Raw genomic sequence first — 57671 nt, 5'->3', positions numbered from 1 at the left:
GCTCCAGCGACGCATCATGCTGAACGAAATAGACCTTCTCCCACAGGGGCCGATCGCCTTCATAAGAGACCAGCGATATCAGGTGGTCGGCAATCATCATCCGGTATTCGCTCTCCGCCGACTGCGCAGAAGCCTTGTCAATCATCTCCAGAGTGGCGCTGGAAATCGGCGGATTGGCCCCATCCACGCGATAGATGATGCCGTGCCGGGTGGTTATCTTTTTGGTCAGATAGGGCAGGCTCTCTTCTTCCGCCAGCAGAAACCAGCCAGCCAGAACAAGCAGACCTAGCAGCCCAAGCAGCAACGAGACCATGATGCCACGCTTGCGGATAACCCTGCTGCGGTGCCATGCGGGTTGCAGCAAGGGGGGCTCGTCAAACAGATCGCGGCCTGTGTCCGTTTCATCAACCAGCTCTCCGACCAGCGCATCATGGGTGACAGTGTCGGGGGCGTCGTCAATGATCAGCTCCTCTTTCAGGATGGTCAGATCCATCATGTAACCCACTCTGGGCACGGTACGGATAGAGTCCATCACCCCCAGGGACTCCAGCTTGCGCCGGATCATCAGGATATTTTTATTCAGACCCGCGTCGCTGCTTTCACTGTTGTTCCACAATGCAGAGATAAACTCCTCTCTGGACATCACCTGCTGGGGGTGTTCACAGAAAAACTCCAGCAGTTGGCACTCTTTCTGGCTTAAATGTACTTCGCGGGTAGCATCTCCCCTTTCTTTGACCAGACAATAACGCGATGGAATAAAGGTGATGTCATCACCAATGTGATAATTTATTTCCAGCATGATGCTCATCAATCAGCAAACTTGAATGTGACTACCACCCCAAAAAGCAGGATTCATTAGCCACCCCTTTACATACCAGCCAACCGCTATATTCGAAATAGATCTCAAAAGCAAAATATATGTCCAATACAGCAACTATGACTACCAGTATATACACCAGCGTTTTTATGTACTTTATAGGTATATTTATGTAGTCCAGCTCATAGTTTTTCTTCGGCTTCCATCCCGATGATTCAGTTGGCTTAGGGAAAAGAACATCCACATCAGCCCTTTTACGAAACATTTCGCTACCTTTTGGCAATTAAATGGAGCGAAAATGTTAGCACTGAAAGCCCATGCGGTTAAATTACGATTAATTTCATAAAAATACCCTTAAAAACATAGAGATAAGAGCATCCATAACAACAAAGCCCCCATCCAGGGGGGGCTCGTGACCGTGATTTTATCTGATCAAGATGCAAATCTGAATGAACATTAAAGATGAATCATATCCGCTTGATTCACGTCAATTTTGTTTTCCATACCCTGTCCGGGATGGTCTCTCTCTTCCTCATTTAGTTAAAAAAAATGGCACTACCTGCCGGGAGTCATGGAGGTAGTGCCATAAAAGCCAGCCGCATATTAAGGCTGGAATACCTGCTGCACAACGCTACCGCTGGCAATCACCTTCTTGTTGCTGCTCTCGTAGGACCATGTCAGTGAATTCTGGCCTGCCCCTTCCCATACCAGCAGGTTGTTCGTCTCGTCATAGCTGCCGGGCGTCGCCCAGACAATCTCTGGTACCTCGTCTTGCGGAGTGCGCAAAACGATCTTGAGCCATTTCCCCTGCACCGTATCCGCCATCACCACATGTTGATTCTTCAATGACACACTGGTGTTGTCGTGCAGATAGGCCAGCGGCCGAGTGTTGCTGATGTAGTTGTCATCGGCAGTCAGCTTCGCCAGATAGCGCGGCCCATGCACTATCTTCTCGAGGTCATCCAGGCGACACCCCGACACATCCAGCTTCTGCAAAGCAGACAGGTTGGCCATGCCGGACCAATCCGCCATCTTGTTATTCGAAATATTCAGACCAACCAGGGTCGCAGGCATAAACTCCAGGGTGGAGATCTTGGCTGATGCCACCTCAAGCTGCTTGAGCTTGCTCATCTTTCCCAGCGGGGATAGGTCATCTATCGGGTTATCGCTGACGGACAAGGAGGTCAGATTCATCAGATCCGCAATCGGGCTCAGTGAATCAATCCCATTTCCCGAGATATCCAGCATGGTCAGCGTAGATATTCTGCCAAGTTGATGGATATCAGCGAGACGGTTGGCCGCTATTTTCAGCGTGGAGAGCGGCAGTTCACTGATTGCGGAAATATCACTGATATCGTTGTCCGTCACATCCAGTGAAACAAGATTGGTGGCAAACTGTAACCCGGTCAGGTTCTCGATATGTTTACCGACAGCATTGAGACTATCCAGCGCCAGCATATCCTGAGTCGTCACAGGATCTGCCTCAGCAATACCCAACGCAGATTTGACCGCGGCTTCCATATTCTTGTCAGGAAAATTGATAATCTCTGCATTGACTGCATCTGTCAGGAGTTGTTCATTATTTTCGGAAGGCTGCAACTGGATATATCCATTGCGATTATCGGCTTCATGTTCTGACACTGTGCCGGCAATGGCGGGGACAGACAGCGCCATTGAAATGGCAATTGCCAAGGTCGTGTTTTTCATTATTTACGTCTCTCGGTTTGTTGATTGCTATAAAACCCTACCGAAAATAGATTTCATGAAAAATAAAAAAATCGAGACATATTCATTATTGTGATCACCAACTGCTTATATTTTTAAATTACAAATAATTATAAATAATTTCGGCCAATACCATCCGTACATTTGCCAGATATTGGGTGAGCAAGGTTTATCACAGACCACAGGTTTCAGGTTGGTGTACATGAGCATATGTAATGACTCCTGGCGTAGCGCTCTACATCATTGGCAGCCAATAGCTCAATGAGCATAAGGGAGCCGCACAGATCGTCATGAGGCACGCTTTTTCCACCTATGCGAGATGAGGCCTCGCAACATCGCTGATTGGAAGGCTGCCAGAGCAACCTTGACAGACAACCTGCTGCAGCGGCTAACGGGATCTCGACCCAACCAAACTGATAGATGAAATAATCCCTGCCACCTCACGTCCATGACGCAGTGAAAACGACAACACAGCCCATTCCGCTGGCTGAGTTATCACCACCAGAGGAGAGGAAACGGCTCACTGGCCAAACGCTCTATGCCGGCCACCAGCAGAGAGCATTTTGACTGAGCGGGGTTTAGTGTGGGGTAAAAAAATAAAAAACACTTAACCAAAACAATTAAAAATATAATAATCAAACACTTATATGAATGCGGCGAGTCTTCCATCGAAGACCTCAACTGATCCTGCCTGCCCTCCGGCAGCGCCCGATGCAGACAGGCCGCAACTCACGGCGGCCTCTTTGCTTCTCTCACGCCTTTAGCCAGACCCGGCCTCTTGCTTGTCACTCAGCCTGACAGCCACCTCGCCATTCGCTTTTCAGCTCTCTGACCTTGATCACTGCTCCAGCAGCAGGCACTCATCGGCATCTTCGCTCAATTTGACCAGTCGACTGTGCACCAGCCCCAGCTTGGCCAGCAGGCCGATGGATCGCTCGTTACCCGGAGTGACGATGGCAACTACCTGCCCGATCCCCAACCGGCTTTTGCCATCGGCAAGAGCGGCCTGCGCCGCTTCAATGGCGTAGCCCTGACCGCGATATTGCGGCAGGAAGGCGTAACCGATATCGACCTGCTCCAGGGTATCGCGCTTGATCAGACCGCATATACCGAGGCTGGCACCGTCCTCTTTGCGCTCCACCAGATAGAGCCCGTGACCATAGCGGGCATAGCTGACTGCCGGCCCCTGCTGGATATACTCCTGCGCCTGTTCGAGGGTGCGAATGCCCCGATCACCGATGTAGCGATAGAAGTCACCGTCATTGAGCAGCTCAAGGATGAAGGGGGCGTCGGTGGCGATCATTTCGCGCAGGATCAGGCGGGAGGATGCAATCATGGCAAGGGCTCTCAAACGGAAAGTGAAGGGCAAAGAGTGCCCCGTCACTCCCGGGCTGGCAAGCCTGTGGCACCATCACTCATACAAAAGGGGCCGCAGTGCGACCCCTGACGAGATGGGAGAAACGGGCTCAGGCGGCCAGCAGTCCGGCATAGCCGTTGCCCTGCTCGCGCAGCGCAGTGAACTGGGCAGCGCAATCGGCCCAGCTCAGCCCCAACGCATCTGCCACCTTGTGGGGCCACTCAGGGGGCGCCTCTTCCCCCACATCGGACTGGGCCGCCAGCACAATGGCCAGATGGATCAACCCGGCCTCGGCGGAAAATACCTTGGCCAGCATGGGATTGTAGTGATACTCCACCGCATTGCTGATGGTATCGGGAAACTTCCAGTAACGAGCCATGGCCGCCCCGACCTGGGCATAGTTGAAGCCAACCACCAGCTCTTCTGCCTTGGCCCGCCCCTTGTGCAGCTCCAGATCGTGAATGTGGTGGACAGTGTTTTCAGGCAGCCCCACGTGCATCACCAGCCGGCCAAGATCGTGCAGCAGAGCGCAGGTAAAAACCTCATCTCCCTTCATCCCTTTCTTCACCGCCAGACGGCGGGCCAGTTCAGCCACGTTGAAGACGCAGCCCCAGAAATGTTTGAGATCAATGCCGGGCACGGCCTTGACCGATTCGGTGAGCCCGCAGGCCAGCACCATGTTGCGCACCATCGCCAGTCCAAGCCGCACCGCGGCTTCATTGACGGTGCCGATCTGACGACTGCTGCCGAATTTGGCCGAGTTGGCCAGCCGCAGCAACTTGGCGGAGATGACAGGGTCCTTGTTGATCAACTTGCTGATCTTCAGCAGATCCGGATCCTTTTCATTGAAGGTCTGGATCAAATCGCGCATCACTTCCGGGATCTGGGGCAGTAGCTTGGGCTCGGCCAGCAGGGAATCTATCGTGGGCATAGGCGTGTCCATCCATGTTATCTGTGTTCCAACCTGTTTGCCTTGGCAAACTCTTCCTAATTATGGGTAACAAATGGCCTCCTCATCGGATTGTTTATTCGCTGGCCATTCAAGGTGTTAGTCACATTCAGGCTATACTGGCCGCCACATTCACTGTTGCGGATATCCCATGAACGACACTCAGGAATTTTTTGACGAAGAGACGCTGCTGGAGATGGTGGAGAACCAGCTCAACGATGGTCACCCTCCCCATGTGAAGGCGACCCTGATGCGGCTGGTGATGAAGGGCACCCCGCGGGAAGAGGCGTTGCAATATATCGCCTGCGCCCTAGGGGCCGAGCTGATGGCGATGGAGGCCGATCAGGGCCCCTTCAATCTGACCCGCTACGGCGAATTCCTCGACAGCCTGCCCGAGATGCCGTGGGCTGACTGATAACCGGAGCTGACCAAGGCGCTACGCCTTTGCATGACTCCTTCAAAACAGAAGGGCGGGCGCCAATGGCCCCGCCCTTGTTGTATGGATCCGCTCCGGATCAGAACTGGGAGTTGATGACCACCTCTTCCCCCAGCGCCCCTGCCAACGGCAGTGGTCGATAGCTGGAGTTGGCGGCCCGCAGCAGCCGAATGCCGCGAATGCCGACCTCCTGCGCCGCCTTGATATCACCGTAGAAGAGCGCCATCGGCTTATCCTTGAGCCACTGCACCTTGGTGTTCTGCCCCGCTGGCCACCGGCGAAGATCACCGGATTGAGCTGGTCGGCCGGAATATTCATGGTCTGCTGCAGAGTCTGGCTCACGGTTTCGGTCTTGGTGGCCGAGCGACCGGTGACGAAATAGATGTGGTCACCACGCTTGAGATGCATGGCGATGAGCGCCTTGCCAACCTCTTTCGGTATGCTGAACGCATCCCAGCCGTTATTCATCTTCTCCCAGAAGGCGGAGTTCTTCAGATAGCTCTCGTCGTTGGGTGAGAACTCCTGCTTGCCGCGATAAAAACCCGGGCTGGAGAAGAGCAGGGTATCGTCGATATCAAACCCGACTGCCATCGGGGGCAGGCCATCCAGACTCTTGGCAATCTGCTCCACTGACACCCAGTGGATCGGCGCCTGCTGGGCCAGAGTGACGGTGGTGACACCGGCAGGGATAGGCTGAACGGTAGCGGCTTGACCCGCCACGGCAGGCTGAGAGAGGGCGGCAGCCAGCAAGGAGGCAAGCAGCGCCGGACGAGAGATGTGTTTCATAAGGCAGGTTGTCATCTTCAATCAAAAGAGGGGGCCAATAGTGCCCCCATCCCGCCCTTCAAATCTGTGAAAGCTCCTGCAAAAGGGAGCATTTGACGCCCGATAATTAATCCTAGATTGGCAGCAGATCGGTAAAGACAAAGCCGTCGCGCACCACTGTCTCGCCGACCCGAATGCCGAGCGGACGGGAGAACATGGGGCCATCATAGGCCAGGGTGTGAAACTCGCCGTTCTCGCCGCACGGATCGACCCCCGCCGGCAGCGCCGCCAGCAGTGCCTCGTCAAAATCGTGGCCACCCAAGCTGGCATCCAGCTTGTTCGGGTCGAGAACACTGATCCGCGCCTTCAACCCAGCGGCCACCATCTGCGACGCCAGTTCACGGGTATTGCTGCCCCACAGCGGGAACAGTGGTTCGATGCCGGTGCCTGCCAGCTGCTTTTCACGGTAGGCGCGCACATCCTCAAGGAACAAGTCGCCAAAGGCCATATGGCGGATCCCCTGTGCCACCACATCGGCGATAAAGCCGGTCATGATGCGGGCGTAATCCTCGTTGCTGCAGGGCCAGGGCAGATCGATGGTGATGAGGGGCAGCCCGACGCAGGCGGCCTGTTCGGTCAACAGCTGCTTGCGCACCCCGTGCATCGCCACCCGCTCGAATGCCTGATTGAGGGTGGTAAACAGCCCCACCACCTCGATGGCGGGATCCTGCCGCAACTGATGCAGAGCCCATGCGCAATCCTTGCCGCTGCTCCAGGAGAGCAGTACCCGTTTCTTTTCCATCATTCCTCCGCCAGCGGGGCACTCGGATTGCCCCAAAAAGATGCAAGACAGTGTTGCGAATTGCGCGATTTACACACAAGAGGCAGGCAGCATACTCTCGATCACCTGTATATACCCCTTGTCCGGGGTGACAATAACTAAAAAAACCGATGGGAAACATACGGATATGACCACGACCACACAACAACACGATCACGCCCGCCCCCTCAATCGACAGGATTACAAAACTCTGAGTCTGGCTGCCCTCGGCGGTGCGTTGGAGTTTTACGACTTCATCATCTTCGTCTTCTTCGCCGTGGTCATCGGCGAGCTGTTCTTCCCGGCCGACATTCCCGAGTGGCTGCGCCAGTTCCAGACCTTCGGCATCTTCGCCGCCGGTTATCTGGCCCGCCCGCTCGGCGGCATCATCATGGCCCACTTTGGCGATCTCATCGGTCGCAAGCGGATGTTCACCCTCAGCATCATCATGATGGCGCTGCCGACCCTGTTGATCGGTCTGCTGCCTACCTATGCGGTGCTCGGCATCGGCGCCCCCATCGCCCTGCTGGGACTGCGGATCCTGCAAGGCGCCGCCATCGGCGGTGAAGTGCCGGGCGCCTGGGTGTTTGTCGCCGAGCACGTTCCTGCCCGTCGGGTCGGGGTCGCCTGCGGCACGCTCACGGCGGGATTGACGGCCGGCATCCTGCTCGGCTCCCTCATCGCCACTGCGGTCAACAAGAGCCTGACCCCGGCCGAAGTGAGTGACTGGGGCTGGCGAGTGCCCTTCCTGCTGGGCGGTATCTTCGGCATCGTCGCCATGTACCTGCGTCGCTGGTTGCACGAGACCCCGGTCTTCGCCGAGATGAAGGCCAACAAGACCTTGGCTGACGAACTCCCCCTCAAGTCGGTACTGCGCAACCACAAGAGCAGCGTGGTGGTCTCCATGCTGCTCACCTGGCTGCTCTCCGCCGGTATCGTGGTGGTGATCCTGATGACCCCCACCTATCTGCAGAAGGTCTATGGCATCAGCCCGACTGACGCCCTGACCGCCAACTCGCTGGCGATCATTGCCCTGACCCTCGGCTGCATCGTCTATGGCCGACTGATCGACCTGCTGGGCAGCGGTCTCACCTTCATGTTCGGCTCCCTGCTGCTGGCGGGCTCCAGCTACGCCTTCTATCACGGTCTGGCGGCCGGTACGAGCCAGCTGGTACCGCTCTACATGCTGGCAGGCTTTGCGGTCGGGATTGTCGGCGCCGTGCCTTACGTGATGGTCAACGCCTTCCCGCCGGTGGTGCGCTTCTCAGGTCTGTCGTTCTCCTACAACGTGGCCTACGCCATCTTCGGCGGCCTCACCCCGATGGCGGTGACCCTCTGGATGAAGAGCGACATGCTGGCCCCCTCCCACTATGTGGTAAGCCTGTCGGTGCTGGGTTTTGCCATCGGCCTCTGGCTCTGGTTCCAGCAACGGGCCATCCGGCAACAGAAAGCGCCGCAAGCGGCCTGAACCGAACATCAAGCCCCGGTATCTGCCGGGGCTTTTTTGTACTGCTTATGTTCAGTTTCGCCAGCATAAGATAGCCTCCCTCTTGAGTCAGGTGACCACCTGGATCAAGGTATTCCCATTCATCCCTGCTACCCGAGGCTCAACATGTTCTTTCAGGTCGTATTTCTCGCCTTGCTGGCGCTGCTGCCCATGGTCAATCCCCCCACCACAGCCACCCTGTTGCTGGGGCTGAGCAAGGGGATGTCGCGCGAACACGTGCGCCGTCAGGTCAATATGGCGGCCATCTATCTGTTCTGCACCCTCTGCATCACCTTCTTTATCGGATCTTCGATTCTGGATCTGTTCGGGATCTCCATCCCGGGTTTGCGCCTGGCCGGGGGGCTCATCATCGGCTTTATCGGCTTTCGCATGCTGTTCCCCGCCCCCAGCCAGCAGAGCGGGGTCGATATCAACCAGAGCATCGCCTTCGTACCACTCACCATGCCCAGCATGTGCGGGCCGGGCACCATGGCGCTGGTAATAAGCGGGGCAGCCCAGATTGCCGAGCTGCCTGACGAGTACAACCGCCTCACTATCTATGGCGCCATGGTCACTGCATTTGCCCTGATGAGCCTGATCAGCTGGGGAGTATTGAAGCTGGCGGATCCGGTCTGCAAGATCCTTGGCGCCACCGGCATCGATGCCATGACCCGCATCATGGGCTTCCTGCTGGTCTGCATGGGTATGCAGTTTTGCATCAACGGCATCAAGGAAGTGGCACAGGATCCGGTCTTCCACGGCGGCCAGACCATGCAAACCGCACCGGCGCTACCGCAGGCTTCCGGCACGTTTGATCAGTTGCCGCAAAAGCCCGCCAGCTCTGATTGAAAACGGTATCAAAAAGTCCCTGACGATCTGCACTGATCTTGTTCCTGATCATGTTACTGACACAAAAATGGGTTAGTTTGTTTTTTATACAGACTTTATTCAGACGGACGCTGATAGGTTTGTTGATGAATACCCACTCAACTTCAGGAGAGTATGCAGATGGACAAGATGCTGACCGAAATAGGGAGCCATAGCCTGTTTCACGAGTACCTGAACGTGGTTGGGATTGCGAGCCCATCCCTCGCCAAGATTGAGCAACACTGGGAATATAAAAAGCGGGAGCAGCTGGTCGCCAAAATCCAGATCGATAAGCAGGGCAATGCCCGTTACTTCATCGATGCTCGCGCCATATCCATCAACTGATACCGAATAACCAGCCAGCCCCGGTCCACTGACCGGGGCTTTTTGTAATCTGAGCTCCCATACTCCCCGACCCGCTGCATCGCTGTTGTTGCACGAAAAGCCTGTCTGTTTTTTGTACAGCACTCATTCAGCTCGACATGGCTATCTTGTATCTGCCCCCCTTGTTCCAGAAGAGTGCCCATATGACCAAGATGCTGACCGAAATCGGCAGTCATAGCCTGTTTCACGAATACCTGAATGTGCTCGGCATAGCCAATCCAGCCCTTGCCAACATAGAACAACTGTGGGAACACCGGCAGCAAGAGAGGCTGCTCGCCAAAATCCAGATCGACAAACAGGGCAAGGCCCGTTACTTCATCGACGCCCGCGCCATCTCGGTCAATTAACACCGATGATTCTGCAAGCCCCGGCCTACTGACCGGGGCTTTTTGTTGCATTCCCATCAAGCAGGCTAGCCAATCCCCCTGTCACCCCCTCTTCTCTCCATACTCCTCTAATGGAATTTTATCTCCTTTAAAAACAAAATAACTGGAATAATTAATTATGCGATGCTGATCTCATAATAAAAATCAAAAATCGTTCATGATGGCCAACATCAAAAAAGATGATTTACGCCGGGAATGGCGACGACCTGAAGTAGAGGAAGCGATGACCATTGACCTATCAAGCATGATTACCGAAACCCGCAATCCAGCCAGCATCGAGATCGATCAGCTCCCGACGCTGGATATGCTGCGGATCATCAATCAAGAAGATCAACACGTTGCAGTGGCTGTAGGCCGACTGCTGCCCGAGATCGCCAAGGCGGTCGATGCTATTGCTGCGGCATTTGGCAAAGGCGGCCGCTTGATCTACATCGGGGCAGGCACCTCCGGGCGCCTCGGCATTCTGGATGCCAGCGAATGCCCACCCACCTACGGTGTCTCTGCCGAACGGGTCATCGGCCTGATTGCCGGGGGCCACAAGGCCATACTGCAGGCGGTGGAGAATGCCGAAGACGATGCAGAACTCGGTGCCAACGATCTTAAAAACATCCACTTCAGTGCCAACGATGTACTGGTGGGTATCGCAGCCAGCGGGCGAACCCCCTATGTGCTGGGCGCCATGCAGTATGCCAGGAGCCTGGGTGCCACAGTGTGCAGCATCAGCTGCAACCCGGGCAGCCCGCTCGCCAAAGCGGCCGACATAAGCATGGTCGCCGTGGTCGGACCCGAGATAGTGACCGGCTCCTCCCGCATGAAAGCGGGCACAGCCCAGAAGCTGATCCTCAATATGCTCTCGACCGGTGCCATGATCCGCACCGGCAAGGTCTACGGCAATCTGATGGTAGATGTGGAGGCGACCAACGCCAAACTGGTGGAACGCCAGAAGCGCATCGTCATGGAAGCAACCGAATGTGACCGTGGCACGGCCGAGCAGGCTCTTGCCGCCGCGGATAGCCACTGCAAGACCGCCATCGTAATGATCCTGGCCAATATCTCCGCCAGCGAAGCACGAGAGCGGCTGAAAAGCAGCGGCGGCTTTATCAGCAAATGCACAGATTAATCGGCCGACCGCACATTGGCCGCGCCAGCAATGGCGACAGGATAACAACATAAGCGGGGGCATCCGCCCCCTCACATCAGACTGACCGGGTTCTTTATGGCAAAAATAACTGATTCCATGATTGGCCAGATCATCCAGGCCATCGGCGGCCGGGATAACATCACCAACTGTGGCCACTGCATGACCCGCTTGCGGCTGAGCCTGGCGGACAGCCTGCATGCCGATCGCGATACTATCAAACGGATCGCCGGGGTGATGGGGGTGATTGAAAGCGACAACCAGTTCCAGATCGTGCTTGGTCCGGGCAAAGCCCAGACCGCCTGCGAAATGATGAACGGTATGCTGAGTACGGACGCTGGCATCCTCACCGCCCCCCGCCCGCAACCTGCGGATCTTGGCGACATCGCCGCCGCCAACAAGCAGGCGCTGAAGCAGAAGCAGAGCAGTGCGGCGCACCGCTTCCTGGCCAAGTTTGCCACCATTTTCACTCCGCTGATCCCCGGTTTTATCGCTGCGGGTCTGCTGCTCGGCTGTGCCACCCTGATCGAACAGACCCTGTTGCTGGAAGGACAGCAGACAGGGGGCATGCTGGCCGAATTCGTCGGCTACATGAAGCTCTTCAGCAAGGGACTGTTCAGCTTCCTCAGCATCCTGATCGGCTACAACGCCCAGAAGGCGTTTGGTGGCTCCGGCGTCAACGGTGCCATCATCGCCTCTCTGTTTGTCATGGGTTATGACCCTCAGGCCAGCAGCGGCATCTACTCCGGTATCACCGACTTCTTCGGCCATCAGATCGATCCCCGCGGCAACATCATCGGCGTGCTGATCGCCTGCATCATAGGCGCCTCGGTTGAGCGCCAGGTTCGCCGCTACATGCCGGACAGTCTGGATATGATCCTCACTTCCTGCATCACCCTGCTGATCATGGGAGCCGTCACCTTTATCCTGATCATGCCCCTCGGCGTGCAGCTCTATAACGGCATGTCCTGGCTCTTCATCAACCTCAATGGCAACCCGTTCGGTACCGCTATTCTGGCTGGCCTGTTCCTCATCTCGGTGATGTTTGGCATCCACCAGGGGTTCGTTCCCGTCTACTTTGCGCTGATGGATGCCCAGGGCTTCAACTCCCTGTTTCCTATCCTGGCGCTGGCCGGTGCCGGACAGGTAGGGGCTGCGCTGGCGCTCTACAGCCGGGCAGGCAAGGATTCCCTACTGCGCACTCAGGTGAAGGGCACCATCATTCCGGGCATTCTGGGGGTCGGTGAGCCGCTCATCTACGGCGTCACCCTGCCGCGGATCAAACCCTTTATCACGGCCTGCTGCGGTGGTTCGCTGGGGGGCTTCGTGGTTGGCCTGATCTCCTGGCTGGGTCTGCCGGTCGGCCTCAACACCGTCTTTGGCCCCTCCGGTATCGTCGCCCTGCCGCTGATGACCTCCGCCCAGGGGATCTTCCCCGGCATGATGGTCTATGCGGTCGGCCTCGCCGTTGCCTACCTCGGCGGCTACCTCTTCACCCTGATGTTCGGCTGCAAGAACGTCGATCTGAGTTAATCCCTCCTCCGGATTTCTAGCCAAGGTCTGGCCCCGAGCAATCGGGGTCATGGCCGAACTCATCCCGGCTCTGGCACAGAGCCCGTACAGGAACGATAAAAAATGAAAAAATCCATGCTTGCTCTGGTTCTTCCCGCACTGCTCGGCACAGGTTCCGCTCATGCGGCCGTCATCTATCAGGCTGACGATGGCTCCAACGTCGACCTCTACGGCCGTCTTGGCTTCAATATTTCCGACAAGAAGAGCGGCAATGATCAGGGTGACTTCGATGGCCGTATCGGCTTTACCGCCCGTCAGACCGTCAATGACGATGTCGCAGTGATCGGCATGGCGCAATATCAGGTCAATGCAGCCGAATACGCCAACAACGTGCAGAAGAACAGCAGCGATCTCACCGCCCGTTACGTCTGGGCAGGGATTGATGGTGGTCAGTGGGGCAAGGTGACCGGCGGGCGCGTCTCTTCCGGCCTCATCATGTTCACCGATATCGGCGATGTGTTTGCCGCCTCCGACGTCTCCATGGCCCGTCAGGCCAACAAGGTGGACTCCACCGCCGTGCAGGTGTTCCGTCAGGATGGCACCCTGCAGTACCAGAACACCCTCGGCAATCTGGATCTCTCGCTCGCCTACATCCTTGGTAACGGTACCTCGGATCTTGATTACGGCTACAACAGCGCCCTGCGCTACACCTTCGATCTGGGCAATGCAGGTAAACTGGCTCCAGTCGTGGCGTATCAGCAGACCAAAGCCGCCCAGAGCAGTGGCAGCAAGGTCGATCCCAATGCCGATGAGTATCGCTTCGCCGGGATCGGTACCCGCTACTATCTCGGCCCTCTGATGTTGGGTGCCCTCTATAGCAAGGATCAGGTGACCTATCGCGATGGCCGTGCCGACAGTGAAGACAAGGTGTGGGAACTGACCGCGGTGTATGACATCAACCAGAAGTGGGCGGCCCGCGCAGGCTATCGTCACCTCGTCAACGAGGGTGGCGACCAGATGGCTCTGCGCGATACTACGCTGGAGCTGCAATACAAGCTCACCCCGCGATCTTCCCTCTACAGCGCCTATGTGATCCGCAATGGTGAAGATGGTCTGGCTGGTAGCACCATCACCAGCTTTGGTGGCAGCAGCAACAGCGAGAGCTTCTACCACCTCGGCCTGCGCTACGAATTCTGATCTGGTTGCCGGCCTGCGGGCCGGCTCCTTCATGGAGTCTTATGATGGCACGATCCTCCCTGCTCTCTCCCCTACTATTATCCCCCCTGTTTGCCCTGCTGCTCAGTGTACCGGCCACGGCCGCCCGACTGGAGCTGGCCGATACCCTCACCCTGCTCGCCTCGCCACAGGGCAAACCCTCGGCCTTCACCCGGATCATTGAGCTCCCGGCGGGAGAGTCCCGACTGCTGGTCCGCTTTGACAGCCCAAGTGACCCTCGCTCCACCAACGAGAGCCAGGGACGCGTGACCTCGGCTCCTCTGCTGCTCACCCTTACAGCACCATCACAAGGGACGCTGCAACTGACCACCCCGGTGCTGACCAGATCCTCGGCTATCCGCCAGTTTGCCGCCAGCCCGGCCCTGCTGCTGAGTGACGACAAGGGCACCTCACAACCGCTGGCACTACAAGCCCTGCCACGCAACCAGGATGGTCTGGGCACCGATTACCAGGCCCTGCTGGCGAGCCATACACCAACAGCAAGTCCGCCCCCCATTTTCGCAACACAAGCCGCAACTACCATTCATACCGCTTCGGCACTTACGCCGGAGCAGGCGGATGCCACCCTGCGGGAACTCTATCTGGCGGCCGATGCCAAGCGGCGTAAAGCCTTTATCCGCTGGGCCCTTGACCTCTAGCAGACAACAAAAAACCACCTGTTCAGGTGGTTTTTTGTTGTACGGATGATACAGAGGCAGAGCCGACCTCACTCCTTGTTGAGTCGGTCGATGGCATCCCGGGTACCGTCAATCAGGGCCCAGGCTCGCTCGTCTCTGCGCTGCACCAGGCCGAGGAACAGGATGTCGGTAATGGTGTTCTGGGCGGTACGGGAGGAGATGGAAGAGATACGCAACTCGTTCTCCTCCGCCACCGTATCCAGCACCATGTCGGCCATCTGGCGCAACTGGGTTTGCCGGAACGAAGTCACGGCAATCAGGGTGGCACCATTGCGCTTGGCCAGCTCGGCCGCCGCCAGCACATCACGGCTGGCGCCAGAATAGGAGATGACCAGTTGCACATCACCCGGCCCCAGGGTCTGGGCGATGGAGATCTGCACATGGCTATCCTGGGCAAACAGGGTAGTTACGCCGATCTTGAGCAACTTGTACCAGAGATCCTTGGCAGTCAGTGCCGAACCGCCAATCCCCACCAGCTGCACCCGCCCGGCGCCATCTATGGTATCGAGTACCTGCTTCAGCAGAGCACTGTCGAGGGCCTGAGTGGTCTCGACGATGGAGTTGATCTTCTCCTGCGCCAGCTTCTTGGCCATGGTCTCCAGATCATCGTCCCGCCCGATGCCATTGTAGAGATCACCGACATTGTCGGTCTTGATGGCATGCTTGCGCCCCAGATCCTCGCTAACCGCCAGCTTGAAGGCGGTGAAGCCCTTGAACCCGATCTTCTGGGTGAACTTCACTATGCTCGACTGGCTCACCTCCGCCTGCTGGGCCAGCTCCTGGGAGGAGAAGCGAGTCACCTGCTCCGGGCAGGAGAGGATGTAATCGGCAATCTTGAGCTCGCTAGGAGAGAGCTGGCTCCGGATATTGGATATTTTCGACAGGGTAAGCATGATTTCTCTCTGTTCTTGTGCTGCGTCGAGGCTTACTGGGTGCCACCCACGGTGAGCTGATCCAGTTTAAGGGTGGGTTGGCCGACACCGACCGGCACGCTCTGCCCCTCCTTGCCGCAGATGCCGACCCCGCGATCCAGCGCCAAGTCGCTCCCCACCATGGAGACCAGGCTCATCGCCTCGGGGCCGTTGCCGATCAGGGTCGCGCCCTTGATGGGGGCAGTGATCTTGCCATCCTCGATGAGGTAGGCCTCGGAGGCGGAGAAGACAAACTTGCCGGAGGTGATGTCCACCTGACCGCCACCGAAGTTGGGGGCATAAATGCCCTTCTTCACCGAGGCGATGATCTCGGCAGGATCATACTGGCCCGCCAGCATGTAGGTGTTGGTCATGCGCGGCATCGGCATGGCAGCGTAGGATTCGCGGCGGCCGTTGCCGGTGAGCGGCACTCCCATAAGACGGGCGTTCTGCTTGTCCTGCAGATAGCCCTTGAGGATGCCGTTCTCGATCAGCACGTTGTAGCCCCCCGGCGTCCCCTCGTCATCGATGGAGACTGAGCCGCGCCGACCCGGCAGGGTGCCGTCATCGACGATGGTGCAGTGTTTGGAGGCCACCTGCTCGCCGATGCGGCCGGCAAACGCGGAAGATCCCTTGCGGTTGAAATCCCCCTCCAGACCATGACCCACCGCCTCGTGCAGCAGCACGCCAGGCCAGCCGGAGCCCAGCACCACCGGCATGGTGCCGGCTGGCGCGTCGATGGCTTCCAGATTGACCAGCGCCTGACGCACCGCTTCACGCACATAGCCAAAGGCGCGGCTCTCCAGCCCGTCCAGTTCGAGGAACCAGTCGTAACCAAAGCGGCCGCCGCCACCGGCACTGCCACGTTCGCGGCGATCGCCCTTCTCGGCGATCACGGTCACCGACAACCGCACCAGCGGACGCACATCGGCGGCCAGGGTGCCGTCGGTCGCAGCCACCAGCACCTCTTCGTAGACACCGCTGATGGAGGCCATCACCTGATTGATGGCAGGATCCAGACTTCTGGCGAACTTGTCCATCTGCTCCAGCAGGGCGATCTTCTGATGCTTGTCGAGGGTCTGCAGCGGATCCATGGCCGGATAGAGCAGGTTCGCTTCGGTACGGGCCCACGCCTTCACCTTGCCGTGAGCACCTGCTGCGGCGATGCCTCGAGCGGCAGTCACCGACTGTTGCAGCGCCAGCAGGCTCAGCTCGTCCGAGTAGGCGAAACCGGTCTTCTCGCCGCTGACGGCGCGCACCCCGACCCCTTGATCGATGTTGTAGCTGCCATCCTTGACGATGCCATCTTCCAACATCCAGGACTCGTGCCAGCTGCGCTGGAAATAGAGATCGCCGAACTCCACCTGATGGCTCATCAAGCTGCCGAGCAGCTGCTGCAGGCGCCCTTCATCGAGGTCGTTCGGGGCCAACAGGGAGGCACTAACCTGGCTCAATAGACTCAATCTTCTTCTCCACTCTCGTAACGAGCTGTTTTAAATCGTCTTGCCGACGGGTTGGCAACAAGCCACACCATCACAACAAACGGGCATGCTCCAGCACGGGCAAACGGCTGCGTTTCAATTTTTCACCACACCATCAGAACAAACGGGCGTGTTGCAGCACTGGCATGGTGCGTTTCAATTCGTCGATAAGCCCGGGCTCCATCTGCGCCAGCACTGTGCCGCGCCCGGACTCTTTGCTCGCCAGCACCCGGCCCCAAGGATCGATCACCATGCTGTGGCCCCAGGTCTGACGCCCTGTCTCGTGGGTACCACCCTGATTGGCAGCCACCACGTAACACTGGTTTTCGATGGCGCGAGCCCGCAGCAGCGGCTCCCAGTGCGCCTCGCCGGTCACGGCGGTAAAGGCGGCAGGCACCAGCAGCACGCGAGCTCCAGCACGGGCCAACTGACGGTAGAGCTCGGGAAAGCGCAAATCATAACAGATCGAGAGGCCGAGGGGACCAAACGGGGAGTCCACCAGCACAGGTGCATCCCCCGGGCTGAAGGTCTCCGACTCCCGATAGCGGCCGTGATTGTCCGCCACATCCACGTCGAACAGGTGGATCTTGTGGTAGTGGCCCCTGAGCTCACCGCTTGGGTCAAACACCAGCGAGCTTGTGTGGATATGGTCGGAACCTTCGATGGTGGTCGGCACAGCCCCGGCCACCAGCCAGATGCCGTAATCTCGGGCCCATTCGGCCAGCTGCTGCTGGATTGGGCCCTCACCTATGGTCTCGGCCCCATCCAGATAACCCTGCCGCTCGCCAAACAGGGCAAAGTTCTCCGGCAACAGCACCAGCAGCGGCCGCTCTTTGGGCAAGGCGGCCAGCTCGGCGGCGATCTGCTCCCGGTTATCCTGCCAGTGACGGCCAGATACCAGCTGTATTGCGACTAACCACATGACTCTCTCCTTGTCGCTTGGGCCATCAGATGGTGACAGCATCACCCGCCTGCAGGGTGTAATCCAGCACTATGATGCGCGCCAGCACCGGGCGAAAGATGGCCTTGAGGGCAGCGTGATCCGGATGGGGCATATAGCGCTGGCGGGCAGCCTCGTCGGCAAAGGTCATCAGCACGCTGTGGGTAAAACCGTCATCCCTCCCCTCCGGGCTGTCATTCTCACCCCACTCCACAGCAGTCACACCGCTGACCTGATGCGGAATGGCGAGAAAGGCGGTACGCACCGCATCTATCTGGGCAGGCTTGGTGTCCGGCTTGAAGGCGATCAGCAGGATATGTCGGATCATGGCTCACTCCTTGTGATGGTGCCGGGCCGCTCGTTCAGCGCTGAGCAGGCCCCGCGTGTTTGGGGCTCAGCAGGAAAGGGGTCACCTCTTGCGTTGGCAGGCTGGGAGCAACGGCGTCGACCGCCTCTTTCTGCTGCTGGTTGAGCTTGATGCGTGCGCGATCGCGCCCCGCCTCAATCAGCTTGGGTGCGTCGAGCGGGCCCGAGATACGAAAGTCGATGCGGGTCACCACATCCACCACCGGCTCCAGCAATTTGGAGAGGGCCAGCACATAGAGACCCGTGATCGGCGTGATGGAGAAGGCCGCCACCACCGGCAGGGTGCCACCCAGGTTCGGGGAAAAGCTCAGCTCGTAGTCGAGCCGCCAGCGCACCAAATCGGCGATCCCCTCGCCGCGCAGATTGCCTGCAGCCCCCTTCATATAGAAATCATTGTTGCTGACCTGCCCCTGCTTGATGGTGGCAGAAGCAGACATGGATTCGAAGTAGAAACCCTTGTCGAACACATCGCGAAAATCGAGCCGCAGCTTGCGCAGCAGGGAGTCGAGACTGAGCAGGGAGAGCAGCCGTGCGCCCTTGTCGTTGACCTCCCGCAGGGTGCCCCCCTCCAGCTGATAGTTGGCACTCCCCCCCAGAGTCGGCAGACTCGGGCGGTAGGGCACATCCTGCCAGTTGAGATCAAAGGCGAGGGAGCCGGGGGCATCACCGATGGGCGAGGTGTAGCCGAGCCGCTTGAGCAGCAGCTCGCTGTTGTTGCTGGTCAGCTTGCCACGGGCCCGCGTCTCCATCCGGTTGCCATCGGCCAGCCAGTCGACGCTGCCGGCAAGCTGACTGCCTGCCAACCGCATATCCAGCCCCTTGAGAGTCACCTTGTTGGCGCCCGGCAGCAGCTCGCCTTTCACTTCGCCAAGCGGCAACTCGCCAAAGCGGCAATCGACACAGCTGAATGTCAGCCAGGGGATCGAAGCCATGATGGCGTTATCCTGCTTCGCATCGGGATCCGGGCTGAGATCCGAACTCTTGCCGGACCAGTAGATGCGGGCAAACTTGGCATCCACCGGACGGTTGGCCACTGCGGGCAGGCGGATCACCCCCATCACATCGGGGCTATCGATCATCACTTCGGTCGCCTGATTGGTCGGCCCCACGGTGAAACGCGCCGCCTTGAGGGTGGCACTGCCGATATAGGCACGGGCCAGCTGCCCATCCACCCACCACTCCTGTGGCAGGAAGGCAGGGCCGACTACCGCATTACCGGTCTGGTTCTGCGCTGGCAGCCATTGCTTGAGTCGCGTCAGCCAGCCGCCCACATCGGCCTCCTGCTGGTTGATGGCAAGCAGCATGGGGGCATCGCGCATTACCCGGGCACCCGGTTGGCCTATATCAACCCGCACCCGACTGAGATAAGGCACCCCCTCGCCGTAGACCAGCCGGGTCTGCATATCCACATCAGCCCCCAGCACGGCGCGAATGTCGGCGCTGCCATCCCGGCCACGGGCGATCACCTTGAGCGGCAGCCGGCTGGCGCTGCTCTTGGCCAGCGGCAGCGGCAGATCCAGCCCCATCCCCTGCAGGTTGGAGTCGAGCGCCAGCTGGAAGCTGAACGGCTTGCTCTCGGGCAAGATCAACTCGAGCTTGCCGCCCCAGTTGCTGCGGCCGTTGAGGATACCGTACGAAGAGATGGCGGCGGGTTGGCGGCGGCTATCCCATTGCCCCTTGAAATCGAGGTCGACCTGATAGTGATCCGGATGCTGGCGCCCCTGATAGTCGAGGGTCAGCGGCTGGTTCCACAGGCTCGCCTTGAGGTTGCTGAAACGGGTCTGCTGGTTGTCATACTCGAGGCGCCCCTGCACCTTCTCCAGCGGCAGATCCAGACTGGCGACCCGCACCTTGTTGTTGCTGAAGGTGGCATCGCCACTCGCCTTCACCTCGCTCTCGCCATCGAGAGGAATATCGAGCTTGACCGATCCTGCCATCGGGCCACGGATCTCGATCTCCCGCAGCGCCTGTCCCACCGAACTGCCCAGCGGGGAGTCCTGCAGGTAGTCGCTGATGGCCTTACCCTCCCCCTGCACCTTGGCATCCACATAGAGGTGGGCGCCTGGGGAGAGATCCGGGATCCAGGCATGCACCGAGTCGGAGCTCGCCTTGCCAAGTCGGGTGGAGCGGCTGCGCATATCGAGGCCGGCATTCTGGAACAAGAGATCGATCTGCAGGTCGGTGAGCGGTTGCCAACCAGGGAAGAACTCGTAGGTGGCCCGCTCCAGCGGCACCGCCACCTGGAAGATGCCATCACCTTTCTCATAAGGGAAATCCCGAAACTCCCCATACCAGAGCAGGTCGGCCCCCTTGGCCTTGCCCCCCTTGATGGCGCCGCTCAGGTAATCCACCAGCCCCTTGTCCATCGCCTGCAGCGGGAAGTAGCGATCCGCATGGCCCGCATTCTTCACATCGATGCGACCGGTCAGGGCGAGGAAAGGGTGCTCGAACAGATCGAGGCGGAAACGGCTGGACAGGGTCAGATCCGGGTTATCCAGCGCGATATCCTGCCCGTACAGCACCCAGCCCTGTTCCTCGCGCCACCAGTCGAGGCGGGCCGAGAAGTTGTCGACCGGGATCGGCATCTTGAAGTGACGGGCGGGATCCACTTTGTCGTTTGCCAGCGCCACTCTGGCGCTGCCCCCCTTGGGGGTGAGCCAGAATTCACCGTTGAGATCCTGCATCCCGGGCACGTCGTGCCAGGCATTGAGGCTCACATTGACGATCTCGCCGCTGAGGGATATATCCTGCCACCCGGCATCCGCCTGCAGGGTCAAATCTGTCAGCTTGCCCTTGGGTTTGGTCTGCTTGAGCAGCTCGCTCTGGGCAGGATAAATCGCGGAGACCAGCTGGCTCAGCTGGGCAAGCTGGTCGAGATCGATCTGCGGCACATAGCCCTGCACCCGCTCACCGATCCGCTCCAGCTGCAACCGGCTGTGCAGCCAGGGTTTACCATCCAGCTTGAAGGTGACGCCATGGCTGGCCAGTTGCCAGTTTTCACCATCGCGGCGTAGCTGAACCTTGCCGCCATCGAGGCCGAAACGGTGCATCTCCCCTTTCTTGGGATCCTTCCAGATCAGGTAGTTGTTGCCAAAGGCTAGTAGGGTATTGCCCAGCTTGCCGCTGTCAAACTCGCTCCAGAGCTGGAAATCGAGCTGCCCGGCCACCTTGGGTTCACCAGCATGGATCCTGGCGAGGGTCGGGGTAATATCGAGCTGGCGGGCACCCAGATAGAGCTGCCCCTTGAGGCGATCGAGCCGATCTTGTGGCGTATCTACATCGAGTATCAGGTCCAGGGTGCTCTCGCCTACCCCGTTGATGAGATAGGCCTTACCGACCCCCTGATGGCGCTTGCCACGATTCTGCCAGCGCAGTTGGGCAATATCGAGTGCTCGCATGTCGCCCAGTGCGGTGGTGACATTGAGCCGGGTGTTATGGATGTCAAAGGTGGAGAGCTGGGTCAGCAGAAAGCGCAGCAGGGCGCCCTGCTGGGGATCGCCGGAAGGGCTGTCGTCAGCCGGTTGGCGCAAGTCGAGGGTGATATCGCCATCGCTGAGGATCAGCTCGCCAAACACCGGCTTTAGCTCGTTAATAGTGCGCCAGAAGTCGAGATGCACCCAGGCCTTGCCGAGCTTGACGGTATAGCGTTTGGAGTCGGGGGCAACGGCGAGCTGTTGCAGTTCGAGGGCCGGGCCTGATTGTGTCCAGCTCAGTCCAATTTGATCGACGCTGACCTTGATTTGCGAATCGCCGAGCAGAGTGTGGATAAGGCTCTCTCGATACTGATTCAGCAAAGGGCCCCCGACCCGCACCAGGGTGACCAGCATGGCCAGCAGTACGAACAGGACCCCCAGGGCTAACCAGCCCCGACTCAGCCAGCGATAGACCAATTACATCATCACCACGTCGAACTGCTCCTGGCCGCAGAGAGGCTCGCTCACCACCCGCACCTGCTTGCCGATAAACACTTCCAGCTCCGCCAGACTGTGGGACTCCTCGCCATGGAGATAGTCGGCTACGGCAGGGGCTGCGTAGACGGTGAACTGATCTGCATCGTAGGCACGGTTGACCCGGATGATCTCCCGCAGGATCTCGAAGCAGACCGACTCCACCGTCTTGACCCGGCCGCGTCCCTTGCACTCGGGGCACTCGGAGCAGAGCACATGCTCCAGACTCTCTCGGGTGCGCTTGCGGGTCATCTCCACCAGGCCCAGCTGGGAGAAACCGTTGACGTTGGTCTTGGCGCGATCCTTGGACAGCGCCTGTTCCAGACTGTGCAGCACCCGGCGGCGGTGATCTTCCGACTGCATGTCGATGAAGTCGATGATGATGATGCCACCGAGGTTGCGCAGGCGCAGATGACGAGCGATGGCTGCCGTCGCCTCGACGTTGGTATTGAAGATGGTCTCTTCCAGATTACGATGGCCGACAAAGGCGCCGGTGTTGATATCCACCGTGGTCATGGCTTCGGTCTGGTCGATGATGAGGTAGCCACCGGATTTCAGCTCCACCTTGCGCTCCAGCGCCCGCTGGATCTCGTTCTCCACATCGTAGAGATCGAAGATCGGTGACTCGCCGGGGTAGTACTCCAGTTTGCTGGCCAGCTCCGGCACATACTCTTCGGTGAAGCGCTTGAGCTGATCGAAGCTCTGGCGGGAGTCGACGCGGATCTTGTCGAGTTCTGCGCCGACGAAATCGCGCACCACCCGGAATGCCAGACTGGGATCCTCGTAGAGGATCTTGCAGGGGGGATACTTCTGCTTGCGCTCGAGGATCTTGCGCCACAGCCGCTTGAGGAAGGCGGCATCCTGCTCCAGCTCCTGCTCCCCCACCCCTTCAGCGGCGGTACGGATGATGTAGCCACCCAGCTCATCCACATAGCCAGCTACGGTGCGCTTGAGGCGCTCCCGCTCCGCTTCGGACTCGATTCGCTGGGAGACGCCGACGTGAGCGCTGCCCGGCATAAAGACCAGATAGCGGGAAGGCAAGGTGATATCGGTGGTGAGACGGGCACCCTTGGTACCCAGCGGGTCTTTCACCACCTGCACCATGATGTCCTGCCCCTGACGCACCAGCTCGGCGATATTGCCGACCTGGAACTGCTCCTTCTCCTTCACAGCCACACACTCGGTATGGGGCACAATATCGGAGGCGTGTAAAAAGGCCGCCTTGTCCATACCGATATCGACGAAAGCCGCCTGCATGCCCGGGAGCACCCGGCTGATCTTGCCTTTGTAGATGTTGCCGACAATGCCGCGTTTGGCCTGACGCTCTACATGCACTTCCTGCAGCAGACCGTTTTCGACCAGAGCGACACGGGTTTCGGAGGGGGTAACGTTAACCAGCAGTTCTACCGACATAAGTAACCTTGCCTGTTCCAGTTTTGAATTCTTATACAGCCAATCCGGTACAACGCGCGCAAGGAAGAACGCAGCAGAGCACAGCTGACGGAAAATTACTTGTGTTGTTCCAGATGCTGCTTGATCAATAGATCCGTCTCCAGCAGCGGCAGGCCGACCACGGCGCTATAGCTGCCTTCGATGCGGCTGACAAACTTGCCGGCAATCCCCTGAATGCCGTAGGCCCCGGCCTTGTCACAGGGCTCTCCGGTTTGCCAGTAGGCCTCAATCTCGGCCTCGTCCAGCTTGCGAAACGCCACGTTGGTGGTGACCAGTCGCACATCGCAGCGCTCGGGGGTGGCCAGCGCCACCGCGGTCATCACCTGATGTACCTTGCCGGAGAGTGCCTCCAGCATATCCTTGGCATCGAGCAGATCGGACGGTTTCTCCAGCACCCGATCCCCCAGCACCACTATGGTGTCGGCACCCAACACCGGCAACGCCGTCGGCGCACACGCCACACCAGCCATCGCCTTGTCGCGGGCGAGACGGCAGACATAATCCTGCGGTTTCTCCCCCTCTTCCCGTTGCTCCGGCACATCCAGTTTCAGCACATCAAAACGATAGCCAAGCTGGGCCAACAGTTCGCGACGACGGGGGGAACCCGAGGCAAGATAGAGTTGCAGTTCGTTGTTTTTGCTCATATTTACCTGATATTGAAGCGGCGCCGCACTTTGCGCAACACCAGAAACACCCAGGGCCATATTAGCATCGTCGTCAACGTCGACCAAAAGTAGGCGAAGTTGAGGCTGGCCCGGCTAAACAGGTGTTCGGCCCAGAACACCGTCAGCTTGCCTACCAGCGACAGCCCACCGATGATCAGGGCCTGCTGCCAGAGGGAGAAGTTGCGGATCTTCTGGAACTGGAATGCTGCCAGATAGGTGGTGATGGCCATCGCCATGGCCCGCACGCCGAGGGTGCTGCCAAGCAGCACATCCAGCAGCAGGCCGGCCACCCAGGCGGTGCCGACGTTGGTCCGGTGCGGCAACGCCAGTGCCCAGTAAATGAGCACCATGGCCAGCCAGTCCGGACGAAATGGATCAAATTCGAAAGGAAGCGGCAGGATCGACAGGCTCAAAGCCAGCAGGATCGAAATCCAGATCCAGATCCTGCCGCTGGCGGGTTGCAGCATCAGCGAGTGGCTCCTGCGGCGGAGGCAGCCGTTGCCACCCGTTCGCCATTCTCATCATCGTGTACTTCGGGTTTCTTGTCGGTCCACAGCAGCAGCAGATAGCGCAGCCTGTCCAGCTCGACCAGCGGCTTGGCCTCGACCTGGGCGAAGGGCTTGCCCTCCACATATTCAGAGCGGGTCACGGTCGCCACCGGATAACCTTCAGGGAAACGGCCACCCAGACCGGAGGTGACCAACAGATCCCCCACCTGAATATCGGTGTTGCGCGGCAGGTTGCGCAGCTCCAACTTGTCGAGCTCACCACTGCCGGAGGCGATGGCGCGCAAGTCGTTGCGCAGCACCCGCACCGGAATGCCGTGGCTGGAGTCGGTTATCAGCAGCACGCGACTGGTGGTGGAGCCCACGTGGAGCACCTGACCAATCACACCCTGATCGTTGATCACCGCCTGACCGTTATAGACGCCATCCAGCGCCCCCTTGTTGATCAGCACCTGATGGCTGAAGGGGTCGGAATCCACCGACAGCAGCTCGGCCACCATCTTGCGGGACTCTTTGTGCACCGGCGAACCGAGCAGCTCGCGCAGACGCTGGTTCTCGTGCTCCAGATGATCCATCTTGAGCAGGCGAGAGCGCAGGGTAAACAGCTGTTGCTCCTGCTGCTTGGTCTGCTCGATGAGATCGGCACGGGTCTGCACCTGGGTCGACATGGTGTCGAGCAGGGTACCGGGCGCATTGGCCATGTATTGCAGGGGACTGACTAACGAACTGAGGTAGACGCGGACATGGGTAAACACACCGAAGCGGGAGTCCGCGACGATGGCAGCAATGGAGATGATGACGGCGAGAAACAACCGTAACTGAAGCGAAGGGCCTCTACCAAAAATGGGTTTCATGGGTCGTCAAAAAAGAGCCGGCACGCTGGCCGGCTTTGGGTCTTATTCGTAGTGGAACAGATCGCCACCGTGCATATCGATCAGCTCCAGCGCCTTGCCGCCGCCACGGGCCACACAGGTGAGGGGATCTTCGGCAACGACGACAGGGATACCGGTCTCTTCCATCAGCAGACGGTCGATATCTTTCAGCAGCGCACCACCACCTGTCAGCACCATGCCGCGCTCGGAGATGTCGGAAGCCAGTTCCGGCGGAGACTGCTCCAGCGCCACCATCACGGCAGCCACGATACCGGACAGCGGCTCTTGCAGCGCTTCCAGGATCTCGTTGGAGTTCAGGGTAAAGCTGCGCGGCACACCTTCAGCCAGGTTGCGACCACGAACTTCGATCTCGCGCACCTCTTCGCCCGGGTAGGCGGAGCCGATCTCGTGCTTGATGCGCTCGGCAGTAGCTTCACCGATCAGGCTACCGTAGTTGCGACGAACGTAGCTGATGATCGCTTCGTCAAACTTGTCGCCACCGATACGGACAGACTGGGAGTAAACCACACCGTTCAGGGAGATGATGGCCACTTCGGTAGTACCACCACCGATATCAACCACCATGGAACCGGTCGCTTCGGAGACCGGCAGGCCGGCACCGATGGCAGCAGCCATAGGCTCATCGATCAGGTATACCTCTCGGGCACCAGCGCCCAGTGCGGACTCCTTGATGGCGCGACGCTCAACCTGAGTTGAACCGCACGGTACACACACCAGCACGCGCGGGCTGGGGCGGAAATAGTTGTTGTCGTGAACCTGCTTGATGAAGTGCTGCAGCATCTTCTCGGTCACGTAGAAATCGGCGATCACGCCGTCTTTCATCGGGCGGATCGCGGAGATGTTGCCCGGGGTACGGCCCAGCATCTGCTTGGCGGCATGACCGACAGCAGCGACCGATTTGGCGTTCCCGCGCTCTTGGCGAATGGCGACAACTGAGGGTTCGTTAAGGACGATCCCTTGATCTTTTACATAGATCAGGGTGTTGGCAGTTCCCAAATCGATCGACAGATCGTTGGAAAAGACGCCTCTGAGCTTTTTGAACATGGCTACGGGAAATCCTAAGAATTTGGAGGTGCAGAAAACCGGCTAACTTTACCAATGCCCACCCCAATGGGCAAGCGCTCAAACTGTCGCCAATCAATCAGGCGCGACAAAAATGCGAGTCATCACTCACTCGCACACGCTTGCAAACACTAATAAACAAGGATTTAGGGGGATGCTGTTGAGCCATTCCTCCTTTCACATCATTCAGTGCAATACTTCGCGCCGATAAATAATTCTGTCATTACCCCGGCTGGAGCCGAAAATGGCCTCACCTTGCAGGTTGCCGTCATTGGCACTCGTTGGGTCAGACAACCAGAGTGGCTGCGACGGCTGTTTTGCCAATTCGACCTTGTAGGGGATGCGCACCGAGATGTCCGGCTTGGCAAAGTGGAACAGGATCTCCCCGTCTTTCGCCAGTGCAGCCTCCCCACCCGGTGCCGAACTGCCCAACCCCAGCTTTATCTTGCGACCCGCCCCCAGCTCCAGGTCACGGCTGGCCCCATCAAAGGTGTGACTCGGGTTGAGGAAAGTGAACCCCTGATTGGCCAAAGAGAGCTGGGTACATTGATCTTCCTTGTTCAACAACCAGTTGCCCGCTTCGTAATATTGCATCTGCTGCGGAATGGCCAGCGGCGCCGAGGCCAGGCCTGCCTCCGTGCCCGCCTGCAGGCGGCCGAAATAGGCTTTCATTGGCACACTGTCGATTAAACGGGCATTACAACCGCGGCCACTGCAGTTACCCACTACGGCATCATTGAAATTCGGGCTGGCAATCAGCGTTCTGTCGCCATCGTTATCCCTCATATAAAGGCCAAACAGCAAAGAGTTGTAGGGACCATCCGGTTGCGTGTCAGAGAGGCGCACAAACTCGCTGCTACCGGCAGTCAAAGTCGCCCGGCCATTTAGCCATGGCAACGGCTGCAAACTGCGCAAGCGGTTCGACAGGGATTTACCATCCTGGTTATTGGCAACCGAGATAAAAGCACTCCCCTTGGCAAAGGGCCCCGTATAATTCAGGGTCTGTACACCCGTCGTGTTACGAGCCTGCACATCCAGCGCAACGCCAAAGGGCTGGCCCATGTAGGAGAACGCATTGCAGGCCGGCACGATATCACCGCTGACCAGATTGAAGTCGGCAGGAATAAAACGCCCCACCGGCTGGCTCTGGGCTGATGGGATGGTGTAATTGAAGTAGCCATTGGCTGGTGGCGTCGCCGTCATCCGGAACACTCCCACCTCGCTCACAGTCTGGCTAAGGCTATTGACACTGTTGGTCGCTGCCACGTGGTTGTAAGTAGAAGTACCCAATACGGCATTGGAGCCGGGGCTTGGTGCCACCAAGGTGCTACCCAAGCCAATGCCACTCAGCACAAAGTTGGGCGTAGTCTGATTTCCTGCGCAGATATCCCCATCATTAGCCGACTCCCAGGCCATCGCCTTGATATCTACCTGAAACGTCTCCCCCGCTTTTTTGAAGACTGGACAGCTGCTATCACCTGCCGCGCATACCCCTTGCGGAGGGGTAATGCACAAGCCCACCGGACGCGCTACAAACTGATCCGCGCCGAGCATCACCAGACCGGCTTCACTGCCGGTACCATCATAACGGGCATCCAGTTGCACCTTGCCCGCGTCCGGGTACTTAACCGTTATGGTCGACTGCCCCTGAGCATCGAATGCGAGGGAGAGCGGCGTTGCAGCGCCCTGACTAGCACCAATCGTACTGCTGTTGACGCTCATCTGGCTGTTATAGGGGTTACTGGTGGGGGTGATATAGCTACCCCAGAACTTGACGCTCTTGCTCTGGTTGGCAAACCCCGGCACGCACTGCCTGGTCACGTCGCTCTTCTTGACCGCCTTGATGGTCACCGTCTGCGGCTGGTTCGAGTAAGTGTCGGGCACGTCGAAGATAAATCCGCTGTCGGCAAAGGTGAGCGTACAGGCAGCCGCACTCTTGGCGCCACCGCCAACCCGGCACAGGGTGGTACTCAACGGTTTGGTCGAGGGCGTCGAGCCGCTGACCCCGACGGTCACCGTACCGGCGGTATTCTGTCGCAGCGCCAGCGTGGTGGTTCCTCCGCTGAAGCTCACTTGATTGCCTCCCACCCAACCACCGCTGCTACTCGTTGCGGGTTGCAGGGTGGCAGTCACGGGTTCGGTCACCAACAGGCTGCAGTCGGCATTGGCACAGGCCCGAATGGTCAGGGTTTCAGGGTTGCAGGTCAGCGCATTGCCGCTGTGATCGAATTCGAAATGATCGATCTGGGTGCCCACTGGACTGGAACGCAGCGCACAGATCCGCACGTTATCGATCTCGTGGAAGTTGGTCACCGACCCGGTGGACCCAGTCAATGACAGCAGGAAGTTGCCCGGTACTGTCGCTTGGCCGGTCTGGCTCGTCATGTTGATTGGACCAACGAGCGTACGAAACCCGTCACCGCTATCCCGTTCGACGGTGGCCACCGAGTTGCCCGCCGTGCGAGAGTCGACCGTAATGCGATAGCGGTGGGGGCGATTGCTGTTGGTACCGCTGTCGACGGTCGGGTTGAGATTGCTGGCGGTTCCGGCCAGGTAGCGGTAACCGGAGGTACCGGAGCCGGATCCGCGAATAGATACGGCCTGCGGTCGGGAGCCGATATTATAAGACCCCCCCTCATTGGCGTAGTTGCCGTATTCGTCGATCCCGACACCAAGCCAGCCGCCCGCAAAACCACTGATCCCGGTCTTGAAACCGTATCCCAGGGGGCCACCAAACGCACCTGGTTGTGGCGTCAGGGTGGCATCCGAGAGCACCACCGCCATGCCATCCGCCCCGCTTGTGCCGGAAGTCTTGTAGGCGTATTGATCGAACTCGACCGTCACCAGGTTACCAGCCCCGGGGAAGAGGCGCTGGAAAGTGGCCGACGTGGCCTGGTTGGTGACGTTCTGGGTGAGACGCAGGCGACCATTCTGCACCGATGGCAATGTGCTGTTGTTGCGCTGAGCCACGACCCAACTGTCGGGGTTGATCTGGCTGCTTTCGAAACCGTCGACAAAACAGGTCAGCATCGGCGGAAGTACCACTTCATTGATGCTGGACTGGGCATCCATGGCCAGATAGCGGGCCGTCACCCTGCCATAGACGGTGGCATTATTGTTCATGGTGAGCTTCCCATCGGCATAGAGATAACCATAAAACGTGGTGCGGTTGTCGATCACCATGTCGTTATAGTTAACCCAGATGAGACTGCCCTGATTATTGGCATTGATATTGACCGTATTGACCAGCTTGACATCCTGATTGACGAAAATCCGGGTGGTGCCACTGCCTGAGAGACGGATGGTACCGCTGTCCAGAATCAGCTTGTCGATGAAGTAATCCCCCTCCCCCAGCACCAGGATCGCGTTGTTGCGCACTGTCAGCGTCTTGATCAGGTAGGTGCTGCGGCTGGGGAACGTCATAGTGCAGTTTTCTACCGTCATCGCACCATAAGAGGTACTGGAAGCCGTTTGCGCACCGAACGAACAGAGCTGGGTCGAATTGGAGGTGATGGCGGGAAAAGCATTATTCCCGCTCAGGGACAGCCCGCGGATATCTTTGCCAGTAACGCTACAAACCATGTAGCCGCCAGTACCATCATCGCAGCGCGGCGTATTGTTCTGATCCGGCTGGATGGAGCAGAAGTTGAGAGGCAAACCGCCGGAACCGTTGATCTTGGCGTTGTTGAGTTGGCTAAGCTGGTAGCCGCTAATCTGATGGCAAACGTTATTGTTGTTGCCATGATGCCCTTGCACCACATCCGGAAAGAGCGTGCCTGTGTCGATAGGGTCGAAGGCCCAGACATGGCCAGTAAAGAGGGCAAGCGCCCATAGCCATTTCATTGTCCGCCTCCGTCATACGCTTCAAGCATCAGAGTTCTGCTCACGGCAAAATCGGGACTCGCACTATCCAGTTCAGAGGAACCACAGGTTCCGACACTCTCGAGACGATAGCCATTAGTCACGGCACCGTTATAGGTCACCGGAATCTGAGTGCAACGCACAGCAACTTGGCACTGCACCAGACCGGTAACGCCGGTGAACGAGGGGGTCGGGCTGATCCAGTCACAACGATCCTGGGGAGATGGCGCAGCAGGCCGGTTCGGAAAAAGCTGATACAGAGCAATCTCCAGCCCGCTCTGGGCGGCCAGCAGAGCACGCACACTGCGTACCTCCACGGTATTTTTCTCGCTACTGTCGACCAGAAAACGGCCCATGGCGGCCGCCAGCAGCGCCATCACCACGATCACAAACAGGGCGATCATCAGGGCGCTACCACGCATCCGTCCTGCCGGGAGTGCATCACGGGACATTGAACACCTCGATCTTGTGGCTAAAGGTGACCGACTCCCCCTTGCGTTCGAACAAGAACCGCATGCCAAACTCCCCTTCCGCGTTGAATGCCGATGTTTCCCGATAGAAACCGCCAGCGCGGAGCGACTCTGCCATCAGCACGCCTTGCGCAGGTAAAGGAGCACCGATTGCGGCACTGGCACGAGTGAGGGTGCCCCCATCAACGCAATAACGTACCTGTTGATTGGCAAAGTAGACACGGCTACCGGGAGAGAGGCCAGCCAGACTCTCGCTATTGGTATAGCGGATCGTTTGTGCGCCGGAGACGGGCGCCAGCACATCAGCAACCCTGGCCACACAGCGGCCATATTCACAATTGCTCAGCAGCGACCCTGCACTTGGGTCAGGTACCGGGAAAACGATCATCCAGTCACCTTTGCCGACGGCTAACGGATCTGCACTCGACGGGCTGGCAGCAGAAGCCGGAGTCGCCATCACCAGCTCAAGGGTAGCCGTGCTCCCCGACATGGCACGGTTAAGTGCCAGATAGCGGCTGGAGGTGCTGATAGGCCAGAACCGCAGGCAAGCCCCCGAGTCAACCCAGGTACCATCAAGCGTCTCGATCCGCACCGATCCTGGCACCGCATCGCGCAGTTCGCGGTTAAGCCGCTCCATGGCGAAACGGGCATCGCTCATCAACTGTTCACGACTGCTGGCATCACCATAGATCTGGCTGCCGATGCCGATAAACTGGCTGGTAAATGTCGCCATGATGCCCAGCAGCAGGATCACCATCACCAGCTCGACCAGGGTAAAGCCACTGTTACCCCCAGGTTTACGGTAAGTTCGACTAGCCGCCAGACATAATCGGAAGCCGGAAGTGGTTACAGGAGCGGACTTTCGGACAGGCAGGCAACACCCGACAGCGGAACGATTCATCAGTAGTTCCCCCGGTAGAAGGAGAAGTCGAGTACGCTCTCATCCGGCAGCTTGATCTGCAGATCAATCCGCTTGCCCACAGAACAGGGTGCGGTACAACTCTTGAAGGTGCCATCGCTAAAATCGACGGCGCTGACCGCAATCCTGACCTGATAGTTGCGATACTCCTCGCCGCTGATCCCCGCCGCCGTCTGGGTAAACCAGCTGGCATCCCGCCAGTTTCCCGCAGTATCGAAGTCATCCACATCGTTATAGGCGTAGGGAGCCGGCTCACCATCGGGGCCATAACTGCCGGAGCAGGGAGCTATGTTCACCCCCGCCACCTGCTCGCCACAACGATAACGGCCACCATTATGATCCGAATGTTCATCAAACGACTTTTGCAGGATCTCGCCGGAGAGGCGCTGGGCCAGCTGGGCGGCGCGTACCTGCTGCACCGGGTCTACCGCCTGCGGCGCCTGATTGATGAGTAACCCCAATATGCCGGTCAAGGCCACCGCCAGCAGCACTATGCCAACGATCAGCTCAATCAGGGTAAAGCCGCGCTTAAGGGATCTCATGGATATACCCCTCAGACTCAATCTGGATGCGGCTGGTTTCGCGACCATCACTCACCAGCAAGGTACAACCGTTGGCACAGCTGCCTAGCGGTCTGCCCATCTGATCGAAGCGGAGTACGAAGCTTCTGTTGCTGTTCAGGGAAAGCGTGATTCCGTCAGAGGCGGTCACCAGCCGACCACGGGTGCGCAGGTTATCGGTCCAACCACTGCCCAGATCATCGCTGGCGGGACACGCCGCATAAGTACGGTGGGCAAAACGGGGAGAGGCGACCACCAGCAGGGTACAGCGGTTGGCAGGCTCATGCATATTGACGGTCTGTACCAACCGTAGACGGGTCAGCAGTTCATCACGCACAGTTTGAGTTTCAACGCCGCCTTTGCCCAGCCATTTGGGCACGACAAAGGCGGCGAGAATCCCGAGTAACAGGATCACCACAACCAGTTCAATCAGGGTAAAGCCCTTGGTTGCAGGCATGGTTTTTCTCATAGGGGGAAAGAAGAAAGCGAGGCCAAAGCCTCGCTTGATAATTCAATCAGTTGCTACAACCTGTCACATCAACACTGAATGCAGCGGCTGAAGTGGCCTCATTGTATTTAACTTGGCAATTAGCGTTATTGCCAGCCGCCTTGGGCTTGAAGGTCCCTTTGGATGCAGATACTTCATCCCACCCATCTAAAGTAACGGCGTTTGCAATGGTACCTACTGTCGGATAGCCATACTTGGCATCGACGGTAGTGCCAGCAACAGAGACTGCCGCAGAAGAGTTTTCAATACCTTGGATAGCCGCCTTACTGTAAATCATCTGAGCCGCACTCTGTAGTGATGCTTTGACCCCATCAGCAGCTGCTTTACGCGCATCATCCTGCAGATTCAGGAACTTGGGTGCAGCGGTGACCGCCAGAATACCCAGAATAATGATCACGATAACCAGTTCGATCAGGGTAAAACCCGCCTGTTTTTTCATTTCACTTTCCTCTGTCAATTGATGTTGGTAGTCACCTGACCGGACGCCGGACGGTAACTGAAACTCATGAATGCATCAGTACTGCCTTGCGGATCCTGATACTTGCCATCGCTGCCCTTACTCAAACTATTGACCAGATAGTAACGACAGACCGAATCCAGTCCATTACTGCTCACAGTGGCATAGTATTTCAGGTCATTGCCGCTACCGCGTACTTCATTGAAGTTGGCCGTAGCCTTGGGCGGGTTTTGCAGCAACCCCTCCCAAATCTTGAGACAACGCTCTGCGCTCAGATTGGCCGGATCCACATCCGGATTGCCGCTGGCCGCAGTATCCATGGGATAGCCGGGAGACAACTCGCCGTTGCTGATCTGGGCATCGGTCGGCGTGGTCAGATAGAAGCGGCTGCCGTCATAGAGCACGGTATTGAGGCTATCCTGTTTGGCGCGCCCTTCCGCTTCCCACTGGGCCCGCACTAGCGACACTCCTGTTGCAAAACCACCCGAGACGCCCTCGACGCTGGCCTTTTTCGCCTCGTCGGTTACATCCAGAAAACGGGGCAACGCTGTTACCGCCAGGATCCCCAGGATCACGATAACGATCACCAGCTCAATCAGGGAGAAGCCGGCGGTCACTCTTGTCATCCCGTTATTTGGCATTGATGGTGCCATTGGTTTCATTTTCATGCTCCCTTGGTAATGGCCGATATTATTTCATGCAGACCTAAAAAAATCATGTAGTTGGGTCATATGATTAGCCTCATTCAAGGCTTTTTAATCACTCGCCCGTCGGAAAACAGATAAACCAGCCAATAACCATCCCACCCCATCTCGCACCCGCTGCCATCGGGGCGGGCCAGAAACTGCAAGGGTGGCATGCCCCCCTCCGTCTCTCCCACCAACGCCAGCCACAACTGACGACAATTTTCTGATGGTGATTGCAGGGGCAACAGTCCGAGTGGCCAGCCACGCTCATCAAATTGCCAACCATGACCCGCGCTATGCAGGGTGTCGGGGCGCCGTTCATTCAGCCAGATCCCGTGCAAACGCTGTGCCCGCTCCGCAAATTGCTCCCCCAGCAGGGTGAGCGAAAGCTGTTGCGCCTCCTCCCGGTTGATCTGATAGCTGCGCACCAGGGTCGTGACGATCACCATCAGCAGGATTATCACGGCGATCTGCCGATATCCGGCCAGCCAGCGATCATCCTGTTGTGTCTGTCTGTTCATCCACTCCTCGACTCCCTCGCCCTATTGCCTCTTACGACGCTCATCATGCCCAGCCACTCAGGTGTGAAGATGCCGAGTTACTTGCTACGAACCACTCACATCCCGCTCGCATCATGTCCCACCATTCTGGCGTGAAGATACGGGGTTACTTGCCTCTTACGGCCCTCATCATGTCCCACATAGGCGTGAAGATACCCAGCGCCAGGATCAACACCATTACTGCCACGATCCCGATCAGGATCGGCTCGATGCGGGCGGTGAGACTCTTGAGGTCATAATCCACCTCGCGCTCGTAATACTCGGCCGCTTCGTGCAGCAGGTCATCGACCTGACCGGTCTCCTCACCCACGGCGATCATCTGCATCACCAGCGGGGTGAACAGGCCGCTGCTGCTGGCGGTGCGAAGCAGGCTCTCGCCCCGCTCGATACCGGCGCGCATATCCCGTACCCGCCCCGCCATATAGGCGTTATCCACCGCATCGGCCACCAGGGTCAGCGCGGTGTTCAGCGGCACCCCTGCCTTGAGCATCATGGAAAAACTGCGGGCAAAACGGGCCAGCAGGGAGCGCTCTATGATGGTGCCGACGATCGGCAACTTGAGCTGCCAGCGGTGCCAGGTCAGCTTGCCCTTGGTGGTGGCGACCCAGCGGCGCCAACCGAACACCATCCCCGCCAGAATAGCGAGCAGCAGCCACCAGTAGTTGACAAAAAAGTGCGAGGTGGCGAGCAGAATGCGGGTCGCCAGCGGCAACTCCACCCCGAATTTGGCGAACATGCCGGCAAACACCGGGATCACCATGATATTGAGGATCACCATGGCGATACCGATGGCGATCATCACGAAGCTGGGGTAGCGCATCGCGGTCTTGATCCGCTTGCGAGTCTCCAGCTCCAGCTCGAAATAGTTGGCGAGCTGCAAAAAGGACTCTTCCAGCTGACCTGTGTTCTCACCCACATGGATGATGGCGACGAACAGGCTGCTGAATACCTTGGGGTGCGCCTGCATCGAGCTGGAGAGCGGGCGACCGTTGCCAAGATCTTCCCCCAGCGAGTGAAGCGCCCGCTTGAGCGGCTTGCTGTGGGTACTCTCCTCCAACCCGGCGATGGCACGCAGGATCGGGATCCCGGCCCGGGTCAGGGCATACATCTGGCGGCTGAAGATCACCAGCTCATCCAGCTTGACGCCACCTTCCAGCAACAGTGACCAGTCGATGGCGGCGGACTTGGCCTTGCCCGGTTTGAGCTCGGTGGGCATCACACCACGGCGCATCAGCTGCTCGGCGGCCGCCATCTCGTTGGCCGCTTCGACCACGCCACTGGTGGCGTTGCCCTGGCTGTCACGCCCCTTGTAAGCAAAGTTAGCCATCGCTTACCCCAAATCCTCGGCCAGTCGCAACACCTCATCCACCGAGGTGATCCCCTGACGGGCATAATCGAGGGCAGTGAGGGCCAGCGGCCGGTAGTGTTCGTGTTGACGGGCCGCCTTGGCGAACCCTTCCGCATCGTTGCGGCGCAGGGCATCCATCATCGGCTGATCCAGCTCCAGTAGCTCGTAGACCCCGATCCGGCCGGAATAACCGGTAAAGTTGCAGCTCTGGCAACCCCGGCCCTTGTGATAGGTATGCTGGCCAGGCGCCTCGCCGGAGAGCACGGTGAGCCAGGTGGCCTGCCCTTCGTCCGGCGCCTTCTCCTCGACGCAGTGCTCACATACCCGCCGCACCAGCCGCTGGGCGACCACCGCCCGCAGGGCGCTCGCCACCAGATAGCCGGGCGCCCCCATGTCGATAAGGCGCAAGGCACTGGTAACCGCATCGTTGGTGTGCAAGGTGGTCAGCACCAGGTGACCAGTGATGGCGCCACGCAGACCGATCTCAACCGTTTCGTTGTCCCGCATCTCACCCACCAGCAGGATGTCCGGATCCTGACGCAGGGTGGAGCGCAGCACGTTGGAGAAGGTGAGGCCGATCTTGGGGTTGACCTGCACCTGATTGACGCGGGAGAGACGATACTCCACCGGATCTTCCACCGTGATGATCTTGTTGCTGGACTGGTTGAGCTCGGAGAGAGCGCCATAGAGGGTGGTGGTCTTGCCGCTACCGGTCGGGCCGGTCACCAGGATCATCCCGTGCGGCCGTTTGAGCTGGCGACGGAAACGGGTCAGGATCTCAGGCGGCATGCCGGTCTCGGTCAGCGAGAGGATGCCAGAGGATTGATCCAGCAGACGCATCACCACAGACTCGCCATACTGCACCGGCATGGTGGACATCCGCACATCCACATCGCGACCGCGCACCTTCATGTTGAAACGGCCATCCTGCGGCAAGCGCTTCTCGGAGATATCGAGCCCCGCCACCAGCTTGAGACGCAGCACCAGCGCCTGGGCGATGCGCACCTCGTTGAGGATGTTCTCGTGGAGGATGCCGTCGATCCGCTGGCGAATACGCAGCACTTTTTCGTCCGGTTCGATGTGGATATCCGACGCCCCCACCTGCACCGCATCCTCGAACAGGGAGCGCAGCAGCTTGGCCACCGTCGCCTCCCCCTCGTCGTTAGCCCCCAGATTGCTGGAGCCCAGCTCGAAGCCGGAGTCCTGATACTCCTCCTGCAGCTGTTCGGCGAAACTCTCAATCTCGCGAGTCCGGCGATAGAGGCGGTCGAAATACTCCAGCAACTGCCCTTCCCGCGCCACCGCCAGCACCATGATGCGCGGGCTGAGCAAGGCGGCGACGGCATCCAGTGCGCTCAGATCCGCAGGATCCGACATCGCTACCGTCACCTTGTCGTCGGTAAGGTTGACGGCCAGCGCACGATAGCGACGCGCCTGCACTTCGGGCAGCAGCGGCACCGCGGCGGCGTCGATGGTGAGGTTGTTAAGATCGAAGAAGGGCACATCCAGCTGGCGGGCGAGGAACTGCAACAGCTGCACCTCGCTGATAAAGCCGAGGTCGATGAGGGTGGTGCCCAGCTTGCGGCCGGTCTGACGCTGCTGCTGCAGGGCAAGCTGCAGCTGATCATCAGAGATGATCTGCTCTTGTACCAGCAGGTCGCCGAGGCGCATTTTCAGTCTGGGTTGTGCCATGTCTGCTCCGATCTCTGTTACTTCATACCCGTTGCCGCATCCGATTCTGCTTCGCTAATCGAACCTGCTGTTTATCAAGGGGTTAGTTGGCCAATTCGTTGTTCCAGCCAGTTGGTCGACGCCTCGCCGAGATTGCCGTGCAGCAGGGCGTTGCGATAGGCATCGAGTGCCCGCTGGCTGTGCCCCTGACCATCCTCGGCGACACCGAGACCAAGCCACCAGCGGCCCTGATCCGGCTGCTGGCGCAGCAGCTTCACATAGAGCGCCGCCGCATCGGCATTTTGACCCAGCTCCTGGGTCAGACCCGCCCAAGTGGCGTAATAGTCCAGGTTGCTGGCAAGATCAGGTTGATAACCGGACAACCAGCCAAGCGCCTGCTGTTGCTGCCCCTCGTTGATGGCAAGACGGGCCAGCAGCAGACGAAAATCGGCCTGTTGGGGATCGAGCCGGATCCCCTCCTCCAGCAGCTGGCGCGCCTCGGTCAGGCGCCCCTCGCCGTAGAGCAACCCCGCCAGTTGCTCGCGCGCCCCCTGGTTATAGGGATCGTGGGCCAGCACCTGATAGTAGTTGTCCTGCGCATCCCGCAGGCTTCCCTTGGCCATGGCGGTCGTCGCCTTGCGCTCCGCCAGTGCCGCCAGCTCCTTGGCCGACAGCTCGACCGTCTCGATCTTCAATATGCCCGGTTTACGCGGGGCGCTGGCGACAGCCTGCTGCTCTGCCGCCAGTTCGGCGTATAGCTCGGGCTGCAGCTCTTCATCGGTCGGCTCCGAATCGTCAACATCGCTGGAGGCATCAAAGGGGGCACCATCGGCCATCTCTCCCTCTACCTGCCCGCCAGCGGTATCAGCCACTCTCTCATCCCCACCCGGCAACGGCAGCGCAGCGGCCACTGCGACCGGCTCGGGCGGATTGACTGGCTCGGCGGCCCGTGTCACCACATCGGGAACCACCACTTCGCTGGCGGCGACGACAGGGTGTGTCTGCTGCCAGTAGATCCAGGTGCGCCAACCGAGGATCCCCAATGCCAGACCACAGATCAGGGTCAGCAGCAACATCCACCACCCCTGCTGGCGCGCAGGGGCAATATAGACGGCAGTTCCCTCGGCGCCTTGCTGGCGCCGATCCAGATCTTTCAGCATCTGGTTGATAACGCTCATGGCCAGACTCCATAAGCCAGGGCGCACCCCAGCAACAGTAACAGTAACAGGGGCCACCAGCGCAATGGCGCAAAGCGGCTGGCATCGTCGGTATCGCGAATGGCGAGCCTCACCAGACGGCTATCGATCCGGCGCCTCCCCTGACCGTAGGCCAGCATCAGGCACTTGTGCGCCAGGATGTTGATAAGTCTCGGGATCCCTCGCGAGGCCCGCCACAGCATCCGCATGGCGCGGCCGGCAAACAGTGGTGCCCCGCGGTAGCCGGAGACCTGCAATCTGTGCTCCAGATAGGCGCGGGTCTCGTCAAAGCGCAGCGGGCGCAGGCAGTATGAAAAGCCGATCCGCTGGCGCAGTTGGCGCAGGTGGGGCCTGGCCAGTCTGATATCCAGCTCCGGCTGGCCGAACAGCACAATCTGCAGCAGCTTGCTCGATTCGGTCTCGAGATTGCCAAACAGGCGAATCGCCTCCAGAGTCTCGTCAGGCAGCGCCTGGGCCTCATCGATCAGCACCACCACCCGACTGCCCTGCTGGTGCAGGCTGATCAGGTGACGATGGATGCGATCGGTAAGATCCAGCTCACTCTGCTCCCGCACCGACAACCCCAGTTCCAGCGCCAGCGCTGTGCGCAGCTCGGCCGGGCTGAGGTGGGGATTGGGCAACCAGGCGAGCCGCACCGGGCACTCTTCCGAGCCCAGCTCGCTCAGCAGTTTTCGGCAGAGCAGGGTCTTGCCGGTACCCACCTCGCCGGTCACCTTGATAAATCCCTCCCCTTGCGCCAGCGCCCAATTGAGCACCTGTTGCGCCTCCTCGTGAGGGGGCAGGCCGTAGTAGAAGCCGGTATTGGGGGTGAGGCCGAACGGCGCCTCCTGCAGGCCGAAGTGGCTCAGGTACATGGGCGCTCACCAGCCAGTACGGGGAACCTGCGACCGCGAGCCTCGGCCCGCAGTACGGCGGAATGGAAAGATGCCAATCGCCAGCTCATGGCTTACCCCTTCGCCGGATACCACTTGTCGAGCAGATCTGCGGAACGCTGCAGCTCGTTTTGCCAAGTATCTTTCTCCACCACGGTCGGTTTGAGCATGATCACCAGCTCCACCTTCTTGGTGCTCTCGCGACGATTGGTAAAGGCTTCGCCCACCCAGGGAATATCTCCCAGCAGCGGCACCTTGCTGACGATCTCCTGCTTGTCGGTCTTCATCAGACCACCGATGACGATAATGTCGCCGTTATTGGCCTGCACTACGGTATCGGACTCTCGAATGGAGCTTTTCGCCAACGGCAACACCAGCGTATCGCTGTCTGTCACCTTTATGGTCTTGGTTTGTTCTTCAGTATCGATAACGGAGGGATGGATATGCAGCAGCACCTTCCCCTCTTCATCGATCTGTGGTGTTACATCCAAAGAAATACCTGAGAAGAAAGGGGTCAACTCTACATTGGGAGTTGTTCGGTCACCGCTCGTCGTGCTCACGGTTGTTGTCGATGCATTGGTGACGAAATATTCGTCCGTCCCCACCTTGATCACCGCCTTCTGGTTGTTGGTCGCGGTGACACGGGGGCTGGAGAGGGTATTCACATCGCCCTGGGTCTTGAGCAGGTTGACCGCCACCTCGAAGTTGCCATCAGAGATCGTGAAACCGGCGCCGCCGCCCAGCGCACTGAAGATCTGGTTGGGGGTGGTGGGCAGCTGGGTCTTGGCAAGTGACTGGCCGCCGGTAATACCCTTGCCGCCATCCCAACTGGCGGAGAGACCGCTCCAGTCAACCCCCTGCTCATACCCTTCGTTGAGGGCGACTTCGATGATCCGCGCCTCCAGCACCACCTGGCGCTTGAGGTGACTCTCGGATTGATTGAGGAATTCACGTACCGCCTTGAGCTCCTTCGGATAGGCGCGAATAGTGACCAGACCCGCCTGCGGGCTGGTGATCACGGCGCGACCATCACCCGTGCCAATCAGGGTCTGCAGGGAGTCGCGCAGATCGGTCCAGTAGTCGCTGTTGGTGTCAGTCTCGATCCGGGTACCGTTGCTGTTGTCACCGCTCGAGTTGTTGCTGGAGGAGTTATTGGTGCTGTTGTTGTTCGATGCACTGTCAAAACTGCTGTCGCTGCTGTTATTGCTGTCATTGGCCGTCACCCCGCCTGTGCTGACCGAGGTGCGGGAGAGGCCACGGCGGGACATCATCAGATAGTTGACCGGAATGGTTTCGGTGCGCAGACCCGCCGGATAGATGTGGAAGACATTGCCCTTGCGCTGCACGTCGAAGCCATACATGTCACCTACCACCGCCAGCACCTCCGGCAGGGTCACATCCTTGAGCTCGACCGAGACCAGCCCGGCCACCCCGGGATGAACCGCCACGCTGTAGCGGGAGCCCTTGAACAGGGAACCGAAAAACTCCACCGCCTCCACGTCGTGAGCCGCGATGCGCAGCCGCTTCTCCGGCATGCCGACCGGCATCTGCGGCCGGTTCAGCTGCAGCAATTCACTCTGCACCGATTTGGGCAAGGCGGTCAGCGGGGCAGCCTGCTTCTGCTGTTCGTTCATGGCCTGTTTGAGAGCATCCTTGGCCTGGGTCGGCTCGGGGTGCTGATACGTGGTACAGCCTGCGGCCATCATGGCCATGGTGATCAGACAGAGACGGTGTTTTTTCATGTAATTAGAGCACCCTGACTTGCAATTAAACTCGATAAAGCCGCTCCACCTCTCGAAAGGCAAGCACGACTCAAACCCGGATCTTGCTGGCAAAGAGTGTGACCGCGTGGCGTTTGCCCGCCTTTTCCAGCACCACGGCATCTGCCGTGATGGCCACCAGCGTATAGCCATCCACCTGTTGCCCGACCCGATAACTCTTGCCATTGAGCACCGCCAGCGCCGGGCCATTGCCCAGCACCACACTCTGCAGCTTCGGTAAACCGGTGTTGCTCTCGCCGGTCGCACGGGCGCCAATCGCCACGTCCTCCAGCGGTGCGGTGGGATCCTGCAATACCTCGACCTGCTCCGCCTTTACCAGCAAGCTGAACAGGCAACAGCACAACGCAAACACTCTAGCCACGGATAAACTCCTTGCTGGTACTCAGGGTGTAGATCTCCATCTCCACCACCGCGCCGGGATAGGATTTGACCCGGTAGTCGAACTGCTTCCAGTAAAAGTGGCGCGGCAAGGCTTCCAGCGCTTTAAGATATTGATAAACATCGAAATAGCCACCTTCAAGCTGAAGCCGGATACCATGTTTGTAGAGATTGACCTTCTGTTCTCCCGCCATCAGCGGGGTCGGCTCCAGCGAACTGAGCGCCAGCATGTGAAGGTTGGCGGAGCGGGAGAGCAGCGCCTCCAGCACCTGCGGCATCTCGTGCGCCGGGATCAGATCGACGGTCTGGGCCTTCAGCTCATCGTCGATCCGGGCCAGATCCGCTTCGACCTGCGCCAGCTGGTCGCGAACGCCCTGATTGGGATCCCGCTTGAGCCGAGCCAGTTTGCCGAGGTTCTCCAGCTCCATGATCTCGAGGTCGCGCTCGGCGGCGCTCAGGGCCATGCGATCCTGCTGCAGGCGGGTATCGGCGCCATCGAGCCAACCGTAGATGCTGCCAGCGCCCAGCAAAACCAGACCGGTCAGCAGGATCAACACCCGCTCCCGCTGGCTCAACAGGGCGATACGCTGGCCCCACGCCTGCCATTGTGCTTTCAGGTTCATCAGGGTTTCTCCCGCGCGATGCCGCTCAACTGGAAGGTCAGACGACCCTCCTCGTCACGGCCGAGGGTCAGTTCACCAAACTCCTTGCCTACCAGACTCGGGGTCTGCTTGAAGCGGTTGACCCAGGCCGGCACATCCTGACTGCGTCCGGCAAAACCGGAGAGGTTGATCCGCCCTTCGTTGATCTCGATGCGCTGCAACGAGAGGTTGCTGCTGCGAATGCGGGAGAGATCCGCCATCACGCTGGCATAGCCCTGGGATTTTTGCAGAGACAGGCTACCGAGCTGACGCATCAGCCCCTGCTTGGCGGTCAGCTCATCCCGTTTATTGACCAGTTGCTGTTGCAGCCGGGGATCCGCCTGATGGCGCGCCAGCTCGGCATCGAGGCGTCTGGCCTCGCTGCGCTTGAGCTCCAGCTCGGCGGTGCGTTGCGCCAGCGCCCGGCTGACCTGCTGCTGCTGCCAGCTGTAACCGATAGCCGTCAGCAGGATCAGCAACAGCGCAACACCCCATACCAACGCCATCTGATTGAGGCTGGCCCACTGCCGCTTGGGACGAAACTCGGCACCATAGAGGTTTATCTGACGTTTCATCACGCATCCTCCCCGATGGCGGCTGCGTAGGCAGAAAGGTATTCGACGCCAGCCAGCAACATTGTCTTGTTGACCATGGCAGCAAGGGGGAATAACACTCTCATTGATCATCCCCCAATGCGGCAGCATAAGCCGAGAGGTATTCGACGCCGGCCAGCACCGCCTTGTTGGCCATGGCGGAGACGGCAAAGCCGAAGGTCTGCTCCATGTGACGCACCAGGGTACCGATAAAGGGCGAAGCGACGGCAAACTGCATCTGCCCCAGCTCGGGCAATTTGAGCTGGCCCGCCAGATAGTCGAGGGAGCGCTGGATCTCCAGCGCCAGTGAATCGAGCAGCATGGCGTCAGGCTCATGTTCGCCGGTCAGGCTGGTGAAACCGCGCAGCTGGCGGGAGAAGCAGAGCCCCCCCTGATGGAAGACCAGCAGTTGCAGATCCTGCCCCTTGGGCTGCCACAGCAGCATGCGCACAGTGTCATCCGCTTCATAGAGAGAGGTGAGCGCCAGCTCGTCGCTGATGATGGATTGCAGGGTGGCGATGCCGTTGATGGCATCGGCCAGCTGTTGCACCCGGCTCTTGGGCAGGCAGATCACATTGATGCGCGGACGACCGGCAGGCGGGGTGGGCAAGTCCACATAATCCATCGCCAGTTGCAGCACGGGTTCGCTGACATAGTCCTTGATGGCCCAGGGGAGCGCCCCCGCCATCTCGGCGTCGGGCACGGCGGGCTTGTCGATCTGGATCTGTTGATAAAGACTGGCGGCGAGGGCTACCCGCACTTTAGACTTGGCCAGCCCATAACGGCTGAACAGCTCGTTCATGGCCACAGCCCACTCCTGTGGGCCGTTGATGGTGCGCGTCGCGAAGACGGGGGGATTGCCCACTGCAGCCAGCATGATCCTGTCATTGGCCAACAAGAGCCCGACCTGGCGGCTTGGCGTCGACCGTCTGAACAGTTTTTTCATGTAAGCCCGCCCATCAATAGTGATTAAATGTATGAAATATTAACATAAACAGCAGATTAGCCTCTATATAAAAGACGGACTCACCATTGCAAGCCAGCCTTCCAGCCGAGCCAGAGGGGTCAGCTATCCTGCCCTCCCCCCTGCACCCCCTCCACCACCCGTTGCTGACCCGCTACGGCGTCGAACTCTGGTGCAAGCGGGATGATCTGATCCATCCGACCATCTCCGGCAACAAGTGGCGCAAGCTCAAATACCACCTGCTTCATGCCAGAGAGCACGGCAAACGGCATCTACTCTCGTTTGGCGGCGCCTACTCCAATCACATCCATGCACTGGCAGCAGCAGGGTGCCAATCTGGCCTTCGAACTACCGGTATCATACGGGGCGAATCTGATGCCGTCAGCAATACCACCCTGAGGGATGCCAGACGCTGGGGTATGGATCTCGTTTTCGTCGACCGCCAGAGTTACCGCCGTCGCCAGGATCCCGACTGGCTGGCCCAATTCGATGCACCCGATACCCTGATCGTGCCGGAAGGGGGCAGCAGCCCGCTGGCTATCCCCGGGGTTGCCGAACTGGTCGGCGAGGTACCCTTCTCGCCGGATCTCTGGGTACTGCCCTGTGCCAGCGGCGGCACCCTGGCGGGCCTAATCGCTGGCAAACAGGACCGGGAGCAGATCCTCGCCATTGCGGTACTGAAAGGAGGCGGCTTTATCGCTGACGAGGTGTGTCGCCTCCATCCCGCTGCCGCCAGCATCCCCGGCTGGCGGGTCGCACTCGATCACCACGATGGTGGCTACGCCAAATTCAGCCCGGCCCTCTGGCAGTGGGTTCAAGATTTCAGCGCCGAAACAGGTCTGCCTTTGGAGCCCATCTACAGCGGCAAGGCGATGTGGGGGCTGTTTCGCGAGCTGGCTGCGGGCCGCATCGCCCCCGGCAGCAAGATTGTCTTTATCCATACCGGCGGCATGCAGGGATTGGCCGGACTGCGGGAGCAGGGGCGACTGTGAGCCCCGCCTGACGGCAACCGAAAACGAGAGAGGGTCGCCCCACGACGACCCTCTCTCATTTATCTCAATCACCAGCCGACTCCTGCACCAACCGGCGTGGCTCGGCAAACCAGGGCCCCTGCCCGGCATGCACCCCGAGGTGGCGCAGCATCTTCCACTCATCGCCACTCTCTACCCCCACCGCCAGCACCCGGGTACGGGTATTGGCGCAGCCCCCCACCAGACTGCGGACCGCCATCTGGTTCACCTGTCGGGCGTGAATCTCCCGCACCAGGCTGGGGTGCAGCTTGAGGAAGTTGATCTCGAACTCCTTGATGTACTGGGTGCTCACCACATCCTGGCCAGCATGATCGATGGCCAGCTGGCAGCCCAGCATCCGCAGGGAGCGCAGCGGCCGCTTGAGTGCTTCGAAGTGGCGTGTGACCTGAGCCTCCGAGAGCTGCAGGATCAACCGCTCGTTGATGCTGCGCGGCAGCTGGAACAGGGCGAAGAAGAGCCAGCGCTGGAACTCGCGGTTGAGCAGACTCTGGGCACTCAGGGTCAGAGTGATGGGACAGCTCTGCTCGGAACGCTGGCGCAGCAACACCAGCGTTTGCTCCGCCACCAGCCGATCCAGTTGCAGCAGCAGGCCCACCTTCTCCGCCATTGGCATGAAGATCCCTGCTTGCAGTTCCCGCCCCTGCTCATCGTGGATATAGGTGAGCAGATCCTGCTGCAGTACCACCTGATCCCGATCCTGCTGGACCGGTTGGGTATAAAAATCGATCCCCTGCTCTTCAAGACGGCGACTGATGAGGGTGCGCCAGCGCACCGTCCCCTTGCTGCTCTGCTCCTCGTCCAGCTGCTTTTCATAGAGGAACCAGCCGTTGTGCCCCTGCAGACGTGCACTCTTGAGGGCCAGCTCGGCCTCCTCCTGCACCTTGAGCAGAGTGTCTTGCGCCTGGTAGCAGACAGCCCCGATATAGATGGCCGTCTCCGGATTGACCTGCTGCGGCCAGTGTAGCCGTTGCAGACTTTTGAGCAGCTGGCTGGCACTGTCCACCATCTCGCTCTCCGACATGTTGGGCAACAATACCGCAAAGACATGTCCGGCATAACGAGCCTGCAAGGCACCGTTATGCTTGCGCACAAAAGCACTGATCACGGCGCTCGCCTCCAGCAGCAGATCATGCCCCTGCAGCTCGAACTGCTCCGCTTCCAGCTCTTCCAGACAGGCGAGTTCAATCAGCAAGACACCGCCACTCATCACGCTCGCCTCCATGATAGCGCTCTCGAGCCGGTTATCGAAGAAGAGGCGGTTGCCGATGCCGGTCATCTTGTCGACGAAGGCGTTGCTGCGAATGAAGTTGTCGAAGCGGCTGCGCTCCTTGCGGGCATCCGCCAGCTCGGCGAGCAGATGATCGAGGGCCTGACTGGCGGCCACCGGCCACTCTTCGGCGGGGTCATGGCTTAGTTTGGAGAGCTTGTCATCGAGGATCAGCTGGGCGCGAATGCCCAGCAGCTCGGCGCCGCGCAACTGCTGACGCAACCAGCGGATGGAGTACCAGAGACCGAACACCACGATGAAGATCCCGAACGAGATGCCCGACATCGCCTTGATGGAGTACTCCGCCTCCTTGAAGGGGCGCTCCAGCTTGAAGCTGGCCTGCATGCCAGCCTGATGGGGCAGCGGATGGCTGTATGGCACCAGCAGCGGTTCATCAACCGGACGCTGTACGTCACGGAACCAGTAGACCCGCTGGTCATTCTGGCGCACCTCCAGCTCCACCACATGAGCCGCCCGCAGCAAGGTGGGCAACCAGCGGCTCATATCCTCCATACCGTGAGCAACGTCGAGTTGCTTGTCGATCACCTCGACCAGCGCATCGACCTTCTTTTGCTGCAACTCCATGCCCAGCTCGCGAAAGCTGAACACCCCGCCAATCAGCACGGTCGCCATGGCAGCGATCACGCACAAGGTAATAAACGAGACAAGATGTGTTGTGAGTTTCATGTGCCTTTCCGTGTGCCCGGCATCATCCATTGGAATTCATGGTAGCAGTGGCGCTGTGGCCATCACTATGGACGGGGATCCCGCTTCTGTAATTTAAGCGGGGCAGCATACCCAAAGCAGCGGGAGAATACCAAGGAAGGTACACAGGTGGAGCAGGGGAAGATAGCAGACAGAAAAATGGTCCCTCAAAAGGGACCAAAAGGAACACTCATATCAAAACTAACACTCTGTGCTACTGACAAAAAACAGATACAGGAGTATTGAACACACGGTGAGTCAAACCGCAGGGGTACTCTAAAGCAGTTCGGATAAGTTGAGCAATTGTCATTTATGACAGGTCAGCGATTGAATCTAGCCAAAGTTAATAATAAACACATTTAAAATCATGCAGTTAAAAAATCAATCAACAAGTGTGACAACTCGGACTCAAATTGATTGCACTAATGCTCTATGATGGCTAAGTCCATTTGTGTCTCATGAAACTGGCAGGTACTTCCTTTGCGTAAATCACCCGTCTGGATCGCTCTGTTGCTGTTCGCCCTGCCTGTCGTGGGCAGCCAGTTTCTCGGCCTGTGGTTTGCCAAGCCGATGGCCTTTTATCTGCTGGAAAAGAAGGTTGCCGAGCTCAAGGGAGCCATGGCAATACGCCACCGGGAGCTGGATGCCGCCATCAACAAACAACTGGCACAATTTGAGTTCAACTGCGGCGCCAAAGACATGGAGCTGCTGCGCGATCCTCGCTTCTACAGCACTCATATCCGTCTGCAGGGGCTGGAACTCGCCTCCGGCAACAGCTGTTCCAGCCTGGGGGTGGGGATCCCGCTACTCAAGGAGATCCAAGACAGCGGGCAGACGTTCGGCAAACTGGGGATTACCGCCACCGTGGCCAAATACAATACCGAACAGGAGGTGGTGGCTTTTTACCGCTCCGGCGGCAACCTCGCCTACTGGGTGCTGGATAACAGCTGGAGCCACGACCTGCTGCAACATCCCTGCAGCCACTGCTTCTATCTAGAGTTCAGCCGACAGGATACCGATGCAAGCACAGTCCACTTTCCCCGTGGCGACCAAGAGATCAAACAGGAAGAGAGCAATATCAGCCTGAGTTTCTTCGATCCCAATGAACTCACCAAACAGACGGTCTGGGCGGGAAAAGCGCTGGAGCAATATGCCCATGACCAACTCAATCACTACGGTCTCTGGTTCGGTATCGCGCTCGGCGCCCTGTTAAGCGTCACATACTGGCTGCTGCGCAGCTATCGGCGCTCCCTCAAGGGACTGCTGCAAACAGGATTGATACGCAAGGAATTTATTCCCCTCTACCAACCGATCGTGGATGCCCGTACCCACCAAGTGGTGGGATTCGAGGCACTGCTGCGCTGGCAGCGGGGAAGCGAGCTGATCCCCCCGGGCACCTTTATCGAATATGCAGAGGAGCAGGGACTGATCCTGCCGATGACCGAACAGTTGCTGGAGCAGGTGATCACTGACCTGCCGCAGCTGGCACCGGAGCAGTGGGTCAGCGTCAATCTGGTGGCGGCCCATATCGAGCAGCCCCTGCTGCGCACCCTGCTCGCTCACAGCCAAAACCCCTCACCCGCCCGGCTCACCTTCGAGCTGACGGAGCGCAAGCCGATCCTCGACATCAAGGCGGCCACCGAGGAGATCACCCTGCTGCAACAGATGGGGTATCACTTCAAGCTGGATGATTTTGGTACCGGCTACGGCGGCTTTGCCTACCTGCAGAGCTTGGGGATCCGCCAGATCAAGATCGACAAGATGTTCGTCGATACCATAGGCACCAACGACCTCAAGCGCAGCGTACTGGATGCCATCATCGTCTTCGGTCGGGAATCGGGCATGGAGATGATCGCCGAAGGGGTCGAGAGCCAGTTGCAAGTCGACTATCTGAGCCAGCACGGCGTCTATCTGATCCAGGGCTACTTCTTCGGCAAACCCATGCCGCTGAAGATACTGACCCATTGGCAACGGGAGTGGCAGTCGCAACACCAGAAGGCCAGCTAACGCAGAGATGGCAGGATCTAGCCGCGAAACAGTTTGGCCAGCGGTTCGACATCATCAGGTTGATGCTGGCGGTAGCGCCGTAACCCAGCCCGGCTCAGTGGTGAAATCGAAGCGGCTCCTGCCACCCCTTATTTACATTCAGCAACAAAATGATCTGCCCTGACGGGGATAACAACCTTTATCATAAGGAGCCGGTTATTGCGCAACCGATAACCGTGCAGCCTGTTTATGTCATCCGGTCGTCAAGACCCCCAATAGAGAACCATTGCCTATGAAGACAGTTATCCGGCAAGAGATTGCCCTGCCCGTTGGCCTGCTGACCCTGCTCTTTTTCAAGACCCTGGGCAGTGACCTGCTGACAGAGACAACTCCGCTCGGGATCTATCTTCCTGTTTCGGCGGCACTATTGGCCATCGTCACCTGGGCCATCTTCTCGGTGGTGCGCCACTCCGATGCCCTCGCCATCAAGCTGGGCGAGCCCTTCGGCACCCTGATCCTCACCCTCTCGGTCATCTCGCTAGAGGTGGTGATGATCTCCTCGGTGATGCTGACCGGCGAGCCCAACCCCACCATGGCCCGCGATACCATGTTTGCGGTAGTGATGCTGGTGAGTACCGGTCTGGTGGGCTTCACCCTGCTGTTTGGCGGCTGGCGCTACCACACCCAGAGCTTCAATCTGGACGGGGTGAAATCCTATCTGGTGGCCATCATCCCACTGGCCCTGCTCTGTCTGGTGCTGCCCAACTTCACCGAGGGTGGCGCAATCGGCAGTATGTCGCGCGCCATGTCGTGGATGCTGATCATCATCTCGATCCTGCTCTACGGGGTCTTTCTGCTCATCCAGACCCGCAGCCACAGCCACTTCTTCGTCGACAGCGATCACGAGGATTATGAGGAGCACCACGGCCCGCTGCAGAGCAACGTCTATCACACCATCCTGCTGCTCGCCTACCTGCTGGTGGTGATCCTGCTGGCCAAGACCCTGGCCATCCCCATCAACTACGGGGTGCATGTGATGGACGCGCCCGCCGCACTGGGCGGCTTTATCGTGGCCTGCATCGTGCTGGCCCCCGAAGCAGTCGGCGCCATCAAGGCCGCCTTCAACAACCAGCTGCAGCGGGCAATGAACCTCTACTTCGGCTCTGTGTTGGCCACCATCGCCCTCACCGTGCCTGCCGTGCTCTTTATCGGCTCCATGCTGGGGCAGGAGGTGCGCCTCGGCCTCTCCCCCGCCGATATGGTACTGCTGGTCACGACCTTGATGGTCTGTAAAGTAACCTTCAGCAGCGGCCGCACCAATGTGCTCCATGGTGCGACCCATCTGGTGTTGTTCGTGGTCTATCTGTTCCTGATGTTCGAACACGGATAACCGCGTTCAACCAACGTCAGAAACGCAAAGACCGCCCGATTGGGCGGTCTTTTGTTATCTGCTCCCGGCAGTCACCGGCGCCAGTGAAGCGGCTCCCCCCTCATTCCCAACCCTTCTCCCGCCAGGAGAGAAAGGGGATCAAGGCTTACAGGCTGGGCAGTACCCCGACCGGGATCAGGTCGTTGTAGCTGGCACGGCCCAGCAGGGCGGCGGCCGCCTCGATGTCCGGCGCGAAGTACCTGTCCTTATCGTAGAAGCTCACCTCTGCCCGCAGTCGTCCCTTGGCCTGCTCGATCAGCTCGGTACTGCGCAACGGCGCGCGGAAATCCAGCCCCTGTGCTGCCGCCAGCAGTTCGACTGCCAGAATGCCGCGGGTATTTTCCGCCATGTCTGCCAGCCGACGGCCGGCGAAGGTCGCCATGGAGACATGATCCTCCTGATTGGCGGAGGTGGGCAGGCTGTCTACCGAGGCTGGATGGGCCAGGGTCTTGTTCTCGGAGGCCAGCGCCGCCGAGGTGACCTGAGCGATCATAAAGCCCGAATTCACCCCGCCGTTGTTGACCAGAAATGCCGGCAGACCGGACATCCGAGAGTCGATGAGCAGCGCCATCCGCCGCTCGGAGAGCGAGCCGATTTCGGCGATGGCCAGCGCCAGATTGTCGGCGGCGAAGGCCACGGGTTCTGCGTGGAAGTTGCCACCGGAGATGATCTCCTCATCATCGGCAAACACCAGCGGGTTGTCGGAGACCGCGTTGGCCTCGCTCGCCAATACCTCGGCGGCCTGGCGGATCTGGGTCAGGCAGGCTCCCATCACCTGCGGCTGGCAGCGCAATGAGTAGGGATCCTGCACCTTCTCGCAGTTGTGATGGGACATGCCTATTTCGCTGCCGTCCACCAGCAGGTGGCGATAGCAGGCGGCCGCGTCGATCTGGCCGCGCTGGCCGCGCACTTCGTGGATGCGGGCATCGAACGGCCGGCGGCTGCCAAGGGCGGCCTCCACACTCATGGCGCCTATGGTGATAGCACCGGCGTAGAGATCCTCGGCGTGGAACAGCCCTTCCAGCGCAAAGGCGGTGCTGGCCTGAGTGCCGTTGAGCAGCGCCAATCCTTCTTTGGGCGCCAGCGCGATGGGTTCGAGCCCGGCGATTTTCAGCGCAGTGGCGGCATCGATCAGCTCGCCCTTGTGGCGGGCCTTGCCCTCCCCGATCAGCAGGCAGCTCATATGAGCCAGCGGCGCCAGATCGCCGGAGGCGCCGACGGATCCTTTCTTCGGCACCACAGGGTAGACCTCGGCGTTGACGAGGGTCATCAGGGCCTCCAGCACCGTCAGGCGGATGCCGGAGAAGCCCCGCGCCAGCGAGTTGAGTTTGAGCACCATCATCAGCCGCACGGTGGCGTCATCCATGTACTCGCCAATCCCTGCCGCATGGGAAAGCACGATGGATCGCTGCAGCTCGTCGAGCTGCTCTACCGGAATGCGGGTGTTGGCCAGCAGGCCAAAACCGGTGTTGATGCCATACACCACCCGGTTCTGCTCGATCACCTTGGTAACTACGGCAGCGGAGGCGTGGATCCCCGGCAGCGCGGCCGGATCCAGTGAAATATGTACCGGCTCGCGGCTGACGCGGCGCAGGGTGGAAAGATCCAGCTCGCCCGGAGTAATAGTCAATTCAAACATGGTGTTACACCTTTCCTTTGACACCGTTGGCGCCGTCAATCATCGGCAGAACCAGTTTCGCCTCGCGGGCGCAGTTGATGGCAATCTCGTAGCCAGCATCCGCGTGGCGCATCACGCCGGTGGCCGGATCGTTGCGCAGCACCCGACCAACGCGGCGGGCCGCGTCATCGGAGCCGTCACAGACGATCACCACGCCGGAGTGCTGGGAGAAGCCCATACCGACCCCGCCGCCGTGGTGCAGGGAGACCCAGGTCGCGCCGCCGGCAGTGTTGAGCAGAGCGTTGAGCAGCGGCCAGTCGGAGACGGCATCGGAGCCATCCATCATCGACTCGGTCTCGCGGTTCGGGCTCGCCACCGAGCCGGAATCCAGATGGTCGCGACCGATGACGATGGGCGCTTTCAGCTCGCCGTTTTTCACCATCTCGTTGAAGGCCAGACCGAGCCGCACCCGATCCTTGACCCCGACCCAGCAGATCCGCGCCGGCAGCCCCTGAAACGCGATGCGCTCGCGGGCCATGTCGAGCCAGTTGTGCAGGTGAGGATCGTCGGGGATCAGCTCTTTGACCTTCTGATCGGTCTTGTAGATATCTTCCGGATCGCCGGAAAGGGCCACCCAGCGGAACGGCCCAATCCCCTCGCAGAACAGCGGGCGAATGTAGGCGGGGACGAAGCCGGGGAAGTCGAAGGCGTTCGTCACCCCCTCCTCAAGCGCCATCTGACGGATGTTGTTGCCGTAATCCAGAGTCGCCGCGCCGCGCTCTTGCAGGGTCAGCATCGCCTCCACCTGACGAGCCATGGAGCGGCGGGCTGCGCTGTTGACCTCGCCCGGCGCACTCTGTTGCAGCTCGCGCCACTTTGCCACGCTCCAGCCCTGGGGCAGGTAGCCGTGGATCGGGTCGTGGGCAGAGGTCTGGTCGGTCACCACATCCGGGGTGATGCCACGGGCCACCAGCTCGGCGAAGACGTCGGCGGCGTTGCCAAGCAGACCGACGGAGACCGCGCTGCCGCTCTGCTTGGCCTCGTCGATCATAGCCAGCGCCTCATCCAGGCTGTGGGCCTTCTTGTCCACATAACGGGTGCGCAGACGAAAATCGATGCGGGTCTCGTCGCACTCCACGGCGATCATCGAGAAGCCGGCCATGGTGGCGGCCAGCGGCTGGGCGCCGCCCATGCCGCCGAGACCACCGGTCAGGATCCAGCGCCCTTTGGGTTCACCGTTGAAGTGCTGATTGGCCACCGCGAAAAAGGTCTCGTAGGTGCCCTGCACGATCCCCTGGGTGCCGATATAGATCCATGAACCCGCGGTCATCTGGCCGTACATCATCAGGCCCTTCTTATCGAGCTCATTGAAGTGCTCCCAGTTGGCCCAGTGCGGCACCAGATTGGAGTTGGCGATCAGCACCCGCGGCGCATCCTTGTGGGTCTGGAACACCCCGACCGGTTTGCCGGATTGCACCAGCAGGGTCTGATCCTCATCGAGCCGGGTCAGTACCTCGACGATCTTGTCAAAGCAGGCCCAGTTGCGGGCGGCGCGGCCAATCCCGCCATAGACCACCAGCGACTGGGGATGCTCGGCCACCTCGGGATCCAGGTTGTTCATCAGCATCCGCAGCGGCGCCTCGGTGAGCCAGCTCTTGGCGGTCAGTTCGGTGCCGCGCGGGGCACGGATCACGCGGTTAGGATCATGACGGGGATCCTGCTGTTGCACAGGCATACACACTCCTTGTTGTATCAATAGGGTGCCTTCGGCGATATGCGGCCAAAGGGTTAACGGGTCAACAGATGAACCAGTCGCGCGGCCACGCGGGCGCTGCGGTTATCCTGATCCAGCGTCGGGTTGTACTCGGCCAGATCGGCGAGCCGCAGCTTGCCGCTGGCCCGGATACGGGCGATCAACGGTTCGATCACCGCCAGCTCCACACCGCGGGCGGCGGGGGCGCTCACTCCCGGCATCAGGTTGCCGGGCAGCACATCGAGATCGATGGTCAGATAGAGGTGATCACAATTGGCGATAAAGGCGTCCAGCCCACTTAGCAAGGTGGGCAGAGCACGCTCGCTCATGGCTTCATCTTTCACATACCAGACCCCCAACTCGTCGGCCCGTGCAAACAGCGCCTGGGTATTAGCTGTCTCGGCCACCCCAAGGCAGGCGTAGTGAAACGGCGTGCCCTGAGCGGCGCACTGCTCGGCGATCTGGAAGAAGGGAGTGCCGGAGCTTGCCAATTCCTGCTTCATGCGCAGGTCAAAGTGAGCATCGAGGTTGATAATGCCGACCCTGCCACTGCCGCCCAGATGACGGTTAAGGCCGCTCCAGCTGCCGAAGGCCACCTCGTGGCCGCCCCCCAGCACCAGCGGGAAGTGGCCCAGATCGAGCGCAGCGGCGACCCGCTCGGCCAGATGGCCGTGGGCGGCATCGAGATCGCCATTGGTACAGCTCACATCCCCACCATCGTAGACGGGGCGACTCAGATGCCAAGCGGTGTTGGCCAGCAGCTTGCGCACCGCTTGCGGCGCCCCGGCAGCACCAATGCGCCCCTTGTTGCGGCGCACCCCTTCATCGCAGGCAAAACCGAACAGCACTACACCTGCTGCCTCTTGTGTTCCGGCGGTCCAGGGCTGCACCTTGTCATGCCAGCGCAGGGCCAACTCGCCATCTTCCGGATCCTGCCGCCCCTGCCAGAGCGACATGTCGATCGGGTTGAACTTATCCATGGAGGGTCTCCTCGCCGTTGAAGATGCGGCCTGCCAGCTGATCGACGCCGACCATGTAACTCAGCTCGGCCGGATGGGCGCAGTGCCAGATCAGGAAATCGGCTGCCATGCCGACCCTGAGCTGACCAAGGCGATCCTGCTCGCCAAGTGCTTTGGCGGCGTGACGGGTCACCCCGACCATGGCCTCCAGCGGGGTCAGGCCAAACAGGGTGCAGGCCATGTTCATCGCCATCCGCAGCGAGACGATGGGGGCCGTGCCCGGGTTGATGTCGGAGGAGACCGCCATCGCCACCCCCGCCCTGCGCAGCGCGGCGACCGGCGGCAGCTTGGTCTCTTTGAGGAAGTAGAAGGCGGTGGGCAGCAGGGTGGCGACCACGCCACGGTGGGCCAGCGCCAGGATCCCTTCCGGATCCAGATACTCCAGATGGTCCACCGAGAGGGCGCCAAAGTTGGCGGCCAGCGTGCTGCCACCGAGGTTGGAGAGCTGATCCATATGCCCCTTCACCGGCAGGCCGTATTGATCCGCCGCCAGATAGACCTGCTCAGTCTGGGCCAGCGAAAAGCCGATGTGCTCGCAGAAGACATCTACCGCATCGGCCAGACCCGCCTCGGCGGCGGCCGGGATGATCTCCTGACAGATGGTCTCGACCCAGCTGTCGGGATCGTCGCGATACTCCGGCGGCACAGCATGGGCCGCCAGCAGAGTGGTCTTGACCCGGATCGGCAGCGCCTCTCCCAGTCGGCGGGCCACCCGCAGCATCTTGAGTTCATCATCCAGCGTCAGGCCATAGCCGGACTTGATCTCCACTGTGGTGACCCCCTCGCGGATCAGGGATTTCACCCTTGGCAGCGCCAGCTCGAACAGTTGCTCTTCGCTGGCGGCACGGGTCGCACGCACCGTGCTGATGATGCCGCCGCCCCGACGGGCGATCTCGGCATAGGGCACTCCCTGCTGGCGCAGCTCGAACTCCTCGGCACGGCTGCCGGCGAAGACCAGATGGGTGTGACAATCGATAAGGCCGGGGGTGACCAGCTTGCCCCGCATATCCTGCCAGTGAGCGGGATACGGCCCCTTCAACTCGGCCATCGGCACCAGCGCGTGGATCTTGCCATCCTTCACGCCGATGGCGTGGAGCGGCAGCAGGCCGTAGTCGGCCAGCTCATCATTCAGGGTAGCGGGCGTCACGTTGAGCCAGACCCGCTCGCAGTTCAACAGTTCCTTGTTCATAGCGACCTCAAATGTATATACATATTCTTATAGTCGATCTCTATGACGAAAGAAAGAACGAAGTTCACATCCTGATAACAGCATCAAACTTAGAGTTTAAGCACAAAAAAGCCCACCAGGAGGTGGGCTTTGCAAAATCGAGTTGTATAGACATTTACTCCAGCTGAGTCTTGGAGCTGAGCTTGTAGCGGGAACCTGGGGAGAGCAAACGGGCGTAGGAGACCAGATGCCCCTCCGACCAGGTACGCCGGTGCAACAACAGGCAGGGGGAATCTACGCGGATCTGCAACAATCCCGCCTCACCGGCGCTCGGCAGCACGGCTTCCACCACGTGCTCCATCTCGGAGAGGGGGCAGACATCCATCAGATAGCGGTTGGGAGTTTGCAGGGTGAAATCCTGCTCGCCATAGCCTGGCAGGCGCCCGGCATCGACGAAGCGTTCCTCCAATTGCAACGGCTCCCCATCGGCCTGATGGACGATCAGGCTGTGAAAGATGGGGGCGCCAACCCGCAGCCCCAGTTGTACCGCCACCTTCTCGTCGGCGGCCAGTCGCTGCAGCCGGATAACCCGGGCACTGTATTGGCCGCCACGCTCGGCGATCTCATCGGCAATATTGCGAATAGCCAGCAGCTGCGACTCGGTGCGCCTGTCCGCCACGAAGCTACCGGAACCGGCGGTACGCACCAGCCACCCTTCCGCCACCAGTTCCCGCAGCGCCCGGTTGACCGTCATCCGGCTCACGGTGAACTGCTCGCACAGGGCCGCTTCGGTCGGGATCCTGTCCCCCGCCTGATAGTGGCGTTCGCGGATCCCGTCCAGAATGTGCTGCTTGATCTGCAGATAGAGGGCTGGCGCCACCATGAAGCTCCCTAGCGCCGACGGTGGGGCGGACGCATATCCGGCCAGGCGCGGTAGACGTCGGGGATCTGATCCGGGCCGCTGATGCAGAGATCGAGATCGTGCAGCAGACCATCCTTGATCCCGTAGATCCAGCCATGCACCGCCAGCTCCTGCCCCTTGCGCCAGGCGTTCTGGATGATGGTGGTGTGGCAGACGTTGGCGACCTGCTCGGCCACGTTCAGCTCGCACAGGTAGTCGAAGCGCTCGTGCTCATCCTCGATGGCCTCGAGCTCTTCACCATATTTGAAGTAGACATCCTTGATGTTGCGCAGCCAGTTGTCGATGAGACCCAGCTCCTGATTCTGCATCGCGGCCTTGACGCCGCCGCAGCCATAGTGACCGCAGACGATGATGTGCTTCACCTTGAGCACTTCTACCGCGTATTGCAGCACGGAGAGGCAGTTGAAATCGGTATGTACAACCAGATTGGCGACGTTGCGGTGGACGAAGACATCCCCCGGCAGCAACCCCATCAGCTGGTTGGCGGGGACCCGGCTGTCGGAACAACC

Annotated in this window: 52 protein-coding genes (2 of these 52 running past the window's edge); 12 read left to right on the top strand and 40 right to left on the bottom strand. The window is 59.5% G+C overall.

Annotation, left to right across the window (positions count from 1 at the left end):
- The 4 genes from G5221_RS08855 to G5221_RS08840 all read right to left on the bottom strand — a co-directional run.
- Positions 1 to 799 carry the 5' portion of a winged helix-turn-helix domain-containing protein gene (locus tag G5221_RS08855; RefSeq protein ID WP_421254363.1) on the bottom strand. It extends 488 nt beyond the left edge of the window, so the window shows 799 of its 1287 coding nt (coding positions 1-799); the start codon lies at positions 797 to 799; its stop codon lies off the left edge, out of view.
- Between the two features lie 621 nt (positions 800 to 1420).
- A complete protein-coding gene (locus G5221_RS08850) occupies positions 1421 to 2524 on the bottom strand; it encodes a leucine-rich repeat domain-containing protein (RefSeq protein ID WP_421263115.1) in 1104 nt (367 codons plus the stop codon).
- Between the two features lie 856 nt (positions 2525 to 3380).
- Positions 3381 to 3878, bottom strand: coding sequence for a GNAT family N-acetyltransferase (locus tag G5221_RS08845; protein WP_421263114.1), 498 nt, complete (start codon positions 3876 to 3878; stop codon positions 3381 to 3383).
- A 130-nt stretch (positions 3879 to 4008) separates the two neighbouring features.
- Entirely contained in the window at positions 4009 to 4830 is an 822-nt protein-coding gene (locus G5221_RS08840) for an HDOD domain-containing protein (RefSeq protein WP_201937502.1), read from the bottom strand.
- A 169-nt stretch (positions 4831 to 4999) separates the two neighbouring features.
- Here G5221_RS08840 and G5221_RS08835 point away from each other — a divergent pair, with 169 nt between their 5' ends.
- Positions 5000 to 5263, top strand: coding sequence for a hypothetical protein (locus G5221_RS08835; RefSeq protein ID WP_042658108.1), 264 nt, complete (start codon positions 5000 to 5002; stop codon positions 5261 to 5263).
- 42 nt (positions 5264 to 5305) lie between these two features.
- Here the strand turns inward: G5221_RS08835 and aphA are convergent, their stop codons facing one another.
- Both aphA and G5221_RS08825 read right to left on the bottom strand, forming a co-directional pair.
- Positions 5306 to 6070: an acid phosphatase AphA gene (gene aphA, locus G5221_RS08830; RefSeq protein ID WP_421263113.1), complete on the bottom strand. Its 765-nt coding sequence runs from the start codon at positions 6068 to 6070 to the stop codon at positions 5306 to 5308.
- 112 nt (positions 6071 to 6182) lie between these two features.
- Entirely contained in the window at positions 6183 to 6851 is a 669-nt protein-coding gene (locus G5221_RS08825) for an ATP-binding protein (RefSeq protein ID WP_421263133.1), read from the bottom strand.
- A 166-nt stretch (positions 6852 to 7017) separates the two neighbouring features.
- Here G5221_RS08825 and G5221_RS08820 point away from each other — a divergent pair, with 166 nt between their 5' ends.
- The 8 genes from G5221_RS08820 to G5221_RS08785 all read left to right on the top strand — a co-directional run bounded on the left by G5221_RS08820 (position 7018) and on the right by G5221_RS08785 (position 14516).
- Positions 7018 to 8337, top strand: a complete 1320-nt coding sequence (locus tag G5221_RS08820; RefSeq protein WP_421263112.1) for an MFS transporter — start codon at positions 7018 to 7020, stop codon at positions 8335 to 8337.
- A gap of 144 nt (positions 8338 to 8481) precedes the next feature.
- Complete coding sequence (locus tag G5221_RS08815; RefSeq protein WP_288728861.1) at positions 8482 to 9204, top strand: MarC family NAAT transporter; 723 nt, start codon at positions 8482 to 8484, stop codon at positions 9202 to 9204.
- 159 nt (positions 9205 to 9363) lie between these two features.
- A complete protein-coding gene (locus tag G5221_RS08810) occupies positions 9364 to 9567 on the top strand; it encodes a hypothetical protein (RefSeq protein ID WP_005342922.1) in 204 nt (67 codons plus the stop codon).
- 182 nt (positions 9568 to 9749) lie between these two features.
- Entirely contained in the window at positions 9750 to 9953 is a 204-nt protein-coding gene (locus G5221_RS08805; RefSeq protein ID WP_041209699.1) for a hypothetical protein, read from the top strand.
- Positions 9954 to 10215: 262 nt separating this feature from the next.
- The gene (murQ, locus tag G5221_RS08800; protein ID WP_421250820.1) at positions 10216 to 11112 is read left to right on the top strand and encodes an N-acetylmuramic acid 6-phosphate etherase; all 897 of its coding nucleotides are present in this window, start codon (positions 10216 to 10218) and stop codon (positions 11110 to 11112) included.
- A 96-nt stretch (positions 11113 to 11208) separates the two neighbouring features.
- A complete protein-coding gene (murP, locus tag G5221_RS08795) occupies positions 11209 to 12663 on the top strand; it encodes a PTS N-acetylmuramic acid transporter subunit IIBC (protein ID WP_421263111.1) in 1455 nt (484 codons plus the stop codon).
- Positions 12664 to 12765: 102 nt separating this feature from the next.
- Positions 12766 to 13839 carry a porin gene (locus G5221_RS08790; RefSeq protein ID WP_421263110.1) on the top strand — a complete coding sequence of 358 codons (1074 nt, stop codon included), beginning with the start codon at positions 12766 to 12768 and terminating at the stop codon, positions 13837 to 13839.
- Positions 13840 to 13880: 41 nt separating this feature from the next.
- Positions 13881 to 14516 (top strand): DUF2057 family protein, encoded by a 636-nt coding sequence (locus G5221_RS08785; protein WP_421263109.1) that lies wholly within the window; start codon positions 13881 to 13883, stop codon positions 14514 to 14516.
- Positions 14517 to 14584: 68 nt separating this feature from the next.
- On the opposite strand, the gene G5221_RS08780 is transcribed toward G5221_RS08785, so the two are convergent.
- From G5221_RS08780 to G5221_RS08650, 27 genes are all read right to left on the bottom strand, one after another.
- On the bottom strand, positions 14585 to 15448 hold the full coding sequence (locus tag G5221_RS08780) for an SIS domain-containing protein (RefSeq protein ID WP_005342915.1): 864 nt from the start codon (positions 15446 to 15448) through the stop codon (positions 14585 to 14587).
- Between the two features lie 32 nt (positions 15449 to 15480).
- Positions 15481 to 16929, bottom strand: coding sequence for a metalloprotease TldD (gene tldD, locus G5221_RS08775; RefSeq protein WP_337073124.1), 1449 nt, complete (start codon positions 16927 to 16929; stop codon positions 15481 to 15483).
- 133 nt (positions 16930 to 17062) lie between these two features.
- Complete coding sequence (locus tag G5221_RS08770; protein WP_421263108.1) at positions 17063 to 17869, bottom strand: carbon-nitrogen hydrolase family protein; 807 nt, start codon at positions 17867 to 17869, stop codon at positions 17063 to 17065.
- 25 nt (positions 17870 to 17894) lie between these two features.
- Positions 17895 to 18215 (bottom strand): Dabb family protein, encoded by a 321-nt coding sequence (locus tag G5221_RS08765; protein ID WP_421251911.1) that lies wholly within the window; start codon positions 18213 to 18215, stop codon positions 17895 to 17897.
- 34 nt (positions 18216 to 18249) lie between these two features.
- Complete coding sequence (locus G5221_RS08760; protein ID WP_421251912.1) at positions 18250 to 22143, bottom strand: YhdP family protein; 3894 nt, start codon at positions 22141 to 22143, stop codon at positions 18250 to 18252.
- Complete coding sequence (gene rng / locus G5221_RS08755; RefSeq protein ID WP_005340056.1) at positions 22144 to 23613, bottom strand: ribonuclease G; 1470 nt, start codon at positions 23611 to 23613, stop codon at positions 22144 to 22146.
- A 95-nt stretch (positions 23614 to 23708) separates the two neighbouring features.
- The gene (locus G5221_RS08750) at positions 23709 to 24296 is read right to left on the bottom strand and encodes a Maf family protein (protein ID WP_005342909.1); all 588 of its coding nucleotides are present in this window, start codon (positions 24294 to 24296) and stop codon (positions 23709 to 23711) included.
- 2 nt (positions 24297 to 24298) lie between these two features.
- Complete coding sequence (gene mreD / locus G5221_RS08745; protein ID WP_005342908.1) at positions 24299 to 24784, bottom strand: rod shape-determining protein MreD; 486 nt, start codon at positions 24782 to 24784, stop codon at positions 24299 to 24301.
- Positions 24784 to 25677 (bottom strand): rod shape-determining protein MreC, encoded by an 894-nt coding sequence (gene mreC, locus G5221_RS08740; RefSeq protein ID WP_005342907.1) that lies wholly within the window; start codon positions 25675 to 25677, stop codon positions 24784 to 24786. The genes mreD and mreC overlap by 1 nt, the downstream gene beginning before the upstream one ends.
- Before the next feature lie 42 nt (positions 25678 to 25719).
- Positions 25720 to 26760, bottom strand: a complete 1041-nt coding sequence (locus tag G5221_RS08735) for a rod shape-determining protein (protein ID WP_005340051.1) — start codon at positions 26758 to 26760, stop codon at positions 25720 to 25722.
- A 204-nt stretch (positions 26761 to 26964) separates the two neighbouring features.
- Positions 26965 to 30621, bottom strand: a complete 3657-nt coding sequence (locus G5221_RS08730; protein ID WP_421263107.1) for a DUF6701 domain-containing protein — start codon at positions 30619 to 30621, stop codon at positions 26965 to 26967.
- Complete coding sequence (locus tag G5221_RS08725; RefSeq protein ID WP_144716014.1) at positions 30618 to 31043, bottom strand: MSHA biogenesis protein MshP; 426 nt, start codon at positions 31041 to 31043, stop codon at positions 30618 to 30620. The genes G5221_RS08730 and G5221_RS08725 overlap by 4 nt, the downstream gene beginning before the upstream one ends.
- A 37-nt stretch (positions 31044 to 31080) precedes the next feature.
- On the bottom strand, positions 31081 to 32010 hold the full coding sequence (locus G5221_RS08720; protein ID WP_421208885.1) for a PilW family protein: 930 nt from the start codon (positions 32008 to 32010) through the stop codon (positions 31081 to 31083).
- Positions 32010 to 32570, bottom strand: a complete 561-nt coding sequence (locus tag G5221_RS08715; protein WP_106844145.1) for a prepilin-type N-terminal cleavage/methylation domain-containing protein — start codon at positions 32568 to 32570, stop codon at positions 32010 to 32012. Before G5221_RS08715 ends, G5221_RS08720 begins: the two co-directional genes overlap by 1 nt.
- On the bottom strand, positions 32557 to 33045 hold the full coding sequence (locus G5221_RS08710) for a type II secretion system protein (RefSeq protein ID WP_128834795.1): 489 nt from the start codon (positions 33043 to 33045) through the stop codon (positions 32557 to 32559). The genes G5221_RS08715 and G5221_RS08710 overlap by 14 nt, the downstream gene beginning before the upstream one ends.
- 58 nt (positions 33046 to 33103) lie before the next feature.
- On the bottom strand, positions 33104 to 33535 hold the full coding sequence (locus G5221_RS08705; RefSeq protein ID WP_319920144.1) for a prepilin-type N-terminal cleavage/methylation domain-containing protein: 432 nt from the start codon (positions 33533 to 33535) through the stop codon (positions 33104 to 33106).
- Between the two features lie 14 nt (positions 33536 to 33549).
- Positions 33550 to 34221 carry a prepilin-type N-terminal cleavage/methylation domain-containing protein gene (locus G5221_RS08700; protein WP_106844142.1) on the bottom strand — a complete coding sequence of 224 codons (672 nt, stop codon included), beginning with the start codon at positions 34219 to 34221 and terminating at the stop codon, positions 33550 to 33552.
- Positions 34222 to 34298: 77 nt separating this feature from the next.
- Positions 34299 to 34760: a hypothetical protein gene (locus G5221_RS08695; protein WP_421208886.1), complete on the bottom strand. Its 462-nt coding sequence runs from the start codon at positions 34758 to 34760 to the stop codon at positions 34299 to 34301.
- A 145-nt stretch (positions 34761 to 34905) separates the two neighbouring features.
- Positions 34906 to 36126, bottom strand: a complete 1221-nt coding sequence (locus tag G5221_RS08690) for a type II secretion system F family protein (protein WP_005340027.1) — start codon at positions 36124 to 36126, stop codon at positions 34906 to 34908.
- A gap of 3 nt (positions 36127 to 36129) precedes the next feature.
- Complete coding sequence (mshE, locus tag G5221_RS08685) at positions 36130 to 37839, bottom strand: MSHA fimbrial ATPase MshE (RefSeq protein ID WP_005348611.1); 1710 nt, start codon at positions 37837 to 37839, stop codon at positions 36130 to 36132.
- Between the two features lie 74 nt (positions 37840 to 37913).
- Complete coding sequence (locus G5221_RS08680) at positions 37914 to 38996, bottom strand: tetratricopeptide repeat protein (protein WP_266134568.1); 1083 nt, start codon at positions 38994 to 38996, stop codon at positions 37914 to 37916.
- Positions 38993 to 39889, bottom strand: coding sequence for an ExeA family protein (locus G5221_RS08675; protein ID WP_216952746.1), 897 nt, complete (start codon positions 39887 to 39889; stop codon positions 38993 to 38995). The genes G5221_RS08680 and G5221_RS08675 overlap by 4 nt, the downstream gene beginning before the upstream one ends.
- 92 nt (positions 39890 to 39981) lie before the next feature.
- Positions 39982 to 41649 (bottom strand): pilus (MSHA type) biogenesis protein MshL, encoded by a 1668-nt coding sequence (mshL, locus tag G5221_RS08670; protein ID WP_421223046.1) that lies wholly within the window; start codon positions 41647 to 41649, stop codon positions 39982 to 39984.
- A gap of 70 nt (positions 41650 to 41719) precedes the next feature.
- Positions 41720 to 42049 (bottom strand): SctD/MshK family protein, encoded by a 330-nt coding sequence (locus tag G5221_RS08665; protein ID WP_421223048.1) that lies wholly within the window; start codon positions 42047 to 42049, stop codon positions 41720 to 41722.
- On the bottom strand, positions 42042 to 42689 hold the full coding sequence (locus G5221_RS08660; RefSeq protein ID WP_421223050.1) for an MSHA biogenesis protein MshJ: 648 nt from the start codon (positions 42687 to 42689) through the stop codon (positions 42042 to 42044). Before G5221_RS08660 ends, G5221_RS08665 begins: the two co-directional genes overlap by 8 nt.
- Positions 42689 to 43282, bottom strand: a complete 594-nt coding sequence (locus G5221_RS08655) for a PilN domain-containing protein (RefSeq protein ID WP_128834786.1) — start codon at positions 43280 to 43282, stop codon at positions 42689 to 42691. Before G5221_RS08655 ends, G5221_RS08660 begins: the two co-directional genes overlap by 1 nt.
- Before the next feature lie 100 nt (positions 43283 to 43382).
- A complete protein-coding gene (locus G5221_RS08650) occupies positions 43383 to 44246 on the bottom strand; it encodes an MSHA biogenesis protein MshI (RefSeq protein WP_421205609.1) in 864 nt (287 codons plus the stop codon).
- A gap of 86 nt (positions 44247 to 44332) precedes the next feature.
- On the opposite strand from G5221_RS08650, the gene G5221_RS08645 reads away from it, so the two are divergent.
- A complete protein-coding gene (locus tag G5221_RS08645) occupies positions 44333 to 45256 on the top strand; it encodes a 1-aminocyclopropane-1-carboxylate deaminase/D-cysteine desulfhydrase (RefSeq protein WP_216952742.1) in 924 nt (307 codons plus the stop codon).
- Between the two features lie 64 nt (positions 45257 to 45320).
- Here G5221_RS08645 and G5221_RS08640 read toward each other — a convergent pair whose 3' ends face one another.
- Positions 45321 to 47249, bottom strand: coding sequence for an EAL domain-containing protein (locus G5221_RS08640; protein ID WP_421263106.1), 1929 nt, complete (start codon positions 47247 to 47249; stop codon positions 45321 to 45323).
- 498 nt (positions 47250 to 47747) lie between these two features.
- Here G5221_RS08640 and G5221_RS08635 point away from each other — a divergent pair, with 498 nt between their 5' ends.
- Both G5221_RS08635 and G5221_RS08630 read left to right on the top strand, forming a co-directional pair.
- Positions 47748 to 49274, top strand: a complete 1527-nt coding sequence (locus G5221_RS08635; RefSeq protein WP_202004200.1) for an EAL domain-containing protein — start codon at positions 47748 to 47750, stop codon at positions 49272 to 49274.
- Between the two features lie 271 nt (positions 49275 to 49545).
- Positions 49546 to 50643 (top strand): calcium:proton antiporter, encoded by a 1098-nt coding sequence (locus G5221_RS08630; protein ID WP_202004197.1) that lies wholly within the window; start codon positions 49546 to 49548, stop codon positions 50641 to 50643.
- 145 nt (positions 50644 to 50788) lie between these two features.
- On the opposite strand, the gene hutH is transcribed toward G5221_RS08630, so the two are convergent.
- The 6 genes from hutH to can all read right to left on the bottom strand — a co-directional run.
- A complete protein-coding gene (gene hutH, locus G5221_RS08625) occupies positions 50789 to 52321 on the bottom strand; it encodes a histidine ammonia-lyase (RefSeq protein ID WP_202004193.1) in 1533 nt (510 codons plus the stop codon).
- Positions 52322 to 52325: 4 nt separating this feature from the next.
- Positions 52326 to 54035, bottom strand: coding sequence for a urocanate hydratase (gene hutU, locus G5221_RS08620; protein WP_421263105.1), 1710 nt, complete (start codon positions 54033 to 54035; stop codon positions 52326 to 52328).
- A 53-nt stretch (positions 54036 to 54088) separates the two neighbouring features.
- Complete coding sequence (gene hutG, locus G5221_RS08615; protein WP_202004187.1) at positions 54089 to 55033, bottom strand: formimidoylglutamase; 945 nt, start codon at positions 55031 to 55033, stop codon at positions 54089 to 54091.
- Positions 55026 to 56261: an imidazolonepropionase gene (gene hutI / locus G5221_RS08610; RefSeq protein ID WP_421263104.1), complete on the bottom strand. Its 1236-nt coding sequence runs from the start codon at positions 56259 to 56261 to the stop codon at positions 55026 to 55028. The genes hutG and hutI overlap by 8 nt, the downstream gene beginning before the upstream one ends.
- A 154-nt stretch (positions 56262 to 56415) precedes the next feature.
- Positions 56416 to 57120 carry a histidine utilization repressor gene (gene hutC / locus G5221_RS08605; RefSeq protein WP_158110895.1) on the bottom strand — a complete coding sequence of 235 codons (705 nt, stop codon included), beginning with the start codon at positions 57118 to 57120 and terminating at the stop codon, positions 56416 to 56418.
- 11 nt (positions 57121 to 57131) lie between these two features.
- Positions 57132 to 57671, bottom strand: partial view of a carbonate dehydratase gene (can, locus tag G5221_RS08600; protein ID WP_005339998.1) — the 3' portion only. Its footprint extends 120 nt past the window's final position; only the last 540 of its 660 coding nucleotides appear in the window; the start codon falls outside the window, past its right edge; it ends in the stop codon at positions 57132 to 57134.

Origin of the sequence: Aeromonas sp. 602200 (assembly GCF_049173895.1) — a bacterium.
GTDB lineage: Bacteria > Pseudomonadota > Gammaproteobacteria > Enterobacterales > Aeromonadaceae > Aeromonas > Aeromonas veronii_A.
Note: the sequence above shows the minus strand (reverse complement) of the source record. Positions and strands in the feature narration are given on the sequence as shown.

Coding starts and splice junctions, on each gene's coding strand:
- G5221_RS08850 (WP_421263115.1), bottom strand. CDS start 2,524: ATGAAAAACACGACCTTGGCAATTGCCATTTCAATGGCGCTGTCTGTC.
- G5221_RS08845 (WP_421263114.1), bottom strand. CDS start 3,878: ATGATTGCATCCTCCCGCCTGATCCTGCGCGAAATGATCGCCACCGAC.
- G5221_RS08840 (WP_201937502.1), bottom strand. CDS start 4,830: ATGCCCACGATAGATTCCCTGCTGGCCGAGCCCAAGCTACTGCCCCAG.
- G5221_RS08835 (WP_042658108.1), top strand. CDS start 5,000: ATGAACGACACTCAGGAATTTTTTGACGAAGAGACGCTGCTGGAGATG.
- aphA (WP_421263113.1), bottom strand. CDS start 6,070: ATGAAACACATCTCTCGTCCGGCGCTGCTTGCCTCCTTGCTGGCTGCC.
- G5221_RS08825 (WP_421263133.1), bottom strand. CDS start 6,851: ATGGAAAAGAAACGGGTACTGCTCTCCTGGAGCAGCGGCAAGGATTGC.
- G5221_RS08820 (WP_421263112.1), top strand. CDS start 7,018: ATGACCACGACCACACAACAACACGATCACGCCCGCCCCCTCAATCGA.
- G5221_RS08815 (WP_288728861.1), top strand. CDS start 8,482: ATGTTCTTTCAGGTCGTATTTCTCGCCTTGCTGGCGCTGCTGCCCATG.
- G5221_RS08810 (WP_005342922.1), top strand. CDS start 9,364: ATGGACAAGATGCTGACCGAAATAGGGAGCCATAGCCTGTTTCACGAG.
- G5221_RS08805 (WP_041209699.1), top strand. CDS start 9,750: ATGACCAAGATGCTGACCGAAATCGGCAGTCATAGCCTGTTTCACGAA.
- murQ (WP_421250820.1), top strand. CDS start 10,216: ATGACCATTGACCTATCAAGCATGATTACCGAAACCCGCAATCCAGCC.
- murP (WP_421263111.1), top strand. CDS start 11,209: ATGGCAAAAATAACTGATTCCATGATTGGCCAGATCATCCAGGCCATC.
- G5221_RS08790 (WP_421263110.1), top strand. CDS start 12,766: ATGAAAAAATCCATGCTTGCTCTGGTTCTTCCCGCACTGCTCGGCACA.
- G5221_RS08785 (WP_421263109.1), top strand. CDS start 13,881: ATGATGGCACGATCCTCCCTGCTCTCTCCCCTACTATTATCCCCCCTG.
- G5221_RS08780 (WP_005342915.1), bottom strand. CDS start 15,448: ATGCTTACCCTGTCGAAAATATCCAATATCCGGAGCCAGCTCTCTCCT.
- G5221_RS08770 (WP_421263108.1), bottom strand. CDS start 17,869: ATGTGGTTAGTCGCAATACAGCTGGTATCTGGCCGTCACTGGCAGGAT.
- G5221_RS08765 (WP_421251911.1), bottom strand. CDS start 18,215: ATGATCCGACATATCCTGCTGATCGCCTTCAAGCCGGACACCAAGCCT.
- rng (WP_005340056.1), bottom strand. CDS start 23,613: ATGTCGGTAGAACTGCTGGTTAACGTTACCCCCTCCGAAACCCGTGTC.
- G5221_RS08750 (WP_005342909.1), bottom strand. CDS start 24,296: ATGAGCAAAAACAACGAACTGCAACTCTATCTTGCCTCGGGTTCCCCC.
- mreD (WP_005342908.1), bottom strand. CDS start 24,784: ATGCTGCAACCCGCCAGCGGCAGGATCTGGATCTGGATTTCGATCCTG.
- mreC (WP_005342907.1), bottom strand. CDS start 25,677: ATGAAACCCATTTTTGGTAGAGGCCCTTCGCTTCAGTTACGGTTGTTT.
- G5221_RS08735 (WP_005340051.1), bottom strand. CDS start 26,760: ATGTTCAAAAAGCTCAGAGGCGTCTTTTCCAACGATCTGTCGATCGAT.
- G5221_RS08730 (WP_421263107.1), bottom strand. CDS start 30,621: ATGAAATGGCTATGGGCGCTTGCCCTCTTTACTGGCCATGTCTGGGCC.
- G5221_RS08725 (WP_144716014.1), bottom strand. CDS start 31,043: ATGATCGCCCTGTTTGTGATCGTGGTGATGGCGCTGCTGGCGGCCGCC.
- G5221_RS08720 (WP_421208885.1), bottom strand. CDS start 32,010: ATGAATCGTTCCGCTGTCGGGTGTTGCCTGCCTGTCCGAAAGTCCGCT.
- G5221_RS08715 (WP_106844145.1), bottom strand. CDS start 32,570: ATGAGATCCCTTAAGCGCGGCTTTACCCTGATTGAGCTGATCGTTGGC.
- G5221_RS08710 (WP_128834795.1), bottom strand. CDS start 33,045: ATGCCTGCAACCAAGGGCTTTACCCTGATTGAACTGGTTGTGGTGATC.
- G5221_RS08705 (WP_319920144.1), bottom strand. CDS start 33,535: ATGAAAAAACAGGCGGGTTTTACCCTGATCGAACTGGTTATCGTGATC.
- G5221_RS08700 (WP_106844142.1), bottom strand. CDS start 34,221: ATGAAAATGAAACCAATGGCACCATCAATGCCAAATAACGGGATGACA.
- G5221_RS08695 (WP_421208886.1), bottom strand. CDS start 34,760: ATGAACAGACAGACACAACAGGATGATCGCTGGCTGGCCGGATATCGG.
- G5221_RS08690 (WP_005340027.1), bottom strand. CDS start 36,126: ATGGCTAACTTTGCTTACAAGGGGCGTGACAGCCAGGGCAACGCCACC.
- mshE (WP_005348611.1), bottom strand. CDS start 37,839: ATGGCACAACCCAGACTGAAAATGCGCCTCGGCGACCTGCTGGTACAA.
- G5221_RS08680 (WP_266134568.1), bottom strand. CDS start 38,996: ATGAGCGTTATCAACCAGATGCTGAAAGATCTGGATCGGCGCCAGCAA.
- G5221_RS08675 (WP_216952746.1), bottom strand. CDS start 39,889: ATGTACCTGAGCCACTTCGGCCTGCAGGAGGCGCCGTTCGGCCTCACC.
- mshL (WP_421223046.1), bottom strand. CDS start 41,649: ATGAAAAAACACCGTCTCTGTCTGATCACCATGGCCATGATGGCCGCA.
- G5221_RS08660 (WP_421223050.1), bottom strand. CDS start 42,689: ATGAACCTGAAAGCACAATGGCAGGCGTGGGGCCAGCGTATCGCCCTG.
- G5221_RS08655 (WP_128834786.1), bottom strand. CDS start 43,282: ATGAAACGTCAGATAAACCTCTATGGTGCCGAGTTTCGTCCCAAGCGG.
- G5221_RS08650 (WP_421205609.1), bottom strand. CDS start 44,246: ATGAAAAAACTGTTCAGACGGTCGACGCCAAGCCGCCAGGTCGGGCTC.
- G5221_RS08640 (WP_421263106.1), bottom strand. CDS start 47,249: ATGAAACTCACAACACATCTTGTCTCGTTTATTACCTTGTGCGTGATC.
- G5221_RS08630 (WP_202004197.1), top strand. CDS start 49,546: ATGAAGACAGTTATCCGGCAAGAGATTGCCCTGCCCGTTGGCCTGCTG.
- hutH (WP_202004193.1), bottom strand. CDS start 52,321: ATGTTTGAATTGACTATTACTCCGGGCGAGCTGGATCTTTCCACCCTG.
- hutU (WP_421263105.1), bottom strand. CDS start 54,035: ATGCCTGTGCAACAGCAGGATCCCCGTCATGATCCTAACCGCGTGATC.
- hutG (WP_202004187.1), bottom strand. CDS start 55,033: ATGGATAAGTTCAACCCGATCGACATGTCGCTCTGGCAGGGGCGGCAG.
- hutI (WP_421263104.1), bottom strand. CDS start 56,261: ATGAACAAGGAACTGTTGAACTGCGAGCGGGTCTGGCTCAACGTGACG.